Here is a 56,145-nt window from a genome sequence, read left to right on the forward strand (position 1 = left end):
AAGGGCCTTCGCGCGCTGGCTTCCATGCAGGGAATGGTCGCGGACCTCGGACGGCAGCGGCGCAGGAATCCGACCGGGGATCTCATTTCCGCGCTCGTGAACGCCGATATCGACGGGCAGTCACTGAACGGCCGCCAACTCGGTTCGTTCTTCTCGCTGTTGATGGTCGCCGGGGTGGAGACCACACGTAACGCGATCGCGCACGGCCTGTCCCTGCTGACCGATCACCCCGATCAACGGGCCCTGCTGCTCGGCGACTTCGACCGGTACGCGGACGGCGCCGTCGAGGAGATCGTGCGGCACTCGACGCCGATCATCCAGTTCCGGCGCAGACTGATCCAGGACCACCGGATGAACGGCCACGACTTCCGGCGGGGCGATCGGGTGGTGCTGTTCTACGCCTCCGCCAACCGCGACGAGTCGGTCTTCACCGACCCGGACCGCTTCGACATCACGCGGAGCCCCAACCCGCACGTGGGATACGGCGGCGGGGGCCCGCACTACTGCCTGGGCACGTTCCTGGCGAAGCAGGAGATGAAGGCGCTGTTCCGGGAGTTGCTGACAAGATCGCCCGAACTGCGCGCCGTGGGCGCGCCGGTGCTGGTGCCGTCGAACTTCGACAACCGGGTCCGCTCGATGCCGTGCGCGTTCGCGGGTGGCTCTGTCGATGACGAAGAGCAGCGATTCTCGGGCAGTTCGGGAGGCGCGGATCCTGGCGGCGGGACGGAACGTCGATGAAGCGGACAGCGCTCTGCGGCGTCGGCCGCAGCCGTCCGCCGTCGGCATCGAGGCGGTTCAAAGACAAAGGCGCTGGCTACGAGGTCGGGTGGCGCGGTGGTCCGGATCCGCTGCCGACAGACGGGCCTCGGTCAGAGGCGCCTCCCGTACTCGTCGATATCGAGGTTCGGGCCCGGCGGGTGCCTTCCAAAGCCATCGAGAAGTGACTTCGCGAGTGCTCGATAAAGCCAGCGCGTTCCACGTCCCGTACCGAACCGCCGTTCGTCCGCGCCCAGATGGCGACATACACGGAGGACGGGTCGGTGCTGTGGAGGGTGACGAGGTCGCGCGCCACCTCGACGGGGCCGTCCGCGCGGGCGGCCACCGCCAGCCGGTGCCGTACGCCGAGCCGGGCCCGGCGCTCTGTGACATCGATTCGCCGCACCTCGCCCTCCGCTTCTTGTCGGTCCTTCTTCCCTACGGGAAGGGAAGCGTACGTGCGAAGAGGGTCACGAGGATCAGCACGACGGGGAAACAGGCGAGGAACATGGCGAAGGTGTAGCCCATGATGTCGCGGGCCTTGAGACCGAGGATCGTCAGCGTGGGCAGCATCCAGAACGGCTGGAGCAGATTGGCGCTCGCCTCGCCGAGGTCGTACACGACGACCATCCAGCCCTGGTTCACCTGGAGCTGGTTGGCCGCCTCCAGGACGTACGGCGCCTCGATGACCCACTTGCTGCCGCCGCTGGGCACGAAGACGCCGAGGACCATGCTGTAGATGGCGATGAAGGCCGGGTAGAAGAACTCGTTCGACACCGAGACCAGCCAGCCGGCGATGGTCTTGCTCAGCCCGGTGAAGGCGATCATGCCGAAGATGCCGCCGTAGAGGGGGAATTGGAGGAGCACGCCGGACGCCGCCGGGGTGCCCTCCTTGACGGCCTGTGCGAGACGGACGGGGCGCCAGTGCAGGATCAGGGCCAGCAGGATCAGGATGAGGTTGACGGTGTTGAGGTCGAGCGCGTTCAGGGGGTCGCCCTCCGCGAGGGCGAAGTGGCGTACGAGGTACCAGGCGCCGAGCGCGAACAGCAGGATCGCGAAGACGGGGCTGTACTCGATCCACTCCCCCGGCCGCCCGCGCCGCGTCTCCGCGCGCTTCTCGGCGACGCTCGGACCCAGGTCGATGCCGAGTTGCGCCGCGGTCTTGGCGCGCTCGGGGGACGGCGAGAGGAACCAGGCCATGACGACCGCGATCACGAAGATGATCGCCGTGGCGACCATGCCCTGCCACAGGAAGATGGTCTCGGTGAGCGGGATGAGCCCACTGCCACGTCCTTCCGCGATGACCTCCTGCACGGCCGGCGGACTCGACGCCTCACTGGCCACCTGAAGCGCGGCGGACCCCGACAGCCCCTGGGCCCAGACGGTCCCGAGCCCGAGGAAGGCCATGGCGCCGAGGGCCCGGTAGTCCACGCCCTGGATCCGTCGGGCGATCTCCTTGGCCAGGATCGCGGTGAAGATGAGGCTGAAGGCCCAGTTGAGGTACGAGGTCCCCATGGCGACGGCGGCCGTGAACGCGATGGCACCACGCGGGGTACGGGGCACGCGCGCGATCCTGGCGATCAGCCGGCTCATGGGCGGGGAGACCGCGACCGCGTACCCGGCGATAATGATCATCGCCATCTGGAGCGTGAAGGTGATGAGCGACCAGAACCCCTGCCCCCACGCGTCCACCAGCCCGAACCCGGCGGTGTCGGCGGGATCGTCGGGCCGCCCGTACAGCCCCTCCCCGGTGGCGAGTCCGAGGGCGAAGACCGCGAACGTACCGACGAGAACGAACCCGAGCGCGTCGGGCAGCCACTTCTCGGTGACCGCGGTGAAGCGCAGCGCCAGCCGCGCGAGCCAGTTGTCCTGTTGTGGGGGCGCCGTGGCCATGGGAGTGCTCCTGTGGGGGTGGCGGCCTGTGCCGCGGAACTTGTACAGAAGTCACGGACGCGGGGGCGGGGTGGTTCACGGCCATGCCGGAACGACGAGATCCCAGTGCGTGTGGCTCCCGTCTCGGCGCCATCTCCGGAGCGGTGTTCCGGCTGCTCTGCGCCAACATCACGCGGCGTACGTCGGCGCCCCTCGGCGCAGGAACTATGGATGACACGCACGGGGTGGCGAACAACGGGCTCCTCGCGGAGGGTGTCGATGCCGGACCCAGCGGCGAGGGCCCGGACGACCGCCGGGGCGAGTTCGTCAACGGCCAGATCGTGGGGTGCAGGGGGCCTCGGTCAGCTCGTCCGCGAGCGCGGCGAGGGCCGGGCCGGTGGGATCCGGGATCGGTACGGCGGCGCGCAGCTCGGCCAAGGGGAACCGGTCGTCTGCGTCCAGTTCGGCGGCGCTGGCCACCAGGGTGTCCCAGTCCTGGCCGGGGCCCGGAGCGTCGTACTGCTGGCGCAGGCCGGATCGGCGCCGTCAGCGCGCCCACCAGGACGAACGCCGGAAGGGCAGGAGTCCGCCAGGCGGCGAGGGTGTGCAGGGCGAGCTCGGCGCGCAGGTGGCGGGCGTCCGCACTGCCGCGGCCCGTGTCCGTCAGCCAATCGATACGACGGCGCGGGCGTCAAACAGGACACGGCCGCTCCCCCGTCAGTCAGGGGCCCCCGGCAGCACTACCACTCGTCGCCCTTCCAACCGACTCCGTGAACCAGGAGACCCCGTCGGCTTCACCCACGATGTCCTACCAGCCGACACGTGGGGGAAGCCGCAGTGCGGGGGCCCTGTACTGCCGACGCACCCTTCCCCGGTACCCGCACGTACCGCTGATAACAGTCGAAATGGAGAAACTCAATGAGCACCTACTCCAACCCACTCGTCGACGATGCAACCCCTATGAGCGCGTACGAAAGTCAGGTATGGGACACGCTCAACGAGCACTGGCAGCGCCGGAACAACCGCCGTGGTCTGCCGAATTGGGCGAGCGCCGCGCTCGGTCGCACCGGTGAGGTCGCAGGAAACGCCGTGAGACGGGTTACGGACGCTGTGCCAGAGGCGGTCACGGAACCGATCCGTCGCGCGGGCGACGCGGTCGCCGACAAGGCCATGCGACCGGCGCTCGGAGCCGCGGCCGCGTTGCTTGAGCTGGTCAATGACTGGGCCATGGAGCTCAACGACCCGAAGAACGTCGAGAAGCTCGCCCGCAAGCGAGGTTTCAAAATAGATAGTTTCTCCGAACTACGGCAGCAGGACCTCAAGGTCTGCGACCAGCTGCTGACCCGCAACACCCTCACGTGGCGCACCGCCGGCGCGTTCGAAGGTGGCGCCATGGGCCTGCTGGCCATGGTCCCCGTCGCCGGTATCCCCGTCGCGCTGACAGCGGACATCCTCGTCATCCAGGTCTTGAGCACGTCCATCGCATCGCGCATCGCGTACTCCTACGGTTACGACGCCAAAGACCCCGACGAGCAGATCTTCGTCCAACGCCTGGTACAGCGGTCCTTCATGACACAGGCGGCCAAAGCCAAGCCGTTGCGTGATGCCGCACGGGCGGCGGACGCGGTCAAGGGACGCATAAAGTGGTCGCAGAAGCTCCGCCAGGACCACCGCCTCCTGGCCGCTCTTGAGAAGTTGATGCAGCAGCTCGGCCCGGCGGGCTCCAGGGTGCCCGTTCAAAACGTTGCCAAGGTCGTGCCGTTCGTGGGTGTCCTCATCGGTGCGGGCATGAACTCCGCGGTCCTCGGCAGAGTGGCCGCCGACGCCCAGCGGTACTGCCAGACACGATTCCTGTGCGACAAGTACGGGCTACCGCTGCCGGCCGCGCTGGCGACCGACCGGGACGACAACCCCCAGACCGAAACCACCTAAGTGATGGCCGCTGGGTCCACAACGCAGCCTTCGGCGGGCCCTCACTGACGGGGCGAGCACCCGCGCCCCGACAGAACGTGCTTCCCCGTCCCGGTGAGACGTGCCAGTAGATTCCGAACTTCTTGCAGAACTTGGCGAGTTTAGAGATTGTCTCACGTGGCAAGTTTCGCGAACTTCTTTTAGCAGGTCAGGGCGGCGGCCACGGCCAGGCTTCGGCTCTGCCAGTCGTTGCGGACCACGTACGGGATCTTGAGACCACGGGCAGCCCATGGCAGGCTCATGCCGCATGATCGATGAATTCGCGAAAGACGACCTGCACGGGAGACTGCGGCGGGACCGCAGGGCGCTGCTCTGGAAACTCGACGGCTTGTCCGAATACGACGCCCGCCGGCCTTTGACGACGACCGGGACCAACCTCCTCGGCCTGGTCAAACATGTGGCCACCGTCGAGGCCAGGTACTTCGGCGAGGTCTTCGGCCGGCCTTCCCCGGAGCCGCTGCCCCGGTGGCAGGACTCCGACGGCAGCGATCTGTGGGCGACCGAGGACGAGAACCGCGATCAGATCATCGGGTTCTACCGGCGCACGTGGGAACACTCGGACGCGACGATCAACGAGCTTTCCCTCGACGCCCCCGGCCATGTGCCGTGGTGGGCGGAGGACACGAACCTGTTCGCCATCATGGTCCATGTCCTCAGCGAGTCCGTCCGGCATGCCGGGCACGCCGATATCCTACGCGAGGGCCTCGACGGCCGGACCGGGTTGCGCGCCGAACACGAGAAGCAGATCGACGAGGAAGCCCGTGCGGCCTACTGCGCGAAGATCGAGCAGGCCGCCAGGTCGGCCGCACCAATCAAGGCTTAGAAGGTGTCTCACGTGACGTGATGTTCGTGCGGCATGATGCCGGTCGTGGGTGCTGATCTATCGAAGCATCCCGTTCCTGATGAACTCTGGGAGCTGGCCGCCCCGTTGCTGCCATCGGTTGCTGCTCGTCCGCAAGGTGGTGGGACCGCTCCGTGTGACGAGCGGGCCGTGTTCACGGCAGTGGTGTACGCGCTGACCAGCGGCTGTGCCTTGCGGCATCTGCCGCCGGCGTTCGGCACGTCGCCCGCCACCGCCGCATCGCCGCTTCACGGTATGGACCGAGGCCGGTCTGTGGCGTGGGCTGCACCGGGCGGTGCTGGACGAACTCGGGGCCCGGGGCGAGGTGGACTGGAGCTCGGCGATGGTCGACGCGGCCTCCGTTCGCGCCAAGAAGGGGGTATCGCTGACCGGGCCGAACCCGGTCGATCGCGGCAAGAAGGGCGGCAAGCTGACTGCCTCGGCAGACGCCCTTGCACCGCAGAGCCTCGGCAAGACGGAAGACGTGCTCCAGCACGTCGTCGCCGGAGCCCCGAATGTGGAGCATGATCGAGTCCACCAGCCTTCCTCTCCGGTGAGTCGCAGAAGTGACTGCACGGCTTCCGTGACGGCATGGGTCAGGACGGCCCGGTCCTGCCTTGAGCTCCATACGAACGTGCCTTCGTCATCGGGCGCATCGAAGCTCACTGACATATCCGGGAACCAGTAGATCGCGATGTCTACGTGAGAGCCGGCGCCCCGAAGAACCCACCGAACTTCGGCCGGTTCAAGATCGAGGAAGAACCGGTGGACAGCTCGCCGATCGATGCGGCATGGGCGGGAGATGGACGTGTGCGATCGGTTGGGTGCAGCTGCGGTCGCTCTCTGCGGTCTTGTTGCAGTCCCACAAACGACGAGATCCCGCCCGGCCTTTCGGCTGGGCGGGATCTCGTGGCGGTCCTCAAGAGCTACTTGAGAACTGTCGGATGTCAGGGCCGTTCACGGATGGGTCTGACCTGGGGATACGGTGCCGTCGGGCAAGGGCTTCCCAGCGCCGGGAAGATCGTTTCCCAACTTGTTGTTCCGCACATGGAAGTGAGATGCCGCAGCAGCTGTTCCCCGCCATTGCCTGGTAGCACATGCCCGGGCACTCGGTTCCTAGCCCAGGAGAGCCGCGACCGTGATCAGCGCCGGTATGGAGGCAAGGGTCGACAGCAGGATCGATTCTCTGGCGAGTTGTTCGGCGGTGCGGTAGTGCGAGGCGTAGGTATAGAGATTCTGGGCGGCGGGCAGGGCCGAGGTCACGACGACGTCAAGCAGCGCCGCGCCGCGCAAGTGGAAGACGCCCGCGCCAAGACTCCAGGCGATGAGGGGCTGGGCAATCGTTTTGAGGACGACTGACAGGACCAGGGCAGGCCGTTTGTCCCCCTGACCTGGCCGGCCGCTGCCGCGCAGGGAGATCCCGAAGGCCAGCAGGACCGCGGGGACGGACATGTTGCCGATGAGGGTGAGCGGTTCGATGACGGGCAGCGGCAGGTTCCATCCGGTGGCGGCCACGGTCACGCCCGCCAGCGAGCCGATCGCCATCGGGTTGCGCAGTGGTGTGGTCAGGCGCCGCCAGGGCGGCCCCGGCTCGCCGGGCTGCGTCAGGTCGAGGACGGTCAGGGCCAGCGGGGTGACGATGATCTGCTGGAAGAGCAGGACCGGGGCGACGAGTGAGGCGTCTCCCAGGACGTAGACGGCGATCGGGATACCGAGATTGCCGGCGTTGACGTAGCTGGAGCACAGGGCACCGATCGTGATCTGTCCGGCGCCCCAGCCCCGTAGTAGCCCGACGGTGATGAAGACGGACGCTGCGGCGGCCGTACTGGCCGCGGTGACCAGGAGCCGTTCGGAGAGGATGACCGACAGGTCGGCGCCCGCGAGCGTGGTGAAGAGCAGGGCAGGGGTGGCGACGTTGAAGGCCAGTTTGGTCAGGACCGTCCGGCCGTCGTGCCCCAGGTGTCCGCGGCGTCCGAGGATGTAGCCGACGGCGATGACGACAGCGATCACCGTGAATCCGGTGAGAACTCCCCGCATGGCCTTCCTTGCTGGTGGATCAGATGCCGGGCGGATGGGTCAGCGGGCGGTGACGGCTGTCTGGTGCTGGCTGCCCAGGCCGTCGGCGCCGCAGGTGAGGGTGTCGCCGGGGCGCATGAACTGTGGAGGGCTGAGGTCTTTGCCTGCACCGTACGGGGTGCCGGTGTTGATGAGGTCCCCGGGCTCGAGGACCATGAACTGGCTGAGGTGGTGGATGATGTAGGGCGCACTGAAGATCATGTCTTCGGTGCTGCCGTACTGGCGGCGGATGCCGTTGTGCTCCAGCCACAGCTGCGGAGACGTGGTGTCCCCCATGGCGTCGGGGGTGGCCAGCCAGGGCCCGCAGGGGTTGAAGGTGGGGGCGGACTTGCCCTTGACCCACTGCCCTCCCCGCTCCTTCTGGAAGGTCCGCTCGCTGATGTCGTTGACCAGCACGTATCCGGCGATCGCGGCGGTGGCAGCGGTTTCGTCGGCAAGGTAGTGGGAGCGTTTGCCGATGACGACGCCCAGCTCGACCTCCCAGTCGGTCTGCGTGGAGCCGCGGGGAATGCAGATCGGGTCGTACGGACCTGACAGCGAGTTGGGGGCCTTGGTGAAGACGAGCGGCTCTGCGGACTCGACCTGGTCGGTGGTGCGGTAGTTGAGGCCGACACCCAGGATCTGGTGAGGCCGGGCTATGGGAGCACCGATTCTTTCGGCCTGGAAGCGGTGCACGTGGCCTGCGTCCAGACGTGCAGTGACGGTCTTGCGCAGGGTGTCGGGTCCACCGGCTGCGAAGAAGGCTTCGTCGAAGTCCGGGACGATGTCGGAGACGTCGACGTAGCTGTGCTCGTCGATACGGACCACGGGACGCTCAGATCCTTCGGCCCCGATACGCATCAGGTGCATGGCAGTTCTCTCGGAATGGGCGGCGGGGGCGCGTGGCAAAGGGCTGCTGAAGAGCAGTGCACGCGCTGGGTCAGGGGGAGGTCAGTTGCGAGACGGCCGGGACGCTGGCGGGCACCTCGAGCCGGACAGTGATCGAGTAGGAGACGCTGGGCGCGCTCATGCGTGCTGTCCTCATTCTTCTGTCGTGCGCGCAGTGCGGTGAAGCCGCCGCCTCCCGGTATCGGCAGGCGGCGGCTGGAACCCGCGGGCACCGCAGGGGAAACGGGCCCGGGGTGGTCCGGTCAGCTGCCGACGCCGACCTTGGTGGTCTCGGCCGCTGCCGGCTGCGGTGGTTTCTTGGAGGGGTAGAGCACCGAGTGGGCTTGTGCGGTGTCGAAGTCGTTCTCCCACTTACCGATCACGATGGTGGCGATGGCGTTGCCCAGGACATTGATGAAGACGCGGCCCTCGTTGAGGATGCGGTCGACGCCGACGATCAGCGACAGGGCGGCCAGGGGGATGTGGCCGACCGCGGTGACGGTGCTGGCCAGCACGATGAACGCACCGCCCGCGATGCCCGCGGTGCCCTTGCTGGTGAGCATCATGACGCCCACCATGACCAGTTGCTGCTGCCAGGAGAGGTCGATGCCGACGGCCTGGGCCAGGAACATGGAGGCCATCGTCAGGTAGACAGCGGAGCCGTCGAGGTTGAAGGAGAAACCCGAGGGGATGACGATGCCGACGACGGGGCGGCCGACGCCGAGGGTCTCCAGCTTGCGCACCAGCTGCGGCAGGACGGCCTCGCTGGAACACGTGCTGAGGGCCACGAGCAGCTCGGCCTTGAGGAACCGCATGAGGGCGAACAGGCCCAGCCCGCAGGCCCGCATGATGGCGCCCAGCACCACCAGGACGTAGACGATGCAGGTCGCGGTGAACAGGATGATGAGGTAGCCGAGTTGCTTCAGGCTCTCGGCGCCGTACGTGGCGACCACGGTGGCCAGGGCGCCGAAGGTGCCCAGGGGGGCCAGTCGCATGACCCAGCCCACGATGCGGAACACCACGTCCGACAGGGCACGGATGCCGTTGGTCAGGGGGGCCGCCTGCTCGCCTGACATCTTCAGTGCCACACCGAACACGATCGACACCACCAGGGCGGCCAGGATCGCGTCACCGGTTATCGCGCCGAACAGCGAGGCGGGGATCAGCGAGGAGACGAACCCGGTGAGGGTGGCGTGTTCCTGGGCGGCCTCGGGCACGTCGTCGGCGTTCAGGGTCGAGGGATCGACGTGCAGGCCGGTACCGGGATGGAAGACGTTGGCAACCACCAGTCCGATCAGCATCGACGCCAGCGACAGCACGAGGAAGTAGCTGATCGCCTTCACGCCGATGCGGCCTGCCTTGCGCAGGTTGTCCATGGACGCGATGCCGGTGGTCACGACACAGAAGACGACCGGTATCACGATCATCTTGACCAGCGCGATGAACCAGTCGTTGAGCGGTTTCAGGTTCTCCCCCAACCCGGGGAAGGCGATACCGACGGCGATACCGAGAACCGCGGCCAGCACCACCTGGAACCACAGCTCACGCATCAGACGGTTCAGCCGGGACCGTTGCGGACGGCCGGTGGCGGTAGTGGATGTCATCGTTGGTGCTCCCTTGCAGCACGATCTTGAAAAGCCCTGTCCCGTGGAGTTCCGGGGACGCGGGCGTACCGCGTCCCCGGTGACGTGCGAACGGCGCGAATGGAGCAGTGCGCCGGTGGCCGATGCCGGATCCGGCCGAGGCCGGCGGTCGGGTCAGCTGTGCAGCTCGCGCAGCACCTTGTAGAAGGCGGCCTTGCCCTCGAAGCCGATGCCGGGGGTGTCGGTGAGGTTGACCTGGCTCTTTTCGACCATGGCGTCGTCGGCGAACCCGCCGGTGGGCTGGAACTCTCCCGGATACGACTCGTTGCCGCCTAGCTTGAGGGCGGCTGCGATGTGCAGGGAGAACTGGTGTCCGCCGTGCGGGATGCAGCGGCGCGGAGACCAGCCGTGCTGGCGCAGCATGTCCTGGATGCGCAAATACTCCACCAGCCCGTAGCTGAGCGCCGGGTCGACCTGGATGATGTCGCGGTCCGGGCGCATGCCGCCGTAGCGGATCAGGTTGCGGGCGTCCTGGAGAGAGAAGAGGTTCTCGCCGGTGGCGATCCGGCCGGAGTAGTTTTCGGAGACCACGGCATTCAGCCGGTAGTCCAGCGGGTCACCGATCTCCTCGTACCAGAACAGGTCGTACTTCTCGATGGCCCGCCCGTACTCCAGGGCGGTGGTGAGGTCGAAGCGGCCGTTGACGTCGACGGCCAGCCGGGAGCCGTCCCCGTCCAGTACGTCGATGACCGCTTCGATGCGTCGCAGGTCCTCGGGGAGATCGGCGCCGCCGATCTTCATCTTGACGACGTCGTAGCCCAGGTCGAGGAAGCCGCGCATCTCGTCCTGCAGGTCACCGAGGGTCTTACCCGGGGCGTAGTAGCCGCCTGCGGCGTAGACGAAGACGGAGTCGTCGGGCCGGCCGTCACCGTAGCGGTCCGACAGCCACCGGTACAGCGGCTTGCCCGCGATCTTGGAGGCGAGGTCGAACAGCGCCATGTCCACGACGCCGACCGCGACCGAGCGTTCCCCGTGCCCGCCGGGCTTCTCGTTGCGCATCATGATCTCCCACGCCCTGGCGGGGTCCAGCTCGCCCTGCTCGTCCAGCAGGCTGCCGGGTTCGGCGTCCATCAGCCGCGGCAGGATGCGCCGGCGCAGGATCTCGCCCGCGCTGTAGCGGCCGTTGGAGTTGAAGCCGTAGCCCACGACCGGCTTTCCGTCGCGGATGACGTCGCTGACGATCGCCACGATCGAACAGTCCATCGCGCTGAAATCGATCCAGGCGTTGCGGATCGAGGAGCTGATCGGGACGGTGCCCTCGTAGACAGCAGTGATCTTCATCGTCAACCTCATATCTTATAAGTTGCCACGGGGGTTAGGGTGAGATGATCGACCAGGTGCTGTCAAGGGGTCAGGACATCCGGGAAGGAAACACAGGGGTCGATGGCAGGTCCGAACCTTTTTCTGAGCAAGAGCGATTTCGCCTACGCGGAACTCCGCGGCTTGATTCTGTCCGGCGGCCTCCCGGCCGGCTCACGGCTGGCGCAGTACGAGCTGGCCGACTCCCTCAACATGAGCATCACGCCGCTGCGCGAGGCCATCCGCCGCCTGAGCAGCGAGGGCCTGGTCGACGTCGAAACCCACCGCGACGTACGCGTGTCCTCCATGAACTCCGACGAAGCCCGCCAGCTCTTCGAAGTGCGACTGTCCCTGGACCCCACCGCAGCCGAGCTCGCTGCCAGGCGCCGCACCGACCAGGACATCGCGGCCATGCAAGCCGCGGTCAACAACCTGCTCCCCGTCACCCGCCAGTGGGGCGAGGAAGCACTCGGCGCCCACCGCACCTTCCACCAGGCGCTGTACCGGGCCTCCCACAACGACGTCCTCATCCGTCTCCTGGACGATCTGTGGGACAAGTCCGACCGTTACCGCCGCCTCGGCCTCGAACTCCCGCCCGGCGACGAACCCCGCACCCGCGACCTTCAAGAACATCACCGCCTCGTCGCGCTCATCGTGGACGGTCAGGCCGCCGAAGCGGCCCAGCTGATGCGCGGCCACATCACCCACAGCCTCACGGCCACCGCCATCAGCGCCCTCGAAGACCGCGAAAGCCACCAGCAGAACTGAACGGCGGTTGAAGGGAGCGGAGCGATCACAGTCTGTCGTCCTGCCCTTGGGCCTGGCCGTGCCCGATTCTCTGGCTGTCGCCGGCGGTGGTCGTGGGCGCCCAGACCCTGCGCGGGGCCTTGGGCCGCACCAGGGATACCAGCTGTCGCCGTCCGGCCTTTCTCAACTGAGCTGGTGAGACGTAGCGTTCAACGAGAACGGCACGGCCGGATGGTCGAACTGGGCCCGATCGTCTCGACGGCCTTCTGGAACAAGAAGCACCTCGCCTTCGTGTTCGCGTTGGCGGGTTCGGCAGAACAGATGGCGGCGAAGGGCGGCAAGGCGGCGGTCCTGAAGATCGCCGAGAAGCTGGTCTACCGGTACCTGCGAGGACCCGCTTTGATCACGATCAAGCAGCTGTTCAAACGGGTGTCCATCACCTTCACCCAGAAGGCGATGGCTAAGGCGATACCAGCCGGCGTCGGTATCGCTTTCAGTAGCTCAACCAACTACGTCCTGACGACGGTGGTCGGCAAGGTCGCCGTCGCCGTCCTGGCCAAAGATGTGAAGTAGCAACGCCGCATCGGATCCCGTACCGCCGACTCAGTTGCCAGACCGGACCAGCAGCCATCACGCACGGTCAACGACCTCGTGAACACCTACTCATGAAGAGCGTCGATCCGCACGTCGTCGCGCTCGTTCGACATGCTCGCCACCTCCTCTTTTCCAGTGTCCCAGGAGGAACCGAAGCACAAGCGTGCCGCGCTGGAGGCCAGCGCCAACTGGCACTACAAGGGCGGTGGCGACCGGGAGTTCGGCTACAGCGCCACCCTCGCCATCGCGGCCCACGCCAACCCGGACCGGGCCGGCCGTTACCCGCAGCTCATCCTCGGCATGGTGCTGCATACGCCCGAGAAAGACATGGGCCGCCACGCTCAATACGTCAGCGCCGTCCTGGCCCAGCTCACCGAACTCCGCGGCTTCACAGCGGCCGACCGTGCATACATAAAGCTCCTCCCGAGAACTTCCACCGACCGATGCGCGCCCTCGGATACATGCCGGTCCTCGACTTCACTGAGCCCCAGGTCGCCTCCGCCAAAGCGGAAGGCCATCACCAGGGCACAATCACCAAGGTGGGCCGACTGTTCTGCCCCCTCACCCCGCGCCGCTTGCTCGACCTCTACCAGCAGATCCGCAGCGCCAAGAACGAGCGTGAACGCATCTCCCTGAGCGAGCAGTTGCAGCAGATCGGGCCATACGCGCTCACCCGCAAGGGCACCCTCGACGACCGCGGCACCGAGCGGTACGCCTGCCCCATCACCAAACTCAACTGCCCCTGGGCACAGGAGCGTGAAGATCGCGGCACCCCTAAGAAGAAGGGGCCCGTGCCAGTCGTCATCAACCTTGACGTCCACCGGGAGCGTGCTGCGCACCCCGTTGCCCGACCCAGCGTCGAGCCCCCGACCTTCCCCTCGACGAACGCCCCAAATGCTGCCGCCAGTCCTCCGTCACCGTGCAAGAGCACGTCATGCCCCGCACGCGACAGGAACTGCCTCGGCAGACACCCTCCTGGGCCTTGGCTTACCAGACACTGCGCGCGCACATTGAAGGCGGCAACGGGCGGCTGAAATCTGTCGACTCCGCCCTGCACGCCCGCGAGAGGCGTCAGCCCCGTGGCCGTGGCGCCCAGACTCTCCTGTCCGCCATCACCGTCGTGGTCCACAACATCAAGGAGCTCGAGCAGTACCTGGTCGCCAGCAAGAAGAGCGCCATCACCGGCCTTGACCCCGAGCCGGGCGATGTCCCCCCGCCCTACCCAACGGCCGAGCAGACAGCCACGCCCCTCCCCCGAAGTCCGAGCCGCAGCCCCTGAGCCACCACAAATCCCGTAATTGAAGATCGACACGTCGCGAGACCGCAGGAGTCTGCCTCCATGCCTGCGGTCCCTGCGGCATGTCCGCATCTCCGCCCCCGGTCCGTTCCGAAACACACCGCCGCGCCTCGCGGCGGCCCGGCAGGTTGACTTTCACACAAGTAGAGCCCGAAACGACGAGATCCCGTTCAGACGGTGACCGTCTGAACGGGATCTCGTGAACAGTTCGCAGGTGAACCCGCGAACGACCCTGCCGATGTGGACCTGTGGGGATTTGAACCCCAGACCCCCTCGATGCGAACGAGGTGCGCTACCAGACTGCGCCACAGGCCCTTGCGACGAATGAAACTTTAGCACCCCCGTCGGGGTGCTTGGAAATCAGTTCCTCGCTGGTCACTCGTTGGCCGCGCGGGGGCGGTCGTCCTCGTCGAACTGGTCGAAGAGGGGGGTGCGGCTGCGGTCGCGGTGGCGGCGTTGGGCCGGGGGTTCGGCGGGGGTCGGTTCCGGTGGGGTCGGTTCGGCCGTGGAGGAGCGGGCCGCGCTCCAGGTTTCCGGGTCGCTGACGTTGACGCCGCCTCCCGCGCGCGGGGCGACCGGGGCCGTCACGTACGTCGGAAGCGGGACCGGGACCGGTTCCCAGCTGTCGCCGCGGGCCGGGCCGCGTTCGCGTTCGCGCTGCTGGTCGACCCATTCGGCGTGGTCCGTCTGCTCGACCAGGGCGCGGCGGCCGGCCTCCTGCGGGGAGACCGAGGCGACCGGCTCCGGGGCGGTGCGCGGTTCGGGCTCCTCGTCCGGCTCGGCCGGGGCCGAGGGCTGGTGGCGGCGGGGGCGGTTCTCGCGCAGGCGCTGCGCGGCGATCTCGGCCCTGCGGCGGTCCATGGTGAAGACGAAGCGGCGCCGTTCCTGGGCGCGCAGATGAACGATGTACGCGCTGAGGAGTACGGCGGGGACGCCCGGCGCCCAAAGGAAGGCGAGCCCCTGGACGCCCGCGACGATCGCGCCGACCGTGAAGACGAGGAAGAGCACCACGGTGGTGCGCCGGCGGCGGGCGAGGACCTGGGACCGCTGGGCGCGGCGGGCTCGTTCGGCCGCGGCGCCGGAGGGGGCCTCGCGCCGCTCGGGCGTGGGCTCGGGCGACGGTGCCGGGATCTCCAGGCGGACTTCCGTATGGTCCGGGGGCGCGGAGAAGGCCCGGACGTCGACGGAGCTCGTCGGCTCCGCCGCGACGTCCGGTTCATCGTCGGGCCCGGCCTCCTCGGTGGCGCGGTCCTGCAACTCCTTGGCGTACCGGCGCTCCATGGCCGCCCGTCCGGACAGCAGCCGGATGGCGGTGCTGAAGCGTTCCGTCGGACGGGCTTCGTTGAGCTCGTCCTGCCTGCGGAGCCACATCGGTACCAAGTAGGCGGCCCAGGCCCCGACGATGACTGCGTAGATGAGGCCGCTGCTGCTCACGGTTCACACCGTAGAGGTGTTCGCGCGAGGGCATCCGCCAATTGAGCCGGTGTGTCGCACGATCTGGCTGATATCACGGACTTTTTTTGTGATTGTTCGGATCACTTGATGGTCGGATGGCGACCATTATCGAACACATATTTCATTTATGTGGCGTCCCAGGTCGCGCCTGGTGCCAGCGGCGCAGGAGTCCTTCCGGCACTTCCTCGGCCGTGAGCGCGAAGACCAGATGGTCCCGCCACGCCCCGTCGATGTGCAGATAACGGGGCCGGGTGCCTTCCTCACGGAATCCGAGTTTCTCCACGACCCGGCGGCTCGGCCCGTTCTCGGGCCGAATACAGACCTCGATCCGGTGCATCCCCACCAGACGGAAGCAGTGGTCGACGGCGAGGGCCACGGCCGTGGGCACGACGCCGCGCCCCGCGACGTCGCGGTCCACCCAGTAGCCGACATGCCCCGAGCACATCGAGCCCCAGGTGATCCCTGCCACGGTCAACTGGCCGACCAGGCGCCCCTGGTACTCGATGACGAAGGGCAGCATCCGCCCCGCGTTCGCCTCGGCGCGCAGATGGCGGACCATCTGCCGGTACGTCGGGCGCTGGACGACCGGGGCGCCGGGTGGCGCCGGCGGGATCGTCGCCTCCCAGGGCCGCAGCCACTCGCGGTTGCGCCGGTTCACCTCGCGCCAGGCCCGTTGGTCGCGCGACTTTATTGGCCGGAGGACGACATCGCCGTCCACCAGCGCCACGGGCCAGAAGGAGTTCATCCGTCGGTGCGGGGGTGATCGCCGCCGTGGATCTGGTCGACGGCGTGAACGAGCAGCCGGCTCAGGACGGCGAGCCCGTCCCGTACACCGCCGGAGGAGCCCGGCAGATTCACGATCAGGGTCCGGCCCGCGACACCAGCGAGGCCCCGCGACAGGGCGGCGGTGGGGACCTTCCGGGCGCCCTCGGCCCGGATCGCCTCGGGGATGCCGGGGATCTCGTGGTCCAGGACGCGGCGGGTGGCCTCGGGGGTGCGGTCGGTGGGCGAGATCCCGGTGCCGCCGGTGGTCAGGATGACGGCGTACGACGCGGCCACCCCGTCCCGCAGGGCGCGCTCGACCGGGTCGCCGTCGGGCACGGCCAGCGGGCCGTCGACGGAGAAGCCGAGCTCCGCGAGGGCGCTCGCGATGATCGGGCCTCCGGTGTCCGCGTAGACGCCGGCCGCCGCGCGGTTGGACGCGGTGACGACGAGCGCGCGGTACGGCTCCCTCGCCCGGGGCGCGGTGCCGCTCTCGGCGGGATCGCTCATGCCGTGCCCCTCTCCGGGGTCCCGTTCGTCCGCGGCCGTCCGTCCGGCTCGGGCGCCCGGCGGGAGTAGTGGCCCGACTTCCCGCCGGTCTTCTCCTCGACCCGTACGTCCGTGATGACCGCGCCCTTGTCGACGGCCTTCACCATGTCGACCACCGTCAGCGCCGCGACCGAGACCGCGGTCAGGGCCTCCATCTCCACGCCCGTGCGGTCGGTGGTCCTCACCGTCGCCAGGATCTCCACCGCGTCGTCCGTGACGGCGAGGTCGAGCGTGACTCCCGAGAGCGCCAGCGGATGGCAGAGCGGGATCAGCTCCGGCGTGCGTTTCGCGCCCATGATCCCCGCGATACGGGCGGTGGCCAGGGCGTCGCCCTTGGGCACCCCCTCGCCCCGCAGCAGTTCGACCACGCGCGGCGAGACCAGCACCCGGCCGCTCGCGCTGGCGGTGCGCGCGGTGACCTCCTTGGCGGAGACGTCGACCATACGGGCCGCGCCCGCCTCGTCGATATGGGTCAGGCGGCCTTGTGGAGAAGGTCCGGGGGTCTCCCCCCGGGAAAACGCAGTCATCGCTGTGGCGCTCCCGGTCCGGGCCCGGCGGGGCCTGTCTGGCAGGACACGCTACCGCCACCGCCCGGCCGTCAGCCGAGCAGCACCACGTCGACCTCGCTCCCGGGCTCCGCCGAGACCGCCTCCTCGGGGACCACGATCAGCGCGTCGGCGTGCGCGAGGGCGGCGACGAGATGGGAGCCGGAGCCGCCGACGGGGACGACGGAGCCCGTCTCGGCGTCGTACATCCCGCGCAGGAACTGGCGCCGGCCCGCCGGGGACCTCAGCGCCTTGTCGGCCTTCAGGGTCGCGCGGACCGTCCGGCGGTGGACGTCCTCGCGGCCCATGAGCGCGCGGATCGCGGGGCGTACGAACAACTCGAAGGAGACGTAACTGGAGACGGGGTTGCCGGGGAGGGCGAGCAGCGGGGTGTGATCGGGGCCGATCGAGCCGAAACCCTGGGGCTTGCCCGGCTGCATCGCGAGCTTGCGGAAGTCGATGCCGCTGCCCGGCTCGTCCTCGTCTCCTACGGAGGAGAGCGCCTCCTTGACCACGTCGTACGCCCCGACGCTGACCCCGCCTGTCGTCACGATCATGTCCGCGCGGATCAGCTGGTCCTCGATCGTGGCCCGGAGGGTGTCCGCGTCGTCGGTGACCGCGCCGACCCGGTAGGCGATGGCGCCGGCGTCCCGCGCGGCGGCCGTGAGCGCGAAGCTGTTGGAGTCGTAGATCTGGCCCTGGCCCAACGCCTCGCCCGGCTGGACCAGTTCGCTGCCGGTCGACAGGACGACCACGCGCGGGCGCGGGTGGACCCGGACGGTGGCGCGGCCGATGGCGGAGAGCAGGCCGATCTGCGGCGGCCCCAGGATCGTGCCGGCCTCCAGGGCGAGGTCCCCGGCCTGGACGTCGCTGCCGCGCGCGCGGACGTGGGCGCGGGGCTCGACGGGGCGGTAGATCCGGACCTCGCCGCTCGCGCCCTCGGGCGCGGAGCCGGCCGGCCGCATGGAGGTGGCGGCCCCGCCGCCCGTACCGCCGTCGGTCCATTCGACGGGGATGACGGCCTCGGCGCCGGGCGGCAGCGGTGCGCCGGTCATGATCCGGGCCGCCTCGCCCGGCCCGACGCGCGGCAGGGTCTCGCCGCCCGCCGCCACGTCGCCGATGACGGTCAGGACGGCGGGGAACTCCTCGTCGGCGCCGGACACGTCGGCCGTACGGACCGCGTAGCCGTCCATGGAGCTGTTGTCGAACGGCGGCAGCGCCACCGGCACCGTGACGTCCTCGACGAGGACGCAGCCCTGGGCGTCGGGCAGTTGCAGCTCGATCGGGTCGAGCGGACGGACCGTGGCGAGGATGTCCGCCAGGTGCTCGTCCACCGTCCAGAGCCGTCCTTGGCCCGAGGCAGGCGCCGGTGCCGGTGTCGCCGTACTGCTCAAGGTCTTACATCTCCTCGTTGACGTAACTGCGGAGCCAGGTCCGGAAGTCCGGTCCCAGGTCTTCACGTTCGCACGCGAGTCTGACAATGGCACGCAGATAGTCGCCGCGGTCACCCGTGTCATAGCGGCGTCCCTTGAAGACGACGCCGTGCACCGGGCCGCCGATCTTCTCGTCGGCGGAGAGCTGCTGGAGCGCGTCGGTGAGCTGGATCTCGCCGCCGCGGCCGGGCTCCGTCTGACGCAGTATCCCGAAGACGGCCGGGTCCAGGACATAACGGCCGATGATGGCGTAGTTGCTGGGCGCGTCCGCCTTGTCGGGCTTCTCGACCAGGTCGTGCACCTTGACCACGTCGCTGTACGGGGTGGGCTCGGCGGCGGCGCATCCGTAGAGGTGGATCTGGTCGGGCTCGACCTCCATCAGGGCGATGACGCTGCCGCCCTCGCTCTCCTGGATCTCGACCATGCGGGAGAGCAGCGGGTCGCGCGGGTCGATCAGGTCGTCACCGAGGAGTACCGCGAAGGGCTGGTCGCCGACGTGCGGGGCGGCGCACAGGACGGCGTGGCCGAGGCCCTTGGGGTCGCCCTGCCGGACGTAGTGCATCGTCGCCAGGTCGCTGGACTCCTGCACCTTGGCCAGGCGTTCGGTGTCTCCCTTGCGGGTGAGCGCCTCCTCCAGTTCGTAGTTGCGGTCGAAGTGGTCTTCCAGGGGACGCTTGTTGCGTCCGGTGACCATGAGAACGTCGGAGAGCCCTGCCATCACGGCTTCCTCGACCACGTACTGGATCGCGGGCTTGTCGACGACAGGCAGCATCTCCTTGGGAGTGGCCTTGGTGACAGGCAGGAAACGCGTTCCCAGCCCTGCGGCAGGGATGACAGCCTTGCTGATCCTGGGGGGCGACTGAGTCATGGCGAGCAGCCTATCCGCCACGGATGAGGGGAAGATGTGACTCCGGTTAACTTTCTCTCCATACATACACATACGAGAGATTTGCGAAGTCCGATGAACTCCGACATGTCAGGAAAACCGGCTCTGCGACAGGAGCTCCTCAGCGCGCGGCGCCTGCTGTCCGAAGAGGACGTCCGGAACGCCTCCGCGGTTCTCGCCCGGCGGGCACTGGAGCTTCCCGAACTCGCGGAGGCCGGGACCGTCGCCGCGTACGTCTCGGTGGGGCGCGAACCGGGCACGCGCGCGCTGCTCGACGCGCTGCGGGAGCGGGGGGTGCGGGTCCTCCTGCCGGTGCTGCTGCCTGACAACGATCTGGACTGGGCGGTGTACGAGGGGGCTGAGCGGCTGGGGCGCGCGGGGCGGGGACTGCGGGAGCCGGACGGTGCCCGGCTGGGTGTGGACGCGGTGCTTCAGGCTCGGGCGGTGCTGCTTCCCGGGCTCGCGGTGGACGGGCGCGGGATGCGGCTGGGGCGGGGCGGCGGGTCGTACGACCGGGTCCTGGGCCGACTGGAGAGAGCGGGGGCGGGTGCCGTGCTCGCGGTGTTGCTGTACGACCACGAGGTGGTCGAGCGGGTCCCTGAGGAGCCGCACGACCGCCCCGTGCACGTGGTGGTGACTCCGGGCGGGACCAGGCGCTTCGGGAGCGCGTGAAGGCGGCTCCCGGGCCGGGGCGCTTGCCGAGGGGCGCTTGCGGCGCGGTGCTCGCCGCCGGTGCCTTACGGCGCGGCGCCTACGGCGCGAGCGTCAGAGTGTCCCCCGTACTCTCCTCCACGGCTCTGCTGCTGAAGGACCAGTCGATCAGCTCGCCCTTGGCCCACTTCTCCGTCTGGTCGGTGTAGTTCGGGCTGTACGCGTGCCCGGAGGCGCCCGTCAGGTTGATCCAGCGGGACTTGTCCCAGTCACCGACGTTGACCACCATCCGCATCGACGGCACCCACATGATCTCGTAGCCGCCGGCCGCGTTCCAGCCGGTGGCGTTGACCGCGGCCTCGCCGCCGCCCAGGTTCCACGGGCCGCGGTTGAGAAGGGTCCTCACGATGCCGGGGCCCTCCGTACCAAGGGTCTGGTTCTCCAGGTTCAGCTGGTGCAGCCGGCCCCAGCTCCAGGTGGAGACATCCTTGCCGAGCTTGGCGGTCAGCTCCCAGCGCGCGTCCGTGAGGGCGCGCAGCAGAAGTTCGTCGCGGGTCTTGGTGGCTTTCTCGGTACGGGTCTTCGGCGACTGCCACCACTCGTTGTCCGGGTCCTTGAGGATCTTGCGGGTGATCTCGAACCAGCGGTCGCCACCGTCCGGCTGCGCCGAGTCCGCGGACCGCTGGCCGCACTCCCGTACCAGCTCCGCGAGGTCGTCGGCCGGGCCCGTGCTGTCGGCGGGGCGCACGCTGAGGCACTCCCCCTTGACACGCATCTCCTTGGGAAGCTTGTTCCCGAAGGCGAGTTTGAGGACGTTGCGCCAGACAGCGTTGAAGTACGCGGCCGCCGCCGAGTCCGGCTCCTGGGTGTAGTCCCAGCCTTCGAGGAGCTTCTGGGCCTCGCGGATGGCGGGGTCCGAGACATCGATCTTCAGCAGGTGCGGCATGAGCTGCGTGGCGATCTCGCTGCGGTTGTCCGTCTGCATCGTGCGCATGTCGTCGGTGGAGATCTTGCCGCCGTCCTTGATCTTCGACTTGATGAGGTCGTTGATCCGCTGGCTCCGGGCGCCGTAGCCCCAGTCCTCGGTCAGCGGGTACGGGTAGTCGTCCTTGTCGATGACGGCCTGGTTGGCGGTGACGATGTAGCCCCGCTTCGGGTTCTCCTCGTAAGGAAGCTCGTCGAAGGGGATGAAGCCCTCCCACCGGTAGTCCGGGTTCCAGCCCGGGGCCGGCAGTGAGCCGTCGCCCTTGGCGCGGATCGGGATCAGGCCGGGCGCCTGGTAGCCGATGTTGCCCTTCGCGTCGGCGTAGACCAGATTCTGCGAGGGGACCTCGAACCTCTCCGCCGCCCTGCGGAACTCCGCGAAGTCCTTCGCCTTGTTGAGCTCGAATACCGCGTCCATGGACCTGCCGGGCTCCAGGGCGGTCCACTGGAGGGAGACCGCGTATCCCTCGCCGCGGTCGGGAGCCGCGTTGTTGACAGGGGCCTTGTCGCCGACTCTGCGCAGCTCGGCGTCGCGGTCGGAGACGACGGGGCCGTGTCCGGTGGAGCGGACCGTGATGGTCTGGCTCTTGGCACCGGCAATCTTGATCGTTTCCTGACGGGTCGTGAACTTCCTCTGTTCGTTCCCGTACTGGTAGGTGTCGCCGTTGACCTTCTCCAGATAGAGGTCGGTCACGTCCGCGCCGAGGTTGGTCATGCCCCAGGCGATGTCCTTGTTGTGGCCGATTATCACGCCGGGCGTCCCGGCGAAGGTGTAGCCGGCGACGTCGTACTGGCAGTCCTTGGTGAAGCTGCGGCAGTGCAGGCCCATCTGGTACCAGACGGAGGGCAGCTGGGGCGCGAGGTGCGGGTCGTTGGCGAGCAGCGGGTTGCCGGTCGTCGTGTACTCGCCCGAGACGACCCACGAGTTGGATCCGATGCCGCTGCCGCTGGGGCCGAGGAGGGCGGGGATCTCGTCGAGGGTGGTGGAGAGGGCGTCGAGCTGGGACTCCAGGCCGTCGGTGACGGCGCCGCCGGTGCCGGTGCCCCCCGTGCCCCCGGTGCCGGTGTCTATGCCACTGCCCGTTCCGGTGCCTGTGCCCGTTCCCGTACCCGTTCCCGTGCCGGTTCCCGTGCCGTCGTCCGACGCGTCGCCCGGCTCGGCCTTGGGGTCGTACTCCTCCGCGAGCGGGTCGACCGCGCCCTCGGAGACGATCGGCTGGTTCCTGTCGTACGGATACGACGGATACAGGTCCTCGATCTGCTTCTCGTCCATCCTGCTCGTGAGCAGCGAACGATCGATCTCGTCCTGCATGTTGGAGCGCAGGTCCCACGCCATCGCCTTGAGCCACGCCACCGAGTCGACGGGGGTCCACTTCGCGGGCTTGTAGTCGTTGGTGAAGTTCAGCGCCGCGTACTCGACGGAGATGTCCTTGCCGTCACGGCCTTCGAGGTAGTCGTTGACACCGTCCGCGTACGACTGGAGGTTCTTCTTCGTCTCGTCGGAGAGCTTGTCGTCGTACTCGTCCTGGGCCACCTGCCGCCAGCCGAGCGTGCGCAGGAACTCGTCCGTCTCGACCTGGCCCTTGCCGAACATCTCGGAGAGCCGCCCCGAGGTCATGTGGCGCCGGACGTCCATCTCCCAGAAGCGGTCCTGCGCCTGGACATAGCCCTGAGCGCGGAACAGGTCCTGGTCGGTGTTGGCGTAGATCTGCGGGACGCCGTAACTGTCGCGCTTGACCTCGACCCGGCCGTCGAGTCCCGGCACCTTGATGGTGCCGGTGGTCTGCGGGAGCGAGGCACGCACGGTACTGACGCCCCAGTAGGCGCCGTAACCAACGCCTGCTACCAGAGCCAGCACCAGGACGATCACGACAAGGCGGGCGCGTCGCCCCTTCTTTTTGGTGGCAGGGGGCGTTGAGTTGGCGGGCATCGCTGTCCTTCGAGGGGCAGGGTGGTCCTGGAATGCTGCAGCAACCATAGGCGCAGCACTTCACCCGCCCGGACGCGGTGTCACTAGTACGACCCGTCGGGACTCCTCGGACGATCACACAGGAAATCGTGGGATCGATCGCACGAGCGATCGATCGCGTCAAGGAAACGTTAAAGATTAGGTAAGGTAACGAAGTGCCGACTGCCGGGAAAACGATCCGGTGTGCGTGAGGGGAAGGATCGGCCGCTGACTGTCCACCAGCTCAATGAACTCCTGCTCATCTGCTCGCTCGTGCTGCTGATCGCAGTCGCCGCGGTGCGGATCTCTTCCCGGAGCGGGCTGCCCAGCCTGCTGCTCTACCTCGGGATCGGCGTCCTCATCGGCCAGGACGGCATCTTCAACGTCCAGTTCGACAATGCCGAGTTGACCCAGGTGATCGGCTACGCCGCCCTGGTCGTGATCCTCGCCGAGGGCGGTCTCGCCGCGAAGTGGAAAGAGGCGAAACCGGCGCTGCCGGCCGCTGTCGCCCTGTCGACCGTCGGTGTGGCTGTGAGCGTGGGCGTGACCGCGACCGCCGCGTACTTCCTCGTCGGCCTCGACTGGCGGCAGGCGCTGATCATCGGCGCCGTCGTCTCGTCCACGGACGCCGCCGCCGTCTTCTCCGTACTGAGGAAGATTCCGCTGCCGCCGAGGGTGACGGGTGCGCTGGAGGCGGAGTCGGGCTTCAACGACGCCCCCGTGGTGATCATGGTGGTCTCGCTGTCGACGGTCGGACCGGTGGAGCACTGGTACGTACTGGTGGGCAAGATCCTTCTGGAACTGGCCATCGGCGCCGCCATCGGGATCGCGACCGGCTGGCTGGGCGCCTTCGGGCTCCGGCATGTTGCGCTGCCGGCCTCCGGCCTGTACCCGATCGCGGTGATGGCCATCGCCGTCGTCGCGTACGCGGCCGGGGCCATGGCCCACGGCAGCGGGTTCCTCGCCGTGTATCTCGCGTCCATGCTGCTGGGGAATTCCAAGCTGCCCCACGCGCCCGCGACCCGTGGTTTCGCGGAGGGTCTCGGCTGGCTCGCGCAGATCGGCATGTTCGTCCTGCTCGGGCTGCTGGTGACGCCGCACGAACTGGGCGACGACTTCTGGCCCGCGGTGGTAGTGGGTCTGGTGCTGACGGCGGTGGCGCGGCCCCTGTCCGTGCTGGTGAGCCTCGCGCCCTTCCGCATCCCCTGGCAGGAGAAGGCGCTGATGTCGTGGGCGGGGCTGCGGGGCGCGGTGCCCATCGTCATGGCGACGATCCCGATGGTCTCGGGGATCGAGGGCAGCCACCGGATCTTCAACATCGTCTTCGTGCTGGTCGTGGTCTACACGATCGTGCAGGGGCCGACGCTGCCCTGGGTGGCCAGGATGCTGCACCTCGGCGACCCTTCCGAGGCGGCCGACCTCGGGGTCGAGTCGGCGCCGCTGGAACGGCTCCGCGGTCATCTGCTGTCCGTGGCCATCCCGGACCGGTCGAAGATGCACGGCGTGGAGGTCGGTGAGCTGCGGCTGCCCCCGGGGTCGGCGGTCACGCTGGTCGTACGGGAGGACAAGAGCTTCGTGCCGGGGCCGTCCACCGTGCTGCGCCACGGGGACGAACTGCTGGTGGTGGCGACGGATCCGGTACGGGACGCGGCCGAGCGGCGTCTGCGGGCCGTCGGGCAGGGCGGAAAGCTGGCCGACTGGCTGGGTACGAACGGGACAGGCGGGCCGGGCGGCGGGGGCGGGGGCGGGGGCACCAGGAGGCCGGGAGGGCTGGGGACGAAGTAGGTCCCTGGGCCTCGGCCTGAGCCTGGGAATCGAAGGCCAGGGCGCCCGGAGGCGCCAATCACAGGTACGGGCCGGGATCTTCCTGGTATTTCACAGGTAGGATGAGGCCCGTGCCTGTCGCGTCGAGGACGTGACGCACAGACTTGATCGACCAACTCTGCCTGACGCAGAGCTGGCGCGACCGTATGGCGGCCGTGGTGTCCCCTCCAGTGGACCCGGGTATCTACCGCAGTTCCGCGCAAGAGGACAGCTCTCGGCAGCCCCCGCACGTCCGGGGTGCCACCAGGCGGCAGAAAGGCAAGGACCGTGTCCGACACGGTCGACACCACCGCCGGCGCCTCCGAGGGAGCGGCACCACGCCGCCCGGGCTACGGGCAGCTGCTGCGTACGCCCGGCGCCTGGACGTTCCTGCTTCCCGGCTTCGCCGCGCGGCAGCCCTTCGCGATGCTGACGATCGGCATCGTCCTGCTCGTCCAGCACACCTTCGGCTCGTACGGCAGCGCGGGCATGGTCGCCGCCGCCACCGGTGTCTCCATGGCGCTCTTCGCGCCACGGAACGGCAAGCTCGCCGACCGGTTCGGGCAGCGCGCGGTGCTGGTGCCCGGGGTCCTGCTGCACGCGGCGTCCGTCGCCGCCCTGACCGCGCTCGCGCTGGCGGGCGCGCCCCTGTGGGCGCTGTTCGTCGCCGCCGTACCGACAGGTGCGTCGATCCCGCAGGTGGGGCCGATGGTCAGGGCGCGCTGGGCGGCCGTGCTCGGCGCCTCCGAGGAGCGCGCGCGGCTGCTGCCGACGGCGGCCGCCTTCGAGTCCGTCACGGACGAGTTCACCTTCGTCATCGGGCCCGTCCTCGCGACGGCGCTGTGCACCGGCGTACACCCGGCGGCGGGACTGGCCGCCGAGGGGGTGCTGACCCTGGCGGGCGGGCTGCTGTTCGCCGCACAGCGCGGGACACAGCCGGAGGCGGCCGGGCGTGGTGCGGGCGGCGCGGCGGGTTCTGGCAGGGCGAGCTGGGCGGGCCGTTCGGGCGGGGCGCGGGTCTCGGCGCTGTCCGTTCCCGGCGTACGCGTCCTCGCCGTGGTCTTCCTCGGCATCGGCTCGGTCTTCGGCGGCATGCAGGTCTCGCTCACGGCCTTCGCCGAGGAGATCGGCGACCCGGGTGCGAACGGCCTTCTGTACGGAGTCTTCGCCGCCGGCAACATGCTCGCCGGTATCGCGTGCGGCGCCATCGCCTGGAAGTCCGGGCCGCGCCGCAGGCTGATCACCGGTTATCTGGGCCTGACGCTTGCCGCCTCCGGACTGTGGGCCGTGCACTCGGTGCCGCTGCTCGCCGGGCTCGGCCTGGTGGTCGGGCTCTTCATCGCGCCCGCGCTGATCAGCGGCTACACCCTGATCGAGGCCCTGGTCCCCGCCGGAGCCCGTACGGAGGCCTTCACCTGGCTGACGGGCGCGGTCGCGCTGGGGCAGGCCGGTGCGGTCACGGCGGCCGGTCAGCTGGCGGACACCCATGGCGCGAGCGCCGGATTCGTGGTGCCGCTGGTGGGCACCGCACTGGCTCTGGCGACGCTCGTCGCGCTGCGCTCGCGGCTCACGCCGAAGGCGTCCGGCCGCGTCGCGGCGCGTGGCATGGGTCACCGCGTGCCGGTGGCAGTGGACTGATCCAGCGGAATACGTCACTATGGAGCGTCGTTAGCACTCATTGAGTGAGAGTGCCAGGAGGAAAAGTGCCGACCTATCAGTACCAGTGCACCGATTGCGGCGAGGGCCTCGAGGCGGTGCAGAAGTTCACCGACGATTCCCTCACCGTGTGCCCCGCGTGCGAAGGACGCCTGAAGAAGGTGTTCTCGGCGGTCGGCATCGTGTTCAAGGGCTCCGGTTTCTACCGGAACGACAGCCGCGGCTCGTCGTCGAGCAGCACGCCGGCCAAGGCGGGCGCCTCGAACGGCTCGGGTGACCCGGGCGGTTCGAGCGACAAGTCGTCCTCCACGTCGAGTTCGTCGTCGGACTCGAAGTCGTCGTCCGCGTCCACGTCGAACGGTTCCTCGTCGGGCTCCGGCTCGGGCTCCTCCGGCTCCGGCTCGAAGTCGGGCGCCGCGAGCGGCAGCTCCGGCTCCAGCGGTTCCTCCGCCGCCTGATCGACTCATACCTCCTCCGGGACCCCGCCGTTCGGTACGGCGGGGTCCTCGGCGTTCCCGGGTGCCCGCGCACCCGCACCCGAGGTGGCCCCGGCTAGGGTGATCGTCATGGCGACCAAGGCGAACGCAGAGGGCTCGGAGACCGCGGAGATCGGCGTCATCGGCGGCTCGGGCCTGTACTCATTCCTCGACGACGTGACCGAGGTCACCGTCGACACCCCCTACGGACCGCCCAGCGACTCGCTGTTCCTCGGTGATGTCGCGGGCAGGCGCGTCGCGTTCCTGCCCCGCCACGGGCGCGCGCACGACATCGCTCCGCACCGCATCAACTACCGCGCCAATCTGTGGGCGCTGCGGTCCGTCGGCGTACGGCAGGTGCTCGGCCCGTGTGCGGTGGGCGGCCTGCGCGAGGAGTTCGGCCCGGGGACGCTGCTCGTACCCGACCAGCTGGTGGACCGTACGAAGGCGCGCACCCAGACGTACTACGACGGGGTGCCGCTGCCCGACGGCGGGAAGTCGAAGGTCGTCCATATCTCGCTCGCCGACCCCTACTGCCCCGAGGGGCGCGAGGTGGCGCTCACCGCGGCTCGCGGGCGCGAGTGGGAGCCGGTGGACGGCGGGACACTGGTGGTCGTCGAGGGGCCGCGCTTCTCGACGCGCGCCGAATCGCGGTGGCACGCGTCGATGGGGTGGTCGGTGGTCGGCATGACGGGTCACCCGGAGGCCGTTCTCGCCCGTGAACTGGGGCTCTGCTACACCTCGTTGACGCTCGTGACCGACCTGGACGCCGGGGCGGAGACGGGCGAGGGCGTGTCGCACGAAGAAGTGCTGAAAGTCTTCGCCTCCAACGTGGACCGGCTGCGCACGGTGCTGTTCGACACCGTGGGCGGGCTGCAGGACGGCGAGACGAGGGACTGCCTGTGCTCGCACGCGCTGGACGGCATCGATACGGGGCTCAAACTGCCGTAACGCGGGCGGAGGGCCTCGTTCGGGTGGGCGAGTTATTCACATTCGGGTAGTTGTCCACAGGCTTCAGCGGGATTTGGGCCGGGCGTGGATCGTGAGGAGCGGCCAGCAGAAACTCCTCACGGCAGGTGGTGGTTGCCATGTCCCGTTCCTCCTCGCGCTCCTCCTCGACTTCGACGTCGGCTCCGTCTTCCCGTTCTCTGATCAGCCGTCCCTCGGATCCCCCTCTCTTCCCGCCTGTGCCGGTGCCCGCGCCGGTGGCCGCCGCACCCGCTCCGTGCGGGGTGCCGGCGTTCGATCCACTGCGGGTGCGCGGCGGCGGGCACCGGCTGCGCAGGGCGCTGCTCCGGCGGAGGCGTGCCGTGGCGGCGGGACTGGCCGTGACGGCGGCAGCGTTGGCGGCGTCGGGGGCGGGCGGTCCCGGTGCGGCGGCCGGAGCGCAGGAGCGCGCGGAGGCGGCGGCCCGCGCGGCCGCGGATGCTCAACCGGACGTGGAAAAGGTGCGGTTGGTCACGGCTCCGGTGCGGATCGCGGATGTGGAGACGGTGCGGCTGCTGCGTCCCGGCGACCGGGTCGATGTGATCGCCGCCGCCCCCTCCCCCGGCGGCGGGGAATCGGACGCCCGGGTGCTCGCCACGGGCGTGCTGGTGGAATCCATCCCGCGGGCGTTGGAGAGCGCCGCCGAGGGCGGAGCGCTGGTCCTGCTGACCGTCACGCGTGGCGTGGCGACGGAGTTGGCGGGTGCGAGCACGAACTCCCGGCTGGCGCTGACGCTGTGCTGACCTGCCGTGTGCGGACCCGCGCTTCTCCTCGTCGTACTGATGAGCAGACTGGTCACACGAAAGCATGGGCGGATTGGACAGCCGGGGCGCGAGTTGCCCATGGTGTCAAGGCGGTTGGCGGACCCCACCGCCGTCCTCGTTCCGGTCCCCCTGGCACACACAAGGAAGGGCTCACTGGTGAGCAACGAGAAGGAGAGCGTGCTGGAGGGCTTCAAGGCCTTCCTGACGCGTGGCAACGTGATCGACCTCGCGGTCGCGGTGGTCATCGGCGCCGCCTTCACCAACGTGGTGAACTCCCTGGTGAAGGGCGTCATCAATCCGGTGGTCGGGGCGTTCGGGACCAAGGACCTGGACCGCTACACCTCGTGTCTCAAGTCCCCGTGCGAGACGAACGCCGCGGGCGAGGTCGTGTCGGGCATCCCGATCATGTGGGGGACGGTGCTCAGCTCGACGCTCAGCTTCCTGATCACCGCCGCCGTCGTGTACTTCCTGATGGTCCTTCCGATGGCGAAGTACCTCGCCAGGCGCGTCAGGCAGCAGGCCGCCAAGGAGAAGGTGGAGGAGATCATCGAGGTGAGCGAGCTGGAGGTGCTGAAGGAGATCAGGGACACCCTGGTGGCTCAGCAGCGGGTGCCGGGGCAGGGGCAGAGCGCCCCATAGCCCGCCCCATGGGCCCGGTCCGGTTGGTGCCCGGCGGTCGGGCTCCGCGCACTCAGATGTGGTGGGGCGGCTTCTCGTCGAGGAAGCGGGCCAGATCGGGGGCGCTGTCGCCCCTCGCGGCGGGCCGGTCGCCCCAGCCCGTGTCCGTGTCGTCCGAGGACTGCCGGTCCAGGGGGTCGTCGAAGACGAGCGACGGCTTGGGCGGGCCCGGCTTCGGGGGTGCCGGCTTGGGCGGTGCCGGGCGCCGGGGGGCGGGGCGCTGCGGGTCTGTCTCGGTATCGCTCGGTCCGGGGGTGCGGGCGGTGGTCATGCGTCCAGAGTACGGGGATGGGCGCGGCGGGCGGGGTCCGGCGTCGTGGCGGGGTCCGGCGTCGTGGTACGCATGGGATCCATGGCACTCAATGACGCATTGACGGATGTGGCGGGGATTCGGGTCGGCCACGCGCGGGTGGCCGGGGAACGGGCGCTCAGCGGGACGACGGTCGTTCTCGCGCCAGAGGGCGGGGCGGTCGCCGCCGTGGACGTACGGGGTGGTGGCCCGGGCACCCGGGAGACCGACGCGCTGGATCCGCGCAATCTGGTGAGCTGTGTCGAGGCCGTCGTGCTCACCGGCGGCAGCGCGTTCGGGCTCGACTCCGCGTCCGGTGTGATGGCGTGGCTGGAGGAGCGGGGGCGGGGTGTGCGGGTCGGGCCCGACCCGGCTCAGGTGGTGCCGGTCGTCCCGGCCGCCTGCGTCTTCGATCTGGGACGCGGCGGCGACTGGCGGGCCCGCCCCGACGCGTCCACGGGCCGCGAGGCGGTCGAGGCGGCGGCCCGTACGGATTCGGGGGCGCCCGTCGCCGAAGGCGGCGTCGGTGCCGGGACCGGGGCCGTGGTGGGGCAGCTGAAGGGCGGGGTCGGTACGGCGAGCCTGCTGCTGCCGTCCGGGATCACGGTCGCGGCGCTGGTCGTCGCGAACGCGGCGGGATCCGCGGTCGATCCGCTGACAGGTGTGCTGTACGGGCGGTACTTCCAGGGCCGTCCCGGCTATCCGCCGGCCGGTGTGCATGAGGCGGCTCTCGCGCGCCTCGCCGAGGTGCGTGAGCGTGACGGGCGGCCTCCGCTGAACACCACGCTCGCCGTCGTGGCGACCGACGCCGACCTCTCCAAGGCCCAGGCGCAGAAGCTCGCGGGGACGGCGCACGACGGTATCGCGCGCGCCGTCCGTCCTGTACATCTGCTCAACGACGGCGACACGGTCTTCACACTGGCCACCGGGGAACGCATGCTCGACGCCGGGAACCCGCTGGCGCTCAACGAAATCCTTGCAGCCGGGGCCGATGCTGTGACCAGGGCGATCGTACGGGCGATGATGGTAGCGGTGGGTGTGGAAGGGCCGGGCGGTACCTTCCCCGCGTACCGCGATCTGTACGGCACGGACTGACCCACGGCGCAAGGGACTTGAGGGGGGCTTGAGGAACTTCTCGCGCGCCCCCAATCGTTTTACCGAACTTGGGACGCAATGTCAGTCCCAGGGGCTACGTTATGCAATCACCAAGTGACATGTGGCGACGGCCTGGAGACCCACCTTGAACGATCCGTATGAGACAAGCGAGACGCATCTTGAGCGTCTTCTGGGTCGGGCACTCAACTCCTTCGATCTGCCCGACGCCGTGATCGAGCGGCTCGACTCCGCTCTGGCGCACGCCAGTTCATTGCGGTCCTCGCACCACAGTGCGGGACTGCATCGCGAGACCTACCGGCATACGTATCTGCTCGCCGACAGCACCGCCCTCACCCTCTGGGAGCTGGTCCACAACACCCGGCGCGACGGCGCCGAACAGCACGAGCTCTACACCGACGAGTACGAGGTGCGCCTCGCCGCCTCCCGGCTGCGCCGCCCTCACCGGACAGGCGGTGCCGACGAGGCCGCCGTCCCTTGCCTCGACGCCTTCGATCCCACCGCCGATTCCGATTCGCTGTTCGAGTCCCGTTTCGAGTCGGGCCTCGGTGTCACTCTCGATCCGAGCTTCGAGTCCGACCTCGCGGCCGATCTCGAACTGCTCAGCGGCCTTCTGACAGCGCCACAGACACCGCTGCCCCGGGTGTATCTCCCGGACAACTCCGCCGACCACGCACGCCGCGTGCTGCGGCGCGCCGAGAACGTGGACCGGCCGGGCGAGGAGGTCGCGGGGCCGCTGCGCGCCGCCTTCGCCCACCAGATCACCCAGGTCTTCGGCCGGCACGGCCATGCCGAGGGCAAGGACGCGGGGTTCACGCTCTACGAGCACGCGTTCCTGCTCCTGGACGGCACGGAGACGAGCCTGTGGGAGGTCGAGCACACGGCGACACCCGACGGCCGTCATATGTGCGAGGTGTACGCCGCGCAGAGCGCCGCGCGCGAAGCCATGGAGCTCCGCGCGCGGGGTCAGGTGAGTGGCTGAGGCGGCCGCTCAGTCGCCGAGTGCGGCTCCCAGCCGGCGCCACTGCTCCATCGGGAAGTCGGCCGGTCCGCCGGTCAGAACCTGGATACAGACGTGGTCGGCGTCGGCGGCCAGATGGTCGCCGACGCGACGAAGGATGGCGTCTTCGTCACCCCAAACGATCAGCGCGTCCACGAGCCGGTCGCTGATGGCCTCCACGTCGTCGGCGGTGAACCCGGACCGCAGCATCTTGTTGGAGTAGGTGGCGAAGGCCGGGTAGCCGCTCAGGAATTCCCTGCCGATGGCGCGTGCTTCGCCGGCGTCGCCGCTGAGGACGACCGTCTGTTCCGGTGCCAGCAGCGGTCCGGCGCCGAGGATCTCGCGGGCTTCCCGGGTGTTCTCAGGGGTGATCAGATAGGGATGCGCGCCGCCGGCGCGTTCGGCCGACAGTCGCAGCATCTTCGGGCCGATGGCGGCGAGTACCCGGTGGTCGCTCGGCACCGGGACCGGTGCGGCGTCCAGTTCGTCCAGGTACGCACGCATCGCGGCCAGTGGTTTCCGGTACCGGCCGGGTTCCGTCGCGTCGACCCTTCGCCACTCGAAGCGCCGCCCGAGGGGCAGGTGCTGATCTGCTGCTCCCGCCCCACGAACAGCGGACTCGTCCTCGACATGTGAGGACCGGGCCTCAGGCGGCCAGTGCCGGCTCCGCCGCCCGCCGCTTCGGAAGCGCGAACATCAGCAGGAAGATCCCCACCAGCACCACCGCCACCCACCACAGCGCGTTCTGGAACCCGTCCGCGAACGCCGTCGCCACCGCGTCCGGCGTCGTCGCCCGGCGGTCGTCGATCACCCCGAAGAAGACCACCGACACCAGCCCCAGCCCCAGCGCGGTACCCATCTGCTGCACCGTGTTGATCAGCCCCGACGCCGAACCCGAGTGCTCACGCGGGACGTCCGACAGCACCGCGTCCGTCAGGGGTGCCACGATCAGCCCCATCCCCGCGCCCATCACGACCAGCGGCGGCAGCATCTGCCAGGAGGTGATGTCCGACCCGTACCGCCCGGCCTCCCAGATGTAGATCAGTACGCCCGCCGCCATCGTCAGCGCGCCGGACTGGAGGACCTTGCGGCCGAAGCGGGGGACGAGCTTCTGTACGGAGAGCCCCGCCGCCGTGGAGACGGCGACCGAGAAGGGCAGCCCGGTCAGCCCGGCGTGCAGCGGGCTCCAGCCGAGGCCGATCTGCATGTAGAGCGTCCAGACCAGGAAGAAGACGCCCAGGGTGACACCGAAGGTGAGCTGTACGGCGATGCCCGCGGCGAAGCTCTTCACCTTGAACAGGGACAGTTCCACCAGCGGCGACCCGTCCTTGCGGGTCTTCACCTTCTCGTACGCCACGAACGCGGCGAACACCAGCACGCTGCCCGCCATGCACAGGTGCCCCCAGAGCGGCCAGCCCAGCTCGCGGCCCCGGGTGAGCGGGTAGATCAGCATCAGCAGCGCGCCGGTCACCAGGACGACGCCGACCACGTCGAGCCGCGGGGCCTTCGGCGCCTTGGACTCGGTGATGAACTTGCGGCCCAGGATCACCCCGGCGATACCGACGGGCAGGTTGATCAGGAAGATCGGGCGCCATTCGAGCCCGAAGAGGTTCCACTGGGTGAGCAGCGCGCCGAGCAGCGGTCCCGAGACGGCGCCGAGGCCGACGATCGCGCCGAACATCCCGAAGACCTTGCCGCGTTCGTGCGCCGGAAAGGTGACGTGGATGATCGCCAGCACCTGAGGCACCATCATCGCGGCCATCGCGCCCTGGAGGAGCCGGGAGGCGACGAGCATCTCGGGGTTCGCGGCGAAGCCGCAGAGCGCGGAGGCGAGGGTGAAGCCGGTGATGCCGAGGAGGAAGAGCCGCTTGCGGCCGTAGATGTCGCCGAGCCTGCCGCCCGTGATCAGTCCGGCGGCGAAGGCCAGCGCGTAGCCCGCGGTGATCCACTGGATGGAGCCGAAGCTCGCGGAGAGATCCCGCTCGATGCTGGGGATGGCGATGTTGACGATGGTGACGTCGACCAGGTCCATGAAGGCCGCGGTCATGACCACGGCCAGCGCCAGCCAGCGCCGGCGGTCGCCGGGCCCGCCCGATGAGGTCGTGGTGGTGTCGATGGCCGTATCGGCTACGGCGGCTGGAGAAGTCATACGAGGAAGCTATGCCGCATATAGGTCAGATCATGTCCTAGATGGCTGCCACTCTGGAACGTATGACGAACACTCCGGCACGACTCCTGAATCTGCTGTCTCTTCTCCAGACACCGCGCGAGTGGCCCGGCAGCGAGCTGGCCGAGCGTCTCGACGTCAGCGCGCGCACGATCCGCAGGGACATCGACCGGCTTCGCGATCTCGGCTATCCGGTCGAGGCCACCAAGGGCGCGGTCGGCGGGTACCGGCTGGTCGCGGGCGCGGCCATGCCGCCGCTGCTGCTGGACGACGAGGAGGCCGTGGCCATCGCGGTGGGGCTGCGGGCAGGCGCGGGGCATGCCATCGAGGGCGTCGAGGAGGCGTCCGTACGGGCGTTGGCGAAGCTGGAGCAGGTGCTGCCCTCGCGGCTTCGGCACCGGGTCTCGACGCTCCAGGCCGCGACGGTGCCGCTGCTCGTCCGGGGGGACGCCGCGAGTGTGGATCCGCGGACGCTGACGGTCATCGCCTCCGCGATCACCGGTACGGAGCGGCTGCGGTTCGCCTACCGCGCGGGGGACGGCGCGGAGACCAGGCGGCAGGTCGAGCCGTACCGCCTGGTGTCGACGGCCCGGCGCTGGTATCTCGTCGCGTACGACCTGGGGCGGGACGACTGGCGTACGTTCCGCGTGGACCGGGTCGGCGATCCGTATCCGACGGGGGCCCGCTTCACGCCGCGTGAGCTGCCGACGGGCGACGCGGCGGAGTTCCTGAGCAGTTCGATGGCGCGGGCGCAGCCACAGGTGGAGGTGGACGTGACCTTCGCGGCTCCGGCGGAGTTCGTCGCGACGCGGCTGCCCGCCTCGCTCGGGGTGGCGGAGCCGACCGGCCCGGACAGCTGCCGGCTACGGGCCCGCGCGGCGGACTCACTGGAGTGGCTGGCGCTCCGACTGGCCCTGGTGGACTGCGAGTTCACTGTCCATGAGCCGGCGCGGCTGGTCGAGCACGTCAGTCAGCTGGGTGGCCGTCTGACGCGCGCCGCGGGCGGTACGCGGGGTACCGGGGACACGTGAGTACGTGAGGAGTCCCGGCACCCGGGGGGATGGGTGCCGGGACTCCGTCGGAGGAGGCCTCACGCCGCGGCGTCGAAGCCCACGTCGTGCGCCATCTTCTTCAGTTCGAGAAGGGCGTGCTTCTCGATCTGCCTGATCCGCTCACGGGTCAGGCCGTGCTGCTTGCCCACCTCGGTGAGCGTCCGCTCCCGGCCGTCCTCGATGCCGTACCGCATCTTGATGATGGAGGCCGTGCGGTGGTCGAGCCTGCCGATCAGCTCTTCCAGCTCCTCGCTGCGCAGCAGCGTGAGGACGGACTGCTCGGGCGAGATGGCCGAGGTGTCCTCCAGCAGATCGCCGAACTGGGTGTCGCCGTCGTCGTCCACCGACATGTTCAGACTGACCGGGTCACGGGCCCAGTCCAGGACGTCGATGACGCGTGCGGCGTTCGAGCCGAGCTCGGCCGCCACCTCGGCGGGCTCCGGGTCGCGCCCGTGCTCACGGTTGAACTCGCGCTGCACCCTGCGGATGCGGCCGAGCTCCTCCACGAGGTGGACGGGCAGCCGGATCGTGCGTGACTGGTCCGCTATGGACCGGGTGATGGCCTGGCGGATCCACCAGGTCGCGTAGGTGGAGAACTTGAATCCCTTGGCGTAGTCGAACTTCTCGACCGCTCGGACCAGGCCGGCGTTGCCTTCCTGGATGAGGTCGAGAAGGGGCAGTCCACTGCGCGGGTAGCGCCGGGCCACGGCGACGACGAGACGGAGATTGGAGCGTATGAAGACGTCCTTCGCGCGCTCACCGGCGGCTACGAGGGCTTCGAGCTCCTCGCGCCGCGCGCCGGCGCCCTCGCTCTCCACCGATCCGTCGAGGATCTGCTGTGCGAACACACCCGCTTCGATGGTCTGGGACAGCTCGACTTCCTTGGCGGCGTCGAGCAGGGGTGTACGCGCTATCTCGTCGAGGTACATGCCGACCAGGTCGCGGTCGGCGATCTCCCCGCCCACGGCGCGAACACTGCTTGCCGCTTTCGAACCACCCGTGGTGGTACGACGGGCGACGGCACGGGTTGCCATGCGAGCTCCCTTACTGAGTCGGTCGCGACACCCTCCCGGGTGCCCTGCATCCGTTGGAAACAACGACTGGAATCCGGACAGAATTCCCAAGGCGTGCAGTGATTTTTGTGATCATGCAGTACCCTGTCCCGCCACCGAGGGGCGACGCGTGATCCCAAACAGGTCGCAAGCGCTGGTCAGAACCGGGACCGAGGGCGATCCGGTGGCCTTCGCGGGATTTACGTCCACGACAACGGTGGGACGCGCACACCTTCCACACCGGCACCTTCACTCTCTGACAACGTCGCCCGTGGCTGTTCTGTTACCCGGAAAGACGGCGGACATCGCACAAAGGTTGCTCGGGATGTCCGTTCTGACCTCATTGCCGCCGAGCGCCCCGGGGCCCCGGACCGGTGCGGTCCGGGGCCCCCGGGCCGCGCGGTGGCGGTCGGTGGCGGTCGTCGGCCGCCCGGTGGTCAGCCGCCGTGCGGGGTGCCGCCCAGGAGGCGCTCGACGGCCGCCCGCGCGTTGACGCGGGCGGAGCCGTACGTCACCACCGTGTTGGCCGCCAGCGCGTCCACGGCGTGCGGCCAGCCGGTGAGAACGACGACGGCGTCCGGGCGGCGGGCGACCAGTTCCCGCAGCAGCGCGGTCTCCGCCTCGTCCCGGTGGGGCTCTCTGGCGAGGATGACCAGGGGGCGGTCCGCGGAGCCCTGGAGCGCGGTGTCCGCGCGGGCGGCGGTCGGTCCTTCGGCCGGTACGCCGGTGGTGGTCAGGCCGGGCATGGCCTCGGCGAGCAGCCGGTTCAGGTGCGGTGCGCGGCTGCCGGACGCGTGGTTGACGCGCTGTCGCAGGTCGATCACGTACGGCGGCGAGCTGAGGGCCACATTGCCGCGTACCCGCAGTGCCGCGCGCGCCACCGCGAGCGGCAGCTCGTCCTCCTTGGGAGGCGGCGCCGTGGCGCGGGCCCGGCCGATCCACCCGGCCAGCTCGCGCGCCCGGCGGCCGGCGTCGGCGAGCCGGTCGGCGGGGAGCACGCCGGTGGCCAGGGCGTCGAGGAGGGCGTCACGCGCGGTCCGGTAGGCGGTCTCGGCGGCCTCCGGGCTCTCGGGGTTGCCCAGGCAGAGCAGATCGGCGCCGCCGACCACCGCCTGGACGCAGGCGGGACCGAAGCCCGGGTCGAGAAGGACGGCGCCCATGTCGAGGGCGTCCGTGACGATGGCGCCGGCGAAGCCCAGCTCCTCCCTGGCCAGCCGGGCGGCCTCGGGGTTCAGTGAGGCCGGTGCCTCCCCGAAGGGGAGGGCCCTGATGTGCCCGGTCATCAGGCAGCGGCTGCCGGCCTTGATCGCGGCGGCGAACGGCACCAGGTCGCGCCGCCGCAACAGGTCGAGATCGGCGTCCAGTTGGGGCACCCGCAGGTGGGAGTCGACGGCCGTGTCGCCGTGCCCGGGGAAGTGTTTGGCACAGGCCGCGACGCCCGCGGACTGCATGCCGGTGACGTACGCGGCGGAGTGCCTGGCCACCAGGGCGGCGTCCGCGCCGAAGGCTCGTACGCCGATCACCGGGTTGTCGGGATCGGCGTTGACGTCCACGTCGGGGGCGAGATTCAGCCCGATGCCCGCCGTGCGCAGGTCGTGGCCGATGGCGCGGGCGACCCGCTCGGTGATGTCGGTGTCGTCGACCTCGCCGAGGGCGCCGTTGCCCGGGTACGAGGAGCCGGTCGCCGCCTCCAGGCGGGTGACGTCGCCGCCCTCCTCGTCGCTCGCGACGATCAGGTCCGCGCGGCGGGCGAGCAGGGCGGCCGAGAGCGCCGCGGCGGTCTTCGGGTCGGGCACGTTGTGCGCGAAGTACACGACGCCCGCGAGCCCGGCGTCGACGGCGTCGAACAGCCACGGGGGCGGAACGGTGCCGTGGAAGCCGGGCAGCAGGACGGCGTTGACGAGCCGCGAGGCCCCGGGCCCTGAGGGAGCCCGGCTCATCCCTTGACCGCCCCGGCCGCGAGACCGGAGGCCAGCCTGCGCTGCACGATGATGAAGAAGACCAGCACCGGCAGGGTGATGAGGGTGGAGCCGGCCATGACCGGGCCCCAGGACGTGGAGTTCTCGCCGAAGAACTGGAACAGCCCGACGGCGGCGGTGTACTTGGACCCGTCCTTCATGAAGGTGTACGCGAAGACGAACTCGTTCCACGCGGTGATGAAGGCGAACACGCTGGTGGCGACGAGACCCGGCGCGACCAGCGGCAGCAGCACGGACCAGAACATCCGCGGCCACGAGCAGCCGTCCAGATAGGCGGCCTCCTCGACCTCCTTGGGCACCGTCGCGACGAAGCCGCGCAGCGTCCAGATCGCGAACGGCAGCGACAGCGCGATGTAGACGACGGTCAGCCCGATGAGGCTGTTCAGGAGCTCGTAGTCCCGCATCTGTAGGAACAGGGGGATGACGAGCGCCTCCAGCGGCACCATCTGCACGATCAGCACCATGATCAGTACCGAGGTACGGAAGCGGAACCGGAAGCGCGCGACGGCCACGGCGGCGAACAGCGCCAGCAGCCCGGAGATCAGGATCGTGCCGAGCCCGACGAGCATCGAATTGGTCAGGAACTGGCCGAAGTTGCCCCGGTCGAAGATGTAGCTGAAGTGCTCGCCGCTGATCCCGCTCGGCAGGACGTCGGCGCCACGGGTGATCGCGTCGGGGTCGAGCGCGGTGCTGACCATCCAGTACACCGGGAACAGCGTGAAGACCAGCAGCGCGAACACCGCGACAGCGAGCCCGATCCGCCCGGCGGTCGTCGTGCGGGTCACAGCTCGTCACTCTCCTTGAAGAGGGTTCGGATGTAGACGATCGTGATCAGCAGCAGGAGGAGGGTGAGGAGTACGGCGGTGGCCGCTCCCGCGCCGTAGTCGTTCAGGGCGAACGCCTGCTGGTAGGACCAGACGCCCAGGTTGAGGACCTCTTCGTTGCTGCCCGCGCCGCCCGGCATCAGATAGATCTGGGTGAAGACCTTGAAGTCCCAGATCGTCGACAGGATCGTGACGACGAGGAAGATCGGCTTGATGGTGGGCACGGTGATCTTCCAGAACCGCTGCCAGGCGTTCGCGCCGTCGATCATCCCTGCCTCGTACAGCTCCCTGGGGATGGTCAGCAGCCCCGCGAGCACGGTGATGGCGACGAACGGGAAGCCGTGGTGCACCACGTTGAGGGTGGCGATGGCGTAGAAGGACAGCCGCTCGGTGAACCAGTTCGTGGTCTCGGGGTCGATGAGCCCGAGCGAGCCGGCGAGCTGGCTGATCATTCCGTCGCCAGCCGAGAACAGCCACACCCACACATAGGTTCCGGTGACGGCGGGCATCGCCCAGGCCGCCATGATCGCGGTGGAGCAGATGACCCGCCAGGTGGTGCCCAGCCGCTGGAGCAGCAGGGCGGCGAGGGTGCCGAGCGCGACGGTGAGGGCCACACAGGCGACCGCGAAGAACGCGGTGTTGGGCAGGACGGTGCGCCACAGATCGCCGTCGCTGAGCAGGTCCTTGTAGTGGTCGAAGCCGGTGTACACACCGACGCCGCCGCCGAATTTCACCTCGTAGTCCTGGACGGACAGGATGCCGACCTTGACCAGCGGCCACAGCAGCAGGCCCGCCAGCACCACGAGGGACGGCAGAAGCAGCAGCCAGGGGCGGGTGGTACGGCCGAGCTGCTTGCGGCGCAGCGTGGGGCTCGGCCGGCCGCCGCGTGGCCGCGACGACTTCACGGGGGAAGTCGTCGCGGCCACGTCGTCGTGCGCCGAGTCTTCGATGAGCGACTCAGGAGGCAAAGATCTTGTCCATCTCGTCGGCGGCCTGGTCCGCGGCCTCCTGCACGGTCTGCTTACCGGTGAGGATCGACTGCACCATCTTCGTGACGACCTGCGTGGCCTGGATCTGGCCGTACGCCGGGGTCTTCGGGACGGTCGCGCCGGCCTCGGTCATCTGCTTCGCGAAGGGGGCGACGAGCGGGTCGGCCTTCGCCTGGACCTCCTTGAGGAGGGAGTTCTGGCCGGGGAAGTAGTTCGTCTGCTCGGCCCACTTGGTGGCGAACTCGCCGGTGGTGACCATCTTGACGTACTCCCAGGCCAGGTCCTGGTTCTCGCCCTTGAAGGTGGAGAGGTAGGAACCGCCGAGGAAGGACCTGCTCATGCCGCCGGTCTCACCGGGGATGGGTGCCGCGGCGAGCTTGCCCTCAAGGTCGGGGGCGGCCTGGACGAACGACTTGGGCGTCCAGTTGCCGGAGAGGGTCATGGCGACCTTCCCCTTCTGGAAGTCGGTCGCCACCTCCTTCTCGGTCCAGGTGGTGACCTTCGCCGGGGACAGCTTGTCCTTCTTCGCGAGGTCGGTGTAGTAGGTGATGCCCTTGACCGACTCAGGGGAGTTGATGCCGGACTTCCACTTACCGCCCTCCTCTATGGCGAGTTCACCGCCGGCGCCCCAGACGAAGGGGGTCGCGAACATCTCCGCGCCGCCCGCGACCGGGAAGGGGATCATGCCCGGCTCCTTCTCCTTCAGGACCAGCGCGGTGTCGCGCAGTTCCTTCCAGGTGGTCGGGGCCTTGAGGTTGTGCTTCTCGAAGATGTCCTTGCGATAGAGAAGGCCGCGGACACCGGCGTACCAGGGCATGCCGTACTGCTTGCCGTCCAGCGTGCCCGCGTCGGCGAGACCCTCGACCAGGTCGTCGCCCAGTCCGGAGTCCTTCACCTTGTCGGTCACGTCCACGAGGCCGCCGGTCTCGGCGAACTGCGGGATCCAGGTGGTGCCGACCTCGGCGACGTCGGGGACCTGGCTGGGTCCGCCCTCGATCGCGGTGGTGAACTTCTTCTGCGCGGTGGCCCACTGCTGGTACTCGACCTTGACCGTGGCGCCCGTCTTCTTCTTGAAGGCCGCCGCGACCTCGTTGAAGAAGGGCTTCGGGTCCGGGTTGGTCCCCTCCATGATCCACACGGTCAGGGTCTTGCCCTTGCCCGACGTTTCGCCGCCGTCCCCGCCCGAGTCCCCACTGCCGCAGGCAGAGAGTCCGAGCGCCATGGTGACGACAAGGGCCCCGATGACATGTTTCCGCATGGCCGCTCCCTAACAGGATGTCTAGACCATCAGGAACGTACGGAGACCGGAATGCCCGGTCAAGTGACATTGGCCGGGGGATGTCGAACCGTTGCCTATCTGAACCCGTCTGCCATTGGCCGGACCTCTGGCGGAGTACGGCACGTAACGGACGGGCCGGGCGCGGCGGGCGGGCCGGGGCGGATGTCGCGTATCAGCCGAACTGGACCGACCGTTTGGCGAGCCCCATCCAGAATCCGTCGATGACGTTCCGTACGCTCCCGAGCTCGTCCTCGGCCGCGCCGAGTGTCACGAACAGCGGCGCGAAGTGCTCGGTACGCGGATGGGCGAGCGCACCGGCCGGTGACTTGTGGGTGAAGTCGAGCAGCGCGTCGACGTCCCGCGCGGCCAGCGCCTCCCGGCCCCAGTCGTCGAACTCGGCGGACCAGCCCGGCACTCCGCCGCCCGCATGGCGCAGCGCGGCGAGGTTGTGCGTGAAGAAGCCGCTGCCGACGATGAGGACTCCCTCGTCCCGCAGCGGGGCCAGTTTCCGGCCGATCGCGAGGAGTTGACGGGGGTCGAGTGTCGGCATGGAGATCTGGAGGACGGGAACGCCGGCGTCGGGGAACATCTCGACGAGCGGGACGTACGCCCCGTGGTCGAGCCCCCGGTCGGGGACGCGCTGTACGGGGGTGCCGGGGCCGCGCAGCAGCTTCTCGACGGAGTCGGCGAGCGCGGGGGCGCCGGGGGCGGCGTACCGGACCTGGTAGTAGCGCTCGGGGAAGCCCCAGAAGTCGTACACAAGCGGCAGGGTCTCGGTGGCACCGAGGGCGAGCGGTGCCTCCTCCCAGTGGGCTGAGACGATCAGGACCGCCCGGGGGCGCGGCAGGCCGGCGGACCAGGCGGCGAGCTGTCCGGGCCAGACCGGGTCGTCGGCGAGGGGCGGGGCACCATGGGAGAGGTAGAGGGCGGGCATGCGCTCCGCTGTGCTGGTCATGGCGTCTCCCTGCCGGTGGTGGTCGGGGCGTCCCCGCCGGACCGATCTACTTGAACCTTAAATCACTTACCGAGTGTGACCCTACGACTATCTAGTTCAACTTTCAAGAAGGATTTAGGGTGGGAGACATGGAGAGCGACGGACAGCCACGCTGGCTCAGCACCGAGGAGCAGGGCGTCTGGCAGGCGTACCTCCAGGCCACCACGTTGCTGGAGGATCATCTCGACCGCCAGTTGCAGCGCGACGCCGGGATGCCGCACATCTACTACGCCCTGCTCGTCCACCTGGCGCGGGCGCCGCACCGGCAGATGCGGATGACCCAGCTGGCGAAGAACGCCAAGATCACCCGCTCCCGGCTCTCGCACGCGATAGCCCGGCTGGAGAAGAGCGGCTGGGTGCGCCGCGAGGACTGCCCCTCGGACAAGCGCGGGCAGAACGCGACCCTGACGGACGAGGGCCAGGAGGTGCTGACGCGGTCGGCGCCCGGCCATGTCACCGCCGTACGGCAGGCGATCTTCGACCGGCTCAGCCCGGAGCAGGTGGCCTCGCTCGGGGAGATCATGCGGGTGATGGCGAAGGGGCTCCAGCCGGACGGTTCGGACGCGGATCTGCCCTGGCGCCGCTGAGGAACAGCGGCGCCAGGGCAGAGGCAGGGCGAGCGGATCACGGGACCGTCAGTGCATGGCCACCGGGATCTTGGCGTCTTCCGCCAGACCGTCGGCGCCCTCACCCTTGGCCACCTGGGTGCTCCCCGGACGGCCGGTGTTGATGAAGGTGAAGGCGATTCCGGCGGCGATGACCAGGATGCCGACCGCCCACCAGATGGCGCTCGCGTAGCCGTGCACCATCGCCTGGAGCTCCAGGAGCTTCGGGTTGTTCGCACCCGCCGAGTTGGCGGCGACGTACGCGGTCGTGGCGGAGGCGGCCACGGTGTTCAGCAGCGCCGTACCGATCGCGCCGCCGACCTGCTGCGAGGTGTTGACCATCGCCGAGGCGACGCCCGCGTCACGCGGCTCGATGCCGTGCGTCGCGAGGGACATGGCCGGCATGAAGGCCGTACCCATGCCGAGGCCGAGCAGCAGCAGCGCCGGCAGGATCAGACCGGGGTACGAGCTGCCGATCTCCAGCTGCGTCAGCAGCAGCATGCCGATCGCGCCGACCAGGAAGCCGGGGCCCATCAGCAGCCGCGGCGGGACGCGGGTCATCAGACGGGCGCCGATCTGGGTGGAGCCCGTGATCATGCCCACGATCATCGGCAGGAAGGCGAAGCCGGTGCTGACCGGTGTGTAGCCCTTCACGACCTGGAGGTAGTAGGTCAGGAAGAGGAACAGACCGAACATGCCGATGATGGCCAGGCCCAGCGAGAGGTAGACACCGCCGCGGTTGCGCTCCATCAGGACGCGCAGCGGCAGCAGCGGGGACTTCACCCGTGCCTCGACCGCGACGAACGTGGCGAGCAGCACGGCCGAGATGACGAACATCGCGATCGTCGTCGGGTCGGACCAGCCCTCGGACTCGGCGCGCGTGAAGCCGTACACCAGCGCCACCAGGCCCAGCGTGGACAGGAAGACACCGGGGACGTCGAGCGGCGAGCGGTTACGGCCGCCCGCGGGCTCCCGGATCACGAAGTAGGCGCCGGCGGCGGCCACGATCGCGAAGGGGATGTTGACGAAGAAGGTCCAGCGCCAGTCCAGGTACTCGGTGAGGAATCCGCCGAGGATCAGACCGACGGCGCCACCACCACCGGCGATCGCACCGAAGATGCCGAACGCCTTGGCGCGCTCCTTCGGGTCACCGAACGTCACGGCGAGCAGGGAGAGCGCGGCGGGCGCGAGCAGGGCGCCGAACGCACCCTGGAGGGCACGCGAGCCGAGCAGCATGGCCTCGCTGGTCGCGGCGCCGCCGACGGCGGACGCGGCGGCGAAGCCGAGCAGGCCGACGACAAAGGTGCGCTTGCGTCCCCACAGGTCGGCGATGCGTCCGCCGAAGAGCAGCAGGCCACCGAAGGCCAGCGCGTAAGCGGTGATGACCCACTGGCGGTTGCCGTCCGATATGCCCAGGTCCTGCTGGGCGGAGGGCAGCGCGATATTCACGATCGTCGCGTCGAGCACGACCATCAGCTGGGCCAGGGCGATGAACACCAGGGCTTTCCAGCGCTTGGGATCGGGGGCCGACTCGGGGACCTGCGGGTCCGGGAGCCGGGTCTCGGCAGTTTTGGACATGGGTGTGGCCGCCTATGCGTACGAAGAGGTCATAACGGGCGCGGGGACGCACTGGTCGGCCCCATCCGCGGGTTACGGGTTACTGGTTCGTGGGATCCGGCCCGCCCGATCGCGGTCGCCGGTGTACGTGGTCGTCAAATGTGGTCAGTGGTCTTCGGGCATGAGCGGCCCTCGGAACGCGCTTGTCCTGCGTGGTCGACAGAAGTTCTTGGTCCGGGGGCGCGGCACACGTCGTCATCGACGGTGGCGCATGTCCTCCAGAGTCGCCGCCGCGCCCGGCAGCTCGGAGCGCGCGGGCGCCTCCAGGCCGTCCAGGAACAGCTGTAGATGCCGGTGTGTGAAGCGGTCGATGTTCAGACAGCCGGTACCGGGCAGCGGACGGGTGAGCTGGGAGAGAGCGACCATCAGGTCACCGACCGCGACGTCGGTGCGCAGCCTGCCGGTCGCGCGCGCCTTCTCCATGAGACCTTCGACGGCCGCTTCGAGGCGCTCGCGTTCCGCGTGCAGATGAGGGAGGTCTCCGTTGAAGCTGCCGGAGAGGAGCGGGCACAGGGCACCGATCCGCTCGTCGGCCGCCGCGTGAACGAAGCGGCTGAGCGCCACGAACGCGTCGGCCTCCTCGGCCGCGGCCCGCTGCGCCTGGTCCGTGGTGCGCGCCATCACGGAGTGCACCACCTCCAGTATCAGCGTGGAGCGGTCGGGGAAGTGACGGTAGAGCGTCGCGTTGCCGACGCCGGCGCGGCGAGCGATCTCGTCGAGCGGCACGTCCGGGCCCGACTCCACGAGGATTTCCCGGGCCGCCGCCACAATGCGCTCCCTGTTGCGCAGAGCGTCCGCCCGCGGACGCGGAACGCGGCGCGTGTCGGATTCGGTGGCAACGGCAGTCACGTCGGGGCCCTTCCCTCGGTCACACAAGTGGGGAACGCGTCCCCGTTTCCTTGACACGAGTGCAAACGGGGAAGCCGTCCCCGGTTATTTCGCCAGGTCGTGTGAGCTGGGTCACAAGGTCGTGGGCCAGGTCTCCGCCGGTCCGGAAAACCCCACGATCGGCGCACCCAGCGGGCGCCGACACGCCGTCCGACGCAGGGTGATCGAACGGAGAGCAGTCAGGAAGGACGACTGCCGCTGACCCGAAGGCGGCCGATGAAGCACTCCCGCCGGATACGCCGGACCGCAGGTCGCGGCAGCCACGCCCGACCCCGCCGGCTCGGCACGCTCGCCGCGCTCGCCGCCCTGACCCTCGCCGCACTCACCACCGCCAGCGCGACCCTCCCGCTGCCGACGCGGGCCTCCGCCGGGCCGGCCTCCACCTCGCACGACGCGACGCTCGTGCCGTGCCGTATCGCCTCCGCGGTCGGCGTCCAGATGTCCGAGGGCGTGCCCACCCCCGCCGGTTACTCCCGCTCCACCGGTACGGTCCGCGCGCTCAACCTGATGGTCGACTTCTCCGACGCGCAGGGTTCCGGAAGCGCCGCCGACCGGCTCGCGGAGTTCTTCCCGCAGACCTCGCGGTGGTTCCGCACCAGCTCCTACGGGCGGCTCGACTACCGGCCCGAGGCTCCCCTGAAGGACTGGCTGCGGATGCCGCTGCCGTTCGCCGACTACGGGATAGAGCGCGGCGCCCCCTACGAACCCGGCTACCGGAGGCTCGTCCAGGACATCGTGCGGGAGGCCGACCCCGAGGTCGACTTCAGCGAGTACGACCTGGTCAACGTCCTCGTCACCCCCAACGCCGGCCCCTCGGCGCTCGACACCGTCCTGTCCGTTACGTTCTCCGGCAACGGCGAGGCCCCGAAGGCGGACGGTGTCCCCCTCGCCAACACGTCCTTCGTCTACAGCCGCCAGGACGACGGCTCGGGGTCGTACGCGCGGACCGGCTACCGCGTCCTGCCGCACGAGAACGGCCATGTCTTCGGCCTGCCCGACCTCTACACCCTCGACGGCGGCGGCGCGGTCGGACACTGGGACATCATGTCCGAGGACTGGGGGGCCAACAACGACCTGCTGGGCTGGCACAAGTGGAAGCTCGGCTGGCTCGACAACGAGCAGATCAGCTGCGCTTCTGCCCCCGGCCGCAGCGAGCACGACCTCACCCCGCTGGCCACCGAGGGCGGTCACAAGCTTGCGTTCGTGCCGCTCTCCGAGGACTCCGGATACGCGATCGAGGTCCGCACCCGCGCGGGCAACGACGAGGCCGTCTGCAAGCCGGGCGTGCTGATCTACCGGGTCGAGTCCGACGTCGACACCGGCCGCGGTCCGGTGACCGTCTCCGACAGCGAGGAGCGCAGCGGCGGCTGTACGCGGCGGCCCAACGTGCACGCGGAGCTGTCGGACGCGCCGTACGGGCCCGGCGAGACGTTCCGGGACCGGGAGGGCGGCGTCAGCGTCGCGGTGGTCGGGAAGGCCGGAGCGGACGGCTACCGGGTCCGGATCAGCCGGTCCTGAACCAGCCGTCGGCGGTGAACGCCTCGGCGGTCGCCCGCTCGTCGCGCCAGTAGGCGTACGGGAGCGACTGGCCGCGCAGCCACACCTCCCCGGTGTCCGGGGACACGCGTGACTCGACTGCGGGCGTACCGGCGTACGCGGGCTCCGGCTCCCCCGGTGCTCGCGCCGGTACGTCCGCCGGTACGTCCGCCGGTGCGTCCGCCGGTGCGTCCGCCGGTGCGTCCGCCGGTGCGTCCAGGACCAGCGCGCCGCCCGCCGCCATCGCGCCGTACACCTCGAAGAACGCGGCGGGCCCGGAGAACGGGCGCGTCAGACGCCTGACGGGCGCCGGGCCCAGCCCCGGCAGCTCCCCGCGTCCGAGGGCGTCCGCGGCGGCGCGGTAGCGGGCGTCCATCGCGGCGCCCGCCTGCGCGAGCTGGGTGGAGACGGCGCCCCTGAGGGGGTCCGCCGGTGACACGTAGCGAATGGTGGCGTCGGACTCCGCGGGGATCTCGATGTCGGGCGGGGCCGCGTACGGGTCGGGGGCGGGCAGGTCCTCGTACCGCTCGGTGAGCGCCCCCGGCGCCTCCCCCGGGCCGAAGACCACGACGCGCGCCTGTTCGCGCTCCGCCCACCCTGTGACGGGCGGCAGCCGTTCGCCGTCCACGAGCAGCACGCGGGGCGCGCAGTGGTCCAGTACGCGGCCCAGCTCGTCCCCCGTCCACCCGGGGTCGAGCGGTACGGCGACGAGCCCGGCGAGCTGCGCGGCCCAGAAGGCCGTCTGCCAGTCGGGTCGGTCACCCATCAGGACGGCGGCCCGCTCGCCCGGCCGCAGGCCGTAGATGTCCACCAACCGGTTGGCCAGCATCGTCGCGGCGGCGAAGAACTCTCCGTAGTCAAGGAGGCGGGACCCGTCGCCGCCTACAAGGAAGGGCCGGTCCCCGTAGGCCCACGTCGTCTCCACGAACTCCCGCAGGGTGCGCGGGCCGTCCGCGTACATCAGCGAGCCGTTCTCGGCGCGTACGACCTCGAAAGGCGCCCCGGGGGCTGTCAGGGCGGCGGTGTCCGGCAACGTACGTCTCGCTTTCTTCGTACTCTCGGGTTGAGTCCATCGAGCGAGGAGCTCCTGTTGCACAACTTGTACGTCAAGGTCTGCGGGCTGCGGAAGCCCGCCGAGGTCGAGGCCGCCGTGGCCGGCGGGGCCTCCGCCGTCGGATTCATCCTGACCACGAGCCCCCGGCGGCTGACCGCCGCCGAGGCCCGCCCGCTCGCCGCGCTCGTGCCGCCCGGTGTCGCCAAGGTCGCGGTCTTCCGCGGCGAGCCGCTGGAGGAGGTGCGCCGGGCGGCGGCCGAGGCGGGCGCCGACACGGTCCAGCTGCACGGCGGCGAGCCGCCCGAGGCGTTCGCCGCGCTGCGCGCCGACGGCTTCCGCCTCATCCGCGCCACCTCGCCGCGGTCGGGCGATCCGCTGGCCACGGGCGCGTACGGCGAGGACATGCTGATCATCGACTCGCCGCGGCCGGGCTCCGGCGAGCGGTGGTCACCTGAGTCGCTCCCCGAGCCGCCGACGGGGTCCTGGGTCCTGTCGGGCGGCCTCTCGCCGGACAACGTCGTCGACGCCGTGGCCGCGCTGCGGCCGTGGGGCGTCGACGTGTCGAGCGGGGTGGAGAGCGGCCGGGGCGTGAAGGACGTCGGGCTGATCGAGAAGTTCCTCGCCGCCGTCGGCGCTCCGGGAGGACTCGACCGGACCCGGTGATCAGTCCTTGGGCTTCCGGCCCGGCTTCCGCTTCCCCTTCGGCTTCCGCTCCGTGTCCGGCTCGGACGCCGGCCGCTCGGACGCCGGGTGGTCGCCCGCCGGGTGGTCGCCCGGCCCGTGCGTGCGGGCCGCGAGCGGGGTCGGGGACAGGTCCGTCCTCTCCTCGCCCGCTTCGAGCAGGGTGTCGGCCGGGCCCACGATGAGCGGGTCGGGCACGCCGAGGACGGCCTCGTCCTTCTGGTCGTAGTCCATCCGCCACAGCAGGCTGCGCATGGCCTCCAGCCGCCCACGCCTCTTGTCGTTGTTCTTGACCACGCTCCAGGGCGCGTGGGAGGTGTCGGTGGCGCGGAACATGTCGACCTTCGCCGTCGTGTACGCGTCCCAGAGGTCGAGCGACGCGAGGTCGGTGGGCGAGAGCTTCCACTGCCGTACGGGATCGATCTGACGGATCGCGAAACGCGTGCGCTGCTCGTCGTGCGAGACCGAGAACCAGAACTTCACGAGCAGGACGCCGTCGTCCGTGAGCATCCGCTCGAACTGGGGTGCCTGGCGCAGGAAGTGCTCGTACTCGTCCTCCGTACAGAAGCCCATCACCCGCTCGACACCGGCCCGGTTGTACCAGGAGCGGTCGAAGAAGACGATCTCCCCGGCGGACGGCAGATGCGCCACGTACCGCTGGAAGTACCACTGACCCGCTTCTCGCTCGGTGGGCTTCTCCAGGGCCACCACGCGGGCACCACGCGGATTGAGCCGCTCGGTGAACCGCTGGATGGTGCCGCCCTTGCCCGCCGCGTCCCGGCCCTCGCAGACCACCACCACCCGCTGGCCGGTGTCCTTCACCCAGCGCTGGAACTTGAGCAGTTCGATCTGGAGCCTGCGCTTGGTCGCCTCGTACTCGCGACGGCGCATCCTCTTCGCGTACGGGTAATTCTGCCGCCATGTCTGTATGGGGTGACCGGACTTGTCGAGCAGGACGGGCTGCTCGGGGTTCCGGTCGTCGACGGTCAGCCCGTCGAGCAGGACGCTCGTGCCGGGGTCCTCGTCCTTCTCATCCCCCGGCATGCGGGCGCTCTCCCCGGTAGGCGCCGTTGTCGGTGGCGGGAGCGCCGTCGAAGTCGGCGTCCTCCTCAAGAGGCGGAAGGTCGACGGTGTAGTGCGCCTCCAGAAAGAGGTCGCTGTGCTGCGGACGCGAAACGGACTCATCTGCGGCGGGAAGAGGCGCGGTTCGGACGATACGACGCTGAGAGCTCTGCATCCAAGACCATCCAGTGGAGGGAGTCGTACGGGCCGCGCGGCCCATTGCCGGGCGACGGGCTCATCCTTACATAGGGCTCGATCTTGACAAGCGAGTCCAAATGCCTGGTGGGCCCCCCGACCGGCTCAGTCCGTCGCCCGATCGGGGTTCAGGCCCCGGTGACGCTGCAGGACCCGGTCCACCAAGTCGCCCGCCGCCCCCGTGTAGTGAGCCGGGTCGCAGAGCTTCCTGAGGTCTTCGGCCGGCCGGCGGCCGGTCAGGGCGGGGGCCTCGGCCAGGACGTCCGCGAGATGGCGGCCCGTGGTCGCCGCCTCGGCCGAGACCCGGGCGAGCAGCGTCTTCGCCTCGGCCCGGCCGAGTTCCACGGACAGCAGGGCGGCGAGCCGTTCGGAGACGACCAGACCGCCCGTGAGGTCCAGATTGGCCCGCATCCGGTCCTGATGGACGGTCAGCCCCTCCGTCAGTTCGGCGGCGGTGTGCGCGGCGCCGCCGGCCAGCCGCAGACAGTCGCGCAGCGGCAGCCATTCGGCGTGCCAGGCGCCGGCGGGCCGCTCGTCGTCGTGGACGGACGCCTGCATGAGGGTGCCGACGAGGGAGGGCACCTGGTAGGCGGCGGAGCGGATCAGCCCCGAGAGCGCGGGGTTGCGTTTGTGCGGCATGGCGGAGGACGTGCCCCGGCCCTCGGCGGCCGGTTCCGCCAGTTCGCCCGACTCGGTGCGGGAGAGGAGTTGGACGTCGGCCGCGATACCGCCGAGCGCGCCGGTCAGCAGGGCGAGCCCGGCGCCCAGGTCGGCGATGGGCGTACGGACGGTGTGCCAGGGCACGAGGGGTTCGGCGAGGCCCAGTTCGGCGGCGAGCGCGGCGGGCAGCTCCCGGAGGTAACACCGGCCGCCGTCGTCGGCGGCGTCCGGCACATGCAGGAGCGCGTACTGAAGATATCCGGCCATCGTGCCCGCCGCGCCGCCGAGTTGGACCGGCAGCCCCCCGCCGCGCACCCGGCGCAGCCGGTCGCCCGCGTCGAGCACGCCCTGGAGCCAGCCCGCCGCCTTGAGGCCGAAGGTGGTCGGCACGGCGTGCTGCCCCAGGGTGCGGGCCGCCATGGGGGTGTCGCGGTGCCGGGCGGCGAGGCGGGCCAGCGCGTCGGCGGTGCGGTCGAGGTCGGCCAGCACGAGGTCCAGGGTGCGCGCGGCGACCAGCATGAGGCCGGTGTCGAGGATGTCCTGGCTGGTGGAACCCTGATGGACGCTGTGCGCGGCCTCGGCGTCCTCGGCTGCGACCAGCGCGGTGAGGCGCCGTACGAGCGGCACGACCGGGTTGGCGGCGCCACGGGCCTGGACCGCCAGGTCGTACAGGTCGAAGTTCTCGGCCCGCGCTGTCTCCCCGATGACACGCGCGGCGGACTCGGGTACGGCCCCGAGCCGCGCCTGGACCCGGGCCAGGGCGGCTTCGGTGTCGAGCATGGCCTGGAGGCACGCGGCGTCGGTGGTGGCCGCCTCGGCCGGGGTGCCGGCCCGGACCGGGGAGAAGAGCCCCGTGTCGGCGGCGGGCTGAACGGTGGTCATATCTGATTCCTCGTCAGCTGGAGCTCGGCGGAGGTGACTTCAGGTGGTCCGGGATCGCTGATGGTCCTGGACGGGCGGCCGTGGCCGGCCGGCGGGCAGCAGGGCCAGGACGGCCAGGGAGATCGCGTCGGAGTCCCCCAACGTAACGGAGTTCACACCCGGGCGGACACCGGCGGCGGTCGCCCAGTGCACGGATTCGGTCGGCACGCCGTAGGCGAACCGCCGGGGATGGGCACGGCCCCCGGCGTCGACGAGCCGGTACGGCCGGGGGGTGACGGCGAGGCCGCCGGTCTCGTAGGCGCCGAGTCGCGGATCGGCTATCGCGTACGGGCGGCACTGCCCGGTGGCCAGCAGGTCCGTCAGCAGCGGGTCGGTCGTCCGGCGCAGGTCGGGATCGGGCAGGCGGGCCTCGACCAGGGTGGTGACGGTCGTCAGCGAGCCGGGCACGGCGGGCGCCTCGACGGTGAAGACGCCCCGGTCCGGGTCGGTGCCGACGCGCATGCCCGGACCGAGTACGGCCAGTACCCCGGCCTCGATCAGCGCGATCATCTGCTCGATCCGCGCGGCCGGCGGACCGATGGAGAGGAAGGCGTTGAGCGGGGTGTACCAGCGCTCCAGGTCGTCACGGTGCGAGCGGCCGGTGAGTCCGCCGTGGTCCACCACCAGCCGGATCTCGTTGCGCAGGTCCCGCAGCACGTCCAGGGCGGCCTTGAGGGGGCCGTCGACGTTGCCCGCCCCGGACTCGGCGAGGTCCCGGCGCAGGATGTCCAGCAGCCAGTCCCGGTGGTCGGCGACGCCCCGGAAGCCCTGGTCGGCGTGGGGTCCCGCGAGGTGCTTCCAGTCCCAGTGGGCGTCGGGCTCGATGCCGTACGCGTCGAGCAGGTCGGACTCCTCGGCCGACCCCCAGGCCGGTGTCAGATAGCGGGCGGCGAACCGGTCGGCCTCGTGCCCGCCCACGCGCCGCGCGAGCAGCGCCGTGTAGTAGACGGTCTCGACCTCCTTGGCGATCAGCGGCCACAGGTCGCGGCCGAAGTCGAGGCCGCCACCGAGCCGGGCTGCCGTGCGCAGCCGCTCCAGCACGGCCGGAGTGAGGACTCGCGGAAGGTGTCTGCCGTGCGCGCCTTTCTGGTTGCGTCCGCGCGAGTGGTACGGGATGCCGCGCCGGGAGGCGGCGTACAGGCGCGGTTCGCGTCCCGAGGGGCCGTACACGAGCCGGCCGCCCCGGCGGGTGTAGGTGCCGCCGCGGCCGAGCGTGAACAGGGTGAGGTGGTCGAAGAAGTTGAGCCCGAGTCCTCGCAGGGCGACGGCCTCGCCCGGACGGACGGCGGACAGATCGATGTCGGCGGGGTTGGCGGGCGGTACGTACGTCAGGGCGTGCGTCCTTGCGAAGCCGGCCAGTTCGCGTGTCCCGGGGCCGCCGCGGACCGGGAGATGGCCCTGGGCGAGGACGACCGCGTCCAGGTTCTCGATGCGGGAGCCGTCGGCCAGGCTCACGCTCTGCGGCCCGTCCGGCCCGTCCGTGCCGCCTTCCAGCCGTACGGCGCGGCTCCGGTGGACGACGACCCGTACGTGCGCGGGCGCGGTGCGGACGACGTGGCGCAGGACCCACTCCAGGTAGTGGCCGTAGAAGGCGCGGGTCGGGTAGGAGTCCGGGGTGAGGTCGCGGGCCTCGGCGAGGACCTGGTCGTCGTACGCCGCCTCCCCGGGCCCCGCGCCCGCACCCCCGCCGGGCGCCGGTGCCAGCCGGGCCGCCCAGTCGAACAGGCTCGGGCCCGGGGCGAGTTCGCCGTCGATCTCCACGCTCTCGTCGGTGAACAGCGTCACCTGCGAGGCGACGGTGTTCATCAGCAGATGGTGGGACTGGTCGGTGCGCCACACCCCGCCGGCGCCGGGGCGGTGCGGGTCCACCACGTGCACCACGAGGGTGGAGCCGGCCGGCCGGCGACGGCGCGCGTTGACGCAGAGCCGCTCCAGGACCGAGAGGCCACGAGGTCCGCCGCCGACGATGCAGACCTCCAGATGTCCGTCACTCACGTATGTCTCCGTCTCCCGTTGGACTGAGGACTCAGCGATCTCAGCGATCTCGGAGGGCCCCGGACTCGGCGGTCGCGTAGGTCTCAGAGGACTTCGACGGTGGGCCCGGTCTCCAGCCGGTGCCGGCAGTCCAGTACGAAGTCCGAGCTGCGGGCGACGAGTTCGTAGTCGAAGGCGTCGTGGTCGGTCAGCAGCACCACCGCGTCGGCCGCCGTCAGCTCCTGGGCGGAGAAGTCGCAGCGGACCAGCTTGCTGTCCACGGTCACCGCCTCGACCACGTACGGGTCTGCCGCGCGTACGTCGGCGCCCATGCCGAGCAGCAGCTCCGCCACGCGCAGCGCGGGCGATTCGCGCGCGTCGCCGGTGTTCGGCTTGTACGCCAGGCCCAGCAGCAGGACGCGGGATCCCGCGAGCGGCCTGCGGCGGGCGTTGAAGGCGAGCAGCAGCCGCTGGACCACGTGGTCGGGCATGTGCCCGTTGATCTCGTTGGCCAGTTCGACGAATTGGAAGCTGCGGCCGAGTGTCCGCCGTACCCGCCAGGACAAGTACTCCGGGTCGACCGGCAGACAGTGTCCGCCGACGCCGGGGCCGGGGGTGAAGCGCATGAAGCCGAAGGGCTTGGAGGCGGCGGCGTCGAGGGCCTCCCAGACGTCGACGCCGAGTTCGTGCGCGTACATCGCCATCTCGTTGACCAGCGCGATGTTGACGTGCCTGAAGGTGTTCTCGATCAGCTTGGACAGCTCGGCGACCTCGGTCGTGCGCACCGGCACGGTGGTGCTGGTGATGGTGTCGTAGAAGGCCTTGACCGCTACGAGTGACGCCGCGTCGATGCCGGACACCACCTTCGGGGTGTTCTCCAGGCGCCAGGTGGGGTTGCCGGGGTCGATGCGCTCGGGGCTGTAGCCGAGGTGGAAGTCGTCGCCCGCGACGAGGCCGGAGCCCTCCTCCAGCAGCGGGACGAGCAGTTCGACGGTGGTGCCCGGGTACGTGGTGGACTCCAGGACCACGGTCGTGCCGGGGCGCAGCCGGCCGGCCAGGGTGTGGGCGGCCGACTCGATGTAGGAGAGGTCGGGTGCGCCGTCCCGCAGCGGGGTGGGCACGGTGACCACGGCGATGTCGAAGCCGTCGAGGTCGGACGGGTCGGTGGTGGGCAGGTAGGAGCCCTGGTCGAGCAGGACGGTGAGCTGTTCGCCGGGGATGTCCTCGACGTAGGACTCACCGGTCATGAGCCGTTTGACGCGGTCGGTGTCCACGTCGTAGCCGACCACTTGATGGCCGGCCAGCGCGGCTCGGACTGCCAGCGGCAGGCCCACGTACCCCTGCCCGACAACGACGACCTTGCTTTTCACGGTTTCTCCCGTCGGAAGAAGTGGGTCAGGTGGTTGGTGAGGGGTGAGTCGGTCGGTGAGTTGATTCCGGTGTGTGTCACGGTCGTCAGTCGAAGAAGGCGCTGACCACGTCGGCCGTACGCGTCACCTGACTGTCCGTCAGATTCAGACGCAGCGGCAGCGCGAGGTGCCGGGCGCTCGCCAGTTCGGCGCCCGGACGCCGCGCTCGCGCGCCCTCCCCCGCGTACGCGGCGAAGCCGGCCAGCCGTGGCAGCGGGACCGGGTAGTAGACGCGGCTGCCGATGCCGTGCGCGGCGAGGTGCGCGGCCAGCGAGTCGCGGCAGATGGTCTGTACGGCGTAGACGTAGTGGCACCGCCCGTCCTCGCCGGTGGCGGGCGCGATCAGGCCGCGCCCGCGCAGCGCGGCGAAGCGCGCGTTGTAGTGCTCGGCGATGGCCGCGCGCCGGGCGACCATGTCGTCCGCGCGGTGGAGCCGGGCGAGCTGGAAGCCGGCGAGCACCTCGTCGAAGCGGCTGTTGTAGCCCACCTCGTGGTGCACGAACCGCCGCACACCGTCCTGGCCGTGGTTGCGCAACCGCCTTACGAGCGCGGCCAGTTCGGCATCGTCGGAGAGAACGACCGCGCCTTCGCCCGGCATCCCGAACGGCTTGACCGGGAAGAACGAGTAGAGCCCGACGTCCCCCCACGTACCGGCCGCCCGGCCGCCCAGGGTCGCGCCCTGGGCCACCGCCGCGTCCTCGACGACCGCGATCCCGTGGCGCCGCGCGAAGGTCACCATCGCGGGCATGTCGGCCATCGCCGTGAAGGTGTGGGCGGGGACGACGGCGCGGGTGCGCTCCGTCACCCGGCTCTCCGCGTCGGCCGGGTCCATGACCATCGTCACCGGATCGACGTCGGCGAAGACCGGTACCGCGCCGAGGCCGAGCACCGTCGCGGCCAGTGGCTCGGCGCCGAAGGCGGGCACGATCACCTCGTCGCCCGGGACGACGCCGACGGCCCGCAGGGCGAGGGTCAGCGCACCGGTCCCGCTGGCACAGGCGACGGCGTCGCGCACACCCGCGCGGTCGGCCAGGCGCCGCTCCAGCTCGGCGGTGCGGCGGCCGAGGATGAACTTCTGCTCGGGGTCGGTGCCGACCTCGTACAGCACCTCGCGCAGCAGCTCACGCTCGGCGTCGGGGAGCGGGGTGTGGGCGTAGGGGACGGCGGTGCCGTCGGACGGGGAGGCGGGCTCGGTGGACTCCGCCGGGGCGGGCGGGGCTGTCTCGGTGGTCATCTCGGTGGTCATGACGTACTCCCGGTGAAGA

General features: G+C 69.9%; 53 protein-coding genes, 1 tRNA gene and 1 pseudogene (2 of these 55 cut by a window edge). 21 read left to right on the forward strand and 34 right to left on the reverse strand.

Translation table 11 applies throughout. The annotated features are described in order from the left end of the window. Window positions 1–738, forward strand: the 3' portion of a protein-coding gene (locus tag ACIBBB_RS23190; protein WP_398984849.1) for a cytochrome P450. It extends 576 nt beyond the left edge of the window; only the last 738 of its 1,314 coding nucleotides appear in the window; its start codon lies beyond the left edge, outside the window; its stop codon occupies window positions 736–738. Between the two features lie 456 nt (window positions 739–1,194). Here ACIBBB_RS23190 and ACIBBB_RS23195 read toward each other — a convergent pair whose 3' ends face one another. Beyond that, window positions 1,195–2,649 carry a short-chain fatty acid transporter gene (locus tag ACIBBB_RS23195; protein WP_398984852.1) on the reverse strand — a complete coding sequence of 485 codons (1,455 nt, stop codon included), beginning with the start codon at window positions 2,647–2,649 and terminating at the stop codon, window positions 1,195–1,197. Between the two features lie 306 nt (window positions 2,650–2,955). Further along, complete coding sequence (locus ACIBBB_RS23200; RefSeq protein ID WP_398984853.1) at window positions 2,956–3,108, reverse strand: hypothetical protein; 153 nt, start codon at window positions 3,106–3,108, stop codon at window positions 2,956–2,958. Window positions 3,109–3,546: 438 nt separating this feature from the next. Here ACIBBB_RS23200 and ACIBBB_RS23205 point away from each other — a divergent pair, with 438 nt between their 5' ends. The 4 genes and pseudogenes from ACIBBB_RS23205 (at window position 3,547) to ACIBBB_RS23220 (ending at window position 6,128) form a co-directional block, all read left to right on the forward strand. Next, window positions 3,547–4,560: an EcsC family protein gene (locus ACIBBB_RS23205; protein WP_398984855.1), complete on the forward strand. Its 1,014-nt coding sequence runs from the start codon at window positions 3,547–3,549 to the stop codon at window positions 4,558–4,560. A gap of 286 nt (window positions 4,561–4,846) precedes the next feature. Then, window positions 4,847–5,422: a DinB family protein gene (locus tag ACIBBB_RS23210; protein WP_398984857.1), complete on the forward strand. Its 576-nt coding sequence runs from the start codon at window positions 4,847–4,849 to the stop codon at window positions 5,420–5,422. A 36-nt stretch (window positions 5,423–5,458) separates the two neighbouring features. Further along, window positions 5,459–5,653 (forward strand): annotated as a pseudogene (locus ACIBBB_RS23215) (transposase); the annotation flags it as partial. Window positions 5,654–5,735: 82 nt separating this feature from the next. Continuing rightward, window positions 5,736–6,128: a hypothetical protein gene (locus tag ACIBBB_RS23220; protein ID WP_398985035.1), complete on the forward strand. Its 393-nt coding sequence runs from the start codon at window positions 5,736–5,738 to the stop codon at window positions 6,126–6,128. A 428-nt stretch (window positions 6,129–6,556) separates the two neighbouring features. On the opposite strand, the gene ACIBBB_RS23225 is transcribed toward ACIBBB_RS23220, so the two are convergent. The 4 genes from ACIBBB_RS23225 to ACIBBB_RS23240 form a co-directional block, all read right to left on the reverse strand. After that, entirely contained in the window at window positions 6,557–7,477 is a 921-nt protein-coding gene (locus ACIBBB_RS23225; RefSeq protein WP_398984859.1) for an AEC family transporter, read from the reverse strand. Window positions 7,478–7,516: 39 nt separating this feature from the next. Continuing rightward, complete coding sequence (locus ACIBBB_RS23230; RefSeq protein WP_398984861.1) at window positions 7,517–8,365, reverse strand: fumarylacetoacetate hydrolase family protein; 849 nt, start codon at window positions 8,363–8,365, stop codon at window positions 7,517–7,519. 281 nt (window positions 8,366–8,646) lie between these two features. Beyond that, entirely contained in the window at window positions 8,647–9,987 is a 1,341-nt protein-coding gene (locus ACIBBB_RS23235; RefSeq protein ID WP_398984863.1) for a cation:dicarboxylate symporter family transporter, read from the reverse strand. A gap of 153 nt (window positions 9,988–10,140) precedes the next feature. Further along, a complete protein-coding gene (locus tag ACIBBB_RS23240) occupies window positions 10,141–11,307 on the reverse strand; it encodes a mandelate racemase/muconate lactonizing enzyme family protein (protein WP_398984865.1) in 1,167 nt (388 codons plus the stop codon). A gap of 102 nt (window positions 11,308–11,409) precedes the next feature. Here ACIBBB_RS23240 and ACIBBB_RS23245 point away from each other — a divergent pair, with 102 nt between their 5' ends. Then, window positions 11,410–12,093: a GntR family transcriptional regulator gene (locus ACIBBB_RS23245; RefSeq protein ID WP_398984867.1), complete on the forward strand. Its 684-nt coding sequence runs from the start codon at window positions 11,410–11,412 to the stop codon at window positions 12,091–12,093. Window positions 12,094–12,267: 174 nt separating this feature from the next. Continuing rightward, a complete protein-coding gene (locus ACIBBB_RS23250; protein ID WP_398984869.1) occupies window positions 12,268–12,645 on the forward strand; it encodes a hypothetical protein in 378 nt (125 codons plus the stop codon). 362 nt (window positions 12,646–13,007) lie between these two features. On the opposite strand, the gene ACIBBB_RS23255 is transcribed toward ACIBBB_RS23250, so the two are convergent. Further along, window positions 13,008–13,487 carry a hypothetical protein gene (locus tag ACIBBB_RS23255; RefSeq protein WP_398984871.1) on the reverse strand — a complete coding sequence of 160 codons (480 nt, stop codon included), beginning with the start codon at window positions 13,485–13,487 and terminating at the stop codon, window positions 13,008–13,010. Between the two features lie 161 nt (window positions 13,488–13,648). Between ACIBBB_RS23255 and ACIBBB_RS23260 the strand changes: the two genes are divergently transcribed. Beyond that, on the forward strand, window positions 13,649–13,945 hold the full coding sequence (locus ACIBBB_RS23260) for a hypothetical protein (protein ID WP_398984873.1): 297 nt from the start codon (window positions 13,649–13,651) through the stop codon (window positions 13,943–13,945). A 259-nt stretch (window positions 13,946–14,204) separates the two neighbouring features. Here ACIBBB_RS23260 and ACIBBB_RS23265 read toward each other — a convergent pair. The 7 genes from ACIBBB_RS23265 to galU all read right to left on the reverse strand — a co-directional run bounded on the left by ACIBBB_RS23265 (window position 14,205) and on the right by galU (window position 19,575). After that, window positions 14,205–14,278: transfer RNA gene (locus ACIBBB_RS23265), tRNA-Ala, on the reverse strand. A 60-nt stretch (window positions 14,279–14,338) separates the two neighbouring features. Beyond that, on the reverse strand, window positions 14,339–15,397 hold the full coding sequence (gene glpR / locus ACIBBB_RS23270; RefSeq protein WP_398984875.1) for a gephyrin-like molybdotransferase receptor GlpR: 1,059 nt from the start codon (window positions 15,395–15,397) through the stop codon (window positions 14,339–14,341). A gap of 142 nt (window positions 15,398–15,539) precedes the next feature. Beyond that, window positions 15,540–16,163, reverse strand: coding sequence for a GNAT family N-acetyltransferase (locus tag ACIBBB_RS23275; protein ID WP_398984877.1), 624 nt, complete (start codon window positions 16,161–16,163; stop codon window positions 15,540–15,542). Beyond that, a complete protein-coding gene (locus ACIBBB_RS23280; protein ID WP_398984879.1) occupies window positions 16,160–16,690 on the reverse strand; it encodes a molybdenum cofactor biosynthesis protein B in 531 nt (176 codons plus the stop codon). The genes ACIBBB_RS23275 and ACIBBB_RS23280 overlap by 4 nt, the downstream gene beginning before the upstream one ends. Then, window positions 16,687–17,256, reverse strand: a complete 570-nt coding sequence (moaC, locus tag ACIBBB_RS23285; RefSeq protein ID WP_398984881.1) for a cyclic pyranopterin monophosphate synthase MoaC — start codon at window positions 17,254–17,256, stop codon at window positions 16,687–16,689. The genes ACIBBB_RS23280 and moaC overlap by 4 nt, the downstream gene beginning before the upstream one ends. Window positions 17,257–17,327: 71 nt before the next feature. After that, window positions 17,328–18,668: a gephyrin-like molybdotransferase Glp gene (gene glp / locus ACIBBB_RS23290; protein ID WP_398984884.1), complete on the reverse strand. Its 1,341-nt coding sequence runs from the start codon at window positions 18,666–18,668 to the stop codon at window positions 17,328–17,330. A 4-nt stretch (window positions 18,669–18,672) separates the two neighbouring features. Then, window positions 18,673–19,575, reverse strand: a complete 903-nt coding sequence (gene galU / locus ACIBBB_RS23295) for a UTP--glucose-1-phosphate uridylyltransferase GalU (RefSeq protein ID WP_398984886.1) — start codon at window positions 19,573–19,575, stop codon at window positions 18,673–18,675. Window positions 19,576–19,668: 93 nt separating this feature from the next. Here galU and ACIBBB_RS23300 point away from each other — a divergent pair, with 93 nt between their 5' ends. Next, window positions 19,669–20,265: a 5-formyltetrahydrofolate cyclo-ligase gene (locus ACIBBB_RS23300; protein ID WP_398984888.1), complete on the forward strand. Its 597-nt coding sequence runs from the start codon at window positions 19,669–19,671 to the stop codon at window positions 20,263–20,265. A gap of 79 nt (window positions 20,266–20,344) precedes the next feature. Here the strand turns inward: ACIBBB_RS23300 and ACIBBB_RS23305 are convergent, their stop codons facing one another. Continuing rightward, window positions 20,345–23,158: a penicillin acylase family protein gene (locus ACIBBB_RS23305; protein WP_398984890.1), complete on the reverse strand. Its 2,814-nt coding sequence runs from the start codon at window positions 23,156–23,158 to the stop codon at window positions 20,345–20,347. 222 nt (window positions 23,159–23,380) lie between these two features. On the opposite strand from ACIBBB_RS23305, the gene ACIBBB_RS23310 reads away from it, so the two are divergent. From ACIBBB_RS23310 to ACIBBB_RS23335, 6 genes are all read left to right on the forward strand, one after another. Further along, the gene (locus tag ACIBBB_RS23310; RefSeq protein WP_398984892.1) at window positions 23,381–24,961 is read left to right on the forward strand and encodes a potassium/proton antiporter; all 1,581 of its coding nucleotides are present in this window, start codon (window positions 23,381–23,383) and stop codon (window positions 24,959–24,961) included. A 306-nt stretch (window positions 24,962–25,267) separates the two neighbouring features. Next, on the forward strand, window positions 25,268–26,617 hold the full coding sequence (locus ACIBBB_RS23315; protein WP_398984894.1) for an MFS transporter: 1,350 nt from the start codon (window positions 25,268–25,270) through the stop codon (window positions 26,615–26,617). Window positions 26,618–26,682: 65 nt separating this feature from the next. Further along, window positions 26,683–27,093: an FmdB family zinc ribbon protein gene (locus tag ACIBBB_RS23320; protein WP_398984897.1), complete on the forward strand. Its 411-nt coding sequence runs from the start codon at window positions 26,683–26,685 to the stop codon at window positions 27,091–27,093. 108 nt (window positions 27,094–27,201) lie between these two features. Continuing rightward, complete coding sequence (locus ACIBBB_RS23325; protein WP_398984899.1) at window positions 27,202–28,062, forward strand: S-methyl-5'-thioadenosine phosphorylase; 861 nt, start codon at window positions 27,202–27,204, stop codon at window positions 28,060–28,062. A gap of 236 nt (window positions 28,063–28,298) precedes the next feature. Further along, complete coding sequence (locus tag ACIBBB_RS23330; RefSeq protein ID WP_398984901.1) at window positions 28,299–28,841, forward strand: hypothetical protein; 543 nt, start codon at window positions 28,299–28,301, stop codon at window positions 28,839–28,841. Between the two features lie 177 nt (window positions 28,842–29,018). Next, window positions 29,019–29,501 (forward strand): MscL family protein, encoded by a 483-nt coding sequence (locus ACIBBB_RS23335; protein ID WP_398984904.1) that lies wholly within the window; start codon window positions 29,019–29,021, stop codon window positions 29,499–29,501. A 52-nt stretch (window positions 29,502–29,553) separates the two neighbouring features. Here the strand turns inward: ACIBBB_RS23335 and ACIBBB_RS23340 are convergent, their stop codons facing one another. Next, the gene (locus ACIBBB_RS23340) at window positions 29,554–29,811 is read right to left on the reverse strand and encodes a hypothetical protein (RefSeq protein WP_398984906.1); all 258 of its coding nucleotides are present in this window, start codon (window positions 29,809–29,811) and stop codon (window positions 29,554–29,556) included. Between the two features lie 81 nt (window positions 29,812–29,892). Here ACIBBB_RS23340 and ACIBBB_RS23345 point away from each other — a divergent pair, with 81 nt between their 5' ends. Both ACIBBB_RS23345 and ACIBBB_RS23350 read left to right on the forward strand, forming a co-directional pair. Then, entirely contained in the window at window positions 29,893–30,924 is a 1,032-nt protein-coding gene (locus ACIBBB_RS23345) for a P1 family peptidase (protein ID WP_398984908.1), read from the forward strand. 145 nt (window positions 30,925–31,069) lie between these two features. After that, entirely contained in the window at window positions 31,070–31,924 is an 855-nt protein-coding gene (locus ACIBBB_RS23350) for a DUF6227 family protein (protein ID WP_398984910.1), read from the forward strand. Window positions 31,925–31,933: 9 nt separating this feature from the next. On the opposite strand, the gene ACIBBB_RS23355 is transcribed toward ACIBBB_RS23350, so the two are convergent. Together ACIBBB_RS23355 and ACIBBB_RS23360 are read right to left on the reverse strand one after the other, a co-directional pair. Then, on the reverse strand, window positions 31,934–32,524 hold the full coding sequence (locus ACIBBB_RS23355) for a TIGR03620 family F420-dependent LLM class oxidoreductase (protein WP_398985027.1): 591 nt from the start codon (window positions 32,522–32,524) through the stop codon (window positions 31,934–31,936). Between the two features lie 64 nt (window positions 32,525–32,588). Then, on the reverse strand, window positions 32,589–34,091 hold the full coding sequence (locus tag ACIBBB_RS23360; RefSeq protein WP_398984912.1) for an MFS transporter: 1,503 nt from the start codon (window positions 34,089–34,091) through the stop codon (window positions 32,589–32,591). A 62-nt stretch (window positions 34,092–34,153) separates the two neighbouring features. Between ACIBBB_RS23360 and ACIBBB_RS23365 the strand changes: the two genes are divergently transcribed. Further along, a complete protein-coding gene (locus ACIBBB_RS23365) occupies window positions 34,154–35,140 on the forward strand; it encodes a helix-turn-helix transcriptional regulator (RefSeq protein ID WP_398985029.1) in 987 nt (328 codons plus the stop codon). A 59-nt stretch (window positions 35,141–35,199) separates the two neighbouring features. Here ACIBBB_RS23365 and ACIBBB_RS23370 read toward each other — a convergent pair whose 3' ends face one another. The 6 genes from ACIBBB_RS23370 to ACIBBB_RS23395 form a co-directional block, all read right to left on the reverse strand. Further along, on the reverse strand, window positions 35,200–36,195 hold the full coding sequence (locus ACIBBB_RS23370; RefSeq protein ID WP_398984914.1) for an RNA polymerase sigma factor RpoD/SigA: 996 nt from the start codon (window positions 36,193–36,195) through the stop codon (window positions 35,200–35,202). A gap of 455 nt (window positions 36,196–36,650) precedes the next feature. Then, a complete protein-coding gene (locus ACIBBB_RS23375; protein WP_398984916.1) occupies window positions 36,651–38,153 on the reverse strand; it encodes a glycoside hydrolase family 3 N-terminal domain-containing protein in 1,503 nt (500 codons plus the stop codon). Then, complete coding sequence (locus ACIBBB_RS23380) at window positions 38,150–38,977, reverse strand: carbohydrate ABC transporter permease (RefSeq protein WP_398984918.1); 828 nt, start codon at window positions 38,975–38,977, stop codon at window positions 38,150–38,152. Before ACIBBB_RS23380 ends, ACIBBB_RS23375 begins: the two co-directional genes overlap by 4 nt. After that, complete coding sequence (locus tag ACIBBB_RS23385; protein WP_398985031.1) at window positions 38,974–39,921, reverse strand: carbohydrate ABC transporter permease; 948 nt, start codon at window positions 39,919–39,921, stop codon at window positions 38,974–38,976. The genes ACIBBB_RS23380 and ACIBBB_RS23385 overlap by 4 nt, the downstream gene beginning before the upstream one ends. Window positions 39,922–39,973: 52 nt before the next feature. Further along, window positions 39,974–41,263 carry a sugar ABC transporter substrate-binding protein gene (locus ACIBBB_RS23390; RefSeq protein ID WP_398984920.1) on the reverse strand — a complete coding sequence of 430 codons (1,290 nt, stop codon included), beginning with the start codon at window positions 41,261–41,263 and terminating at the stop codon, window positions 39,974–39,976. Between the two features lie 193 nt (window positions 41,264–41,456). Further along, window positions 41,457–42,239 (reverse strand): dioxygenase, encoded by a 783-nt coding sequence (locus tag ACIBBB_RS23395; protein WP_398984922.1) that lies wholly within the window; start codon window positions 42,237–42,239, stop codon window positions 41,457–41,459. 128 nt (window positions 42,240–42,367) lie between these two features. On the opposite strand from ACIBBB_RS23395, the gene ACIBBB_RS23400 reads away from it, so the two are divergent. Then, the gene (locus tag ACIBBB_RS23400) at window positions 42,368–42,865 is read left to right on the forward strand and encodes a MarR family winged helix-turn-helix transcriptional regulator (RefSeq protein ID WP_398984924.1); all 498 of its coding nucleotides are present in this window, start codon (window positions 42,368–42,370) and stop codon (window positions 42,863–42,865) included. Between the two features lie 48 nt (window positions 42,866–42,913). On the opposite strand, the gene ACIBBB_RS23405 is transcribed toward ACIBBB_RS23400, so the two are convergent. Both ACIBBB_RS23405 and ACIBBB_RS23410 read right to left on the reverse strand, forming a co-directional pair. After that, window positions 42,914–44,461: an MFS transporter gene (locus tag ACIBBB_RS23405; RefSeq protein ID WP_398984926.1), complete on the reverse strand. Its 1,548-nt coding sequence runs from the start codon at window positions 44,459–44,461 to the stop codon at window positions 42,914–42,916. A gap of 234 nt (window positions 44,462–44,695) precedes the next feature. Further along, window positions 44,696–45,349, reverse strand: coding sequence for a TetR/AcrR family transcriptional regulator (locus tag ACIBBB_RS23410; RefSeq protein ID WP_398984928.1), 654 nt, complete (start codon window positions 45,347–45,349; stop codon window positions 44,696–44,698). Between the two features lie 255 nt (window positions 45,350–45,604). On the opposite strand from ACIBBB_RS23410, the gene ACIBBB_RS23415 reads away from it, so the two are divergent. Further along, on the forward strand, window positions 45,605–46,906 hold the full coding sequence (locus ACIBBB_RS23415; protein ID WP_398984930.1) for a M6 family metalloprotease domain-containing protein: 1,302 nt from the start codon (window positions 45,605–45,607) through the stop codon (window positions 46,904–46,906). On the opposite strand, the gene ACIBBB_RS23420 is transcribed toward ACIBBB_RS23415, so the two are convergent. Then, a complete protein-coding gene (locus ACIBBB_RS23420) occupies window positions 46,893–47,957 on the reverse strand; it encodes an AMP-binding protein (RefSeq protein WP_398984932.1) in 1,065 nt (354 codons plus the stop codon). The genes ACIBBB_RS23415 and ACIBBB_RS23420 overlap by 14 nt on opposite strands. Before the next feature lie 57 nt (window positions 47,958–48,014). On the opposite strand from ACIBBB_RS23420, the gene ACIBBB_RS23425 reads away from it, so the two are divergent. Continuing rightward, window positions 48,015–48,641: a phosphoribosylanthranilate isomerase gene (locus ACIBBB_RS23425; protein WP_398984935.1), complete on the forward strand. Its 627-nt coding sequence runs from the start codon at window positions 48,015–48,017 to the stop codon at window positions 48,639–48,641. Here the strand turns inward: ACIBBB_RS23425 and ppk2 are convergent, their stop codons facing one another. The 7 genes from ppk2 to ACIBBB_RS23460 form a co-directional block, all read right to left on the reverse strand. Then, on the reverse strand, window positions 48,642–49,703 hold the full coding sequence (ppk2, locus tag ACIBBB_RS23430) for a polyphosphate kinase 2 (RefSeq protein ID WP_398984937.1): 1,062 nt from the start codon (window positions 49,701–49,703) through the stop codon (window positions 48,642–48,644). After that, window positions 49,690–49,896 carry a hypothetical protein gene (locus ACIBBB_RS23435; RefSeq protein ID WP_398984939.1) on the reverse strand — a complete coding sequence of 69 codons (207 nt, stop codon included), beginning with the start codon at window positions 49,894–49,896 and terminating at the stop codon, window positions 49,690–49,692. Before ACIBBB_RS23435 ends, ppk2 begins: the two co-directional genes overlap by 14 nt. Window positions 49,897–50,021: 125 nt before the next feature. Then, window positions 50,022–51,458: a 3-carboxy-cis,cis-muconate cycloisomerase gene (gene pcaB, locus ACIBBB_RS23440; protein WP_398984941.1), complete on the reverse strand. Its 1,437-nt coding sequence runs from the start codon at window positions 51,456–51,458 to the stop codon at window positions 50,022–50,024. Between the two features lie 39 nt (window positions 51,459–51,497). After that, complete coding sequence (locus ACIBBB_RS23445; protein WP_398984944.1) at window positions 51,498–53,492, reverse strand: FAD/NAD(P)-binding protein; 1,995 nt, start codon at window positions 53,490–53,492, stop codon at window positions 51,498–51,500. A gap of 83 nt (window positions 53,493–53,575) precedes the next feature. Then, entirely contained in the window at window positions 53,576–54,841 is a 1,266-nt protein-coding gene (locus tag ACIBBB_RS23450) for a nucleotide sugar dehydrogenase (protein ID WP_398984946.1), read from the reverse strand. An 85-nt stretch (window positions 54,842–54,926) separates the two neighbouring features. Then, the gene (locus tag ACIBBB_RS23455; protein ID WP_398984948.1) at window positions 54,927–56,126 is read right to left on the reverse strand and encodes a DegT/DnrJ/EryC1/StrS family aminotransferase; all 1,200 of its coding nucleotides are present in this window, start codon (window positions 56,124–56,126) and stop codon (window positions 54,927–54,929) included. Next, window positions 56,123–56,145, reverse strand: partial view of a DegT/DnrJ/EryC1/StrS family aminotransferase gene (locus ACIBBB_RS23460; protein ID WP_398984950.1) — the final stretch only. It continues 1,186 nt past the right edge of the window; the window shows 23 of its 1,209 coding nt (coding positions 1,187–1,209); its start codon lies off the right edge, out of view — the gene reads right to left on this strand; it ends in the stop codon at window positions 56,123–56,125. Before ACIBBB_RS23460 ends, ACIBBB_RS23455 begins: the two co-directional genes overlap by 4 nt.

Origin of the sequence: Streptomyces sp. NPDC051217, from assembly GCF_044455465.1 — a bacterium.
In the GTDB taxonomy this organism is placed as follows: Bacteria; Actinomycetota; Actinomycetes; order Streptomycetales; family Streptomycetaceae; genus Streptomyces.

Excerpts from the sequence above, each read along its gene's own strand:
- ACIBBB_RS23400 (WP_398984924.1), top strand. The coding sequence starts at position 42,368 with ATGGAGAGCGACGGACAGCCACGCTGGCTCAGCACCGAGGAGCAGGGC.
- ACIBBB_RS23205 (WP_398984855.1), top strand. The coding sequence starts at position 3,547 with ATGAGCACCTACTCCAACCCACTCGTCGACGATGCAACCCCTATGAGC.
- ACIBBB_RS23455 (WP_398984948.1), bottom strand. The coding sequence starts at position 56,126 with ATGACCACCGAGATGACCACCGAGACAGCCCCGCCCGCCCCGGCGGAG.
- ACIBBB_RS23275 (WP_398984877.1), bottom strand. The coding sequence starts at position 16,163 with ATGAACTCCTTCTGGCCCGTGGCGCTGGTGGACGGCGATGTCGTCCTC.
- pcaB (WP_398984941.1), bottom strand. The coding sequence starts at position 51,458 with ATGACCACCGTTCAGCCCGCCGCCGACACGGGGCTCTTCTCCCCGGTC.
- ACIBBB_RS23435 (WP_398984939.1), bottom strand. The coding sequence starts at position 49,896 with ATGCAGAGCTCTCAGCGTCGTATCGTCCGAACCGCGCCTCTTCCCGCC.
- ACIBBB_RS23210 (WP_398984857.1), top strand. The coding sequence starts at position 4,847 with ATGATCGATGAATTCGCGAAAGACGACCTGCACGGGAGACTGCGGCGG.
- ACIBBB_RS23375 (WP_398984916.1), bottom strand. The coding sequence starts at position 38,153 with ATGAGCCGGGCTCCCTCAGGGCCCGGGGCCTCGCGGCTCGTCAACGCC.
- ACIBBB_RS23390 (WP_398984920.1), bottom strand. The coding sequence starts at position 41,263 with ATGCGGAAACATGTCATCGGGGCCCTTGTCGTCACCATGGCGCTCGGA.
- ACIBBB_RS23235 (WP_398984863.1), bottom strand. The coding sequence starts at position 9,987 with ATGACATCCACTACCGCCACCGGCCGTCCGCAACGGTCCCGGCTGAAC.
- moaC (WP_398984881.1), bottom strand. The coding sequence starts at position 17,256 with ATGACTGCGTTTTCCCGGGGGGAGACCCCCGGACCTTCTCCACAAGGC.
- ACIBBB_RS23230 (WP_398984861.1), bottom strand. The coding sequence starts at position 8,365 with ATGCACCTGATGCGTATCGGGGCCGAAGGATCTGAGCGTCCCGTGGTC.
- ACIBBB_RS23305 (WP_398984890.1), bottom strand. The coding sequence starts at position 23,158 with ATGCCCGCCAACTCAACGCCCCCTGCCACCAAAAAGAAGGGGCGACGC.
- ACIBBB_RS23345 (WP_398984908.1), top strand. The coding sequence starts at position 29,893 with ATGGCACTCAATGACGCATTGACGGATGTGGCGGGGATTCGGGTCGGC.
- ACIBBB_RS23340 (WP_398984906.1), bottom strand. The coding sequence starts at position 29,811 with ATGACCACCGCCCGCACCCCCGGACCGAGCGATACCGAGACAGACCCG.
- ACIBBB_RS23415 (WP_398984930.1), top strand. The coding sequence starts at position 45,605 with ATGAAGCACTCCCGCCGGATACGCCGGACCGCAGGTCGCGGCAGCCAC.
- ACIBBB_RS23360 (WP_398984912.1), bottom strand. The coding sequence starts at position 34,091 with ATGACTTCTCCAGCCGCCGTAGCCGATACGGCCATCGACACCACCACG.
- ACIBBB_RS23395 (WP_398984922.1), bottom strand. The coding sequence starts at position 42,239 with ATGACCAGCACAGCGGAGCGCATGCCCGCCCTCTACCTCTCCCATGGT.
- ACIBBB_RS23225 (WP_398984859.1), bottom strand. The coding sequence starts at position 7,477 with ATGCGGGGAGTTCTCACCGGATTCACGGTGATCGCTGTCGTCATCGCC.
- ACIBBB_RS23245 (WP_398984867.1), top strand. The coding sequence starts at position 11,410 with ATGGCAGGTCCGAACCTTTTTCTGAGCAAGAGCGATTTCGCCTACGCG.
- ACIBBB_RS23195 (WP_398984852.1), bottom strand. The coding sequence starts at position 2,649 with ATGGCCACGGCGCCCCCACAACAGGACAACTGGCTCGCGCGGCTGGCG.
- ACIBBB_RS23365 (WP_398985029.1), top strand. The coding sequence starts at position 34,154 with ATGACGAACACTCCGGCACGACTCCTGAATCTGCTGTCTCTTCTCCAG.
- galU (WP_398984886.1), bottom strand. The coding sequence starts at position 19,575 with ATGACTCAGTCGCCCCCCAGGATCAGCAAGGCTGTCATCCCTGCCGCA.
- ACIBBB_RS23280 (WP_398984879.1), bottom strand. The coding sequence starts at position 16,690 with ATGAGCGATCCCGCCGAGAGCGGCACCGCGCCCCGGGCGAGGGAGCCG.
- ACIBBB_RS23325 (WP_398984899.1), top strand. The coding sequence starts at position 27,202 with ATGGCGACCAAGGCGAACGCAGAGGGCTCGGAGACCGCGGAGATCGGC.
- ACIBBB_RS23405 (WP_398984926.1), bottom strand. The coding sequence starts at position 44,461 with ATGTCCAAAACTGCCGAGACCCGGCTCCCGGACCCGCAGGTCCCCGAG.
- ACIBBB_RS23240 (WP_398984865.1), bottom strand. The coding sequence starts at position 11,307 with ATGAAGATCACTGCTGTCTACGAGGGCACCGTCCCGATCAGCTCCTCG.
- ACIBBB_RS23370 (WP_398984914.1), bottom strand. The coding sequence starts at position 36,195 with ATGGCAACCCGTGCCGTCGCCCGTCGTACCACCACGGGTGGTTCGAAA.
- ACIBBB_RS23300 (WP_398984888.1), top strand. The coding sequence starts at position 19,669 with ATGAACTCCGACATGTCAGGAAAACCGGCTCTGCGACAGGAGCTCCTC.
- ppk2 (WP_398984937.1), bottom strand. The coding sequence starts at position 49,703 with ATGCCGGGGGATGAGAAGGACGAGGACCCCGGCACGAGCGTCCTGCTC.